Source organism: Nostoc sp. (assembly GCF_036919575.1).
GTDB lineage: Bacteria > Cyanobacteriota > Cyanobacteriia > Cyanobacteriales > Nostocaceae > Nostoc.
This window is the reverse complement of record NZ_JBALBY010000072.1, coordinates 1-57671: the sequence shown is the minus strand read 5'-3', so window position 1 is coordinate 57671 and position 57671 is coordinate 1. Positions and strand designations below refer to the sequence as shown.

54 protein-coding genes are annotated in these 57671 nt (G+C 43.6%); 31 read left to right on the top strand and 23 right to left on the bottom strand.

The window, feature by feature from the left end:
• The first annotated feature begins 219 nt into the window (after positions 1–219).
• Both V7K27_RS19045 and V7K27_RS19040 read left to right on the top strand, forming a co-directional pair.
• Positions 220–1200 carry a magnesium transporter CorA family protein gene (locus tag V7K27_RS19045; protein ID WP_334949652.1) on the top strand — a complete coding sequence of 327 codons (981 nt, stop codon included), beginning with the start codon at positions 220–222 and terminating at the stop codon, positions 1198–1200.
• Positions 1201–1321: 121 nt separating this feature from the next.
• A complete protein-coding gene (locus V7K27_RS19040; RefSeq protein WP_334949651.1) occupies positions 1322–2809 on the top strand; it encodes an acyl-CoA synthetase in 1488 nt (495 codons plus the stop codon).
• Positions 2810–3190: 381 nt separating this feature from the next.
• Here V7K27_RS19040 and crtR read toward each other — a convergent pair whose 3' ends face one another.
• Together crtR and V7K27_RS19030 are read right to left on the bottom strand one after the other, a co-directional pair.
• Positions 3191–4081 (bottom strand): beta-carotene hydroxylase, encoded by an 891-nt coding sequence (gene crtR, locus V7K27_RS19035; RefSeq protein ID WP_334949666.1) that lies wholly within the window; start codon positions 4079–4081, stop codon positions 3191–3193.
• A gap of 2 nt (positions 4082–4083) precedes the next feature.
• Complete coding sequence (locus tag V7K27_RS19030; RefSeq protein WP_334949650.1) at positions 4084–4494, bottom strand: hypothetical protein; 411 nt, start codon at positions 4492–4494, stop codon at positions 4084–4086.
• 38 nt (positions 4495–4532) lie between these two features.
• On the opposite strand from V7K27_RS19030, the gene V7K27_RS19025 reads away from it, so the two are divergent.
• On the top strand, positions 4533–4685 hold the full coding sequence (locus V7K27_RS19025; protein ID WP_334949649.1) for a hypothetical protein: 153 nt from the start codon (positions 4533–4535) through the stop codon (positions 4683–4685).
• A gap of 360 nt (positions 4686–5045) precedes the next feature.
• Positions 5046–6815: a pyruvate kinase gene (gene pyk, locus V7K27_RS19020; RefSeq protein ID WP_334949648.1), complete on the top strand. Its 1770-nt coding sequence runs from the start codon at positions 5046–5048 to the stop codon at positions 6813–6815.
• Here the strand turns inward: pyk and V7K27_RS19015 are convergent.
• The 5 genes from V7K27_RS19015 to V7K27_RS18995 all read right to left on the bottom strand — a co-directional run bounded on the left by V7K27_RS19015 (position 6757) and on the right by V7K27_RS18995 (position 10697).
• A complete protein-coding gene (locus V7K27_RS19015) occupies positions 6757–6945 on the bottom strand; it encodes a hypothetical protein (protein ID WP_334949647.1) in 189 nt (62 codons plus the stop codon). The genes pyk and V7K27_RS19015 overlap by 59 nt on opposite strands.
• Before the next feature lie 63 nt (positions 6946–7008).
• Positions 7009–8790, bottom strand: coding sequence for a M61 family metallopeptidase (locus V7K27_RS19010; protein WP_334949646.1), 1782 nt, complete (start codon positions 8788–8790; stop codon positions 7009–7011).
• Positions 8791–8913: 123 nt separating this feature from the next.
• Positions 8914–9117, bottom strand: a complete 204-nt coding sequence (locus V7K27_RS19005) for a hypothetical protein (protein ID WP_334949645.1) — start codon at positions 9115–9117, stop codon at positions 8914–8916.
• 100 nt (positions 9118–9217) lie between these two features.
• Positions 9218–9490: a hypothetical protein gene (locus tag V7K27_RS19000; RefSeq protein ID WP_334949665.1), complete on the bottom strand. Its 273-nt coding sequence runs from the start codon at positions 9488–9490 to the stop codon at positions 9218–9220.
• Between the two features lie 478 nt (positions 9491–9968).
• Positions 9969–10697 (bottom strand): cysteine hydrolase family protein, encoded by a 729-nt coding sequence (locus V7K27_RS18995; protein WP_334949644.1) that lies wholly within the window; start codon positions 10695–10697, stop codon positions 9969–9971.
• A gap of 124 nt (positions 10698–10821) precedes the next feature.
• Between V7K27_RS18995 and V7K27_RS18990 the strand changes: the two genes are divergently transcribed.
• The 19 genes from V7K27_RS18990 to V7K27_RS18900 all read left to right on the top strand — a co-directional run bounded on the left by V7K27_RS18990 (position 10822) and on the right by V7K27_RS18900 (position 32731).
• A complete protein-coding gene (locus V7K27_RS18990; protein WP_334949664.1) occupies positions 10822–16944 on the top strand; it encodes an AAA family ATPase in 6123 nt (2040 codons plus the stop codon).
• 322 nt (positions 16945–17266) lie between these two features.
• On the top strand, positions 17267–17401 hold the full coding sequence (locus V7K27_RS18985) for a hypothetical protein (protein ID WP_334949643.1): 135 nt from the start codon (positions 17267–17269) through the stop codon (positions 17399–17401).
• 114 nt (positions 17402–17515) lie between these two features.
• The gene (locus V7K27_RS18980) at positions 17516–18145 is read left to right on the top strand and encodes a response regulator transcription factor (RefSeq protein WP_334949642.1); all 630 of its coding nucleotides are present in this window, start codon (positions 17516–17518) and stop codon (positions 18143–18145) included.
• A 357-nt stretch (positions 18146–18502) separates the two neighbouring features.
• A complete protein-coding gene (locus tag V7K27_RS18975; RefSeq protein WP_334949641.1) occupies positions 18503–19060 on the top strand; it encodes a DsbA family protein in 558 nt (185 codons plus the stop codon).
• A 145-nt stretch (positions 19061–19205) separates the two neighbouring features.
• On the top strand, positions 19206–19595 hold the full coding sequence (locus V7K27_RS18970; protein WP_334949640.1) for a DUF302 domain-containing protein: 390 nt from the start codon (positions 19206–19208) through the stop codon (positions 19593–19595).
• A 73-nt stretch (positions 19596–19668) separates the two neighbouring features.
• The gene (gene tehA / locus V7K27_RS18965) at positions 19669–20673 is read left to right on the top strand and encodes a dicarboxylate transporter/tellurite-resistance protein TehA (protein WP_334949639.1); all 1005 of its coding nucleotides are present in this window, start codon (positions 19669–19671) and stop codon (positions 20671–20673) included.
• Between the two features lie 51 nt (positions 20674–20724).
• Complete coding sequence (locus V7K27_RS18960; protein ID WP_334949638.1) at positions 20725–21477, top strand: SDR family NAD(P)-dependent oxidoreductase; 753 nt, start codon at positions 20725–20727, stop codon at positions 21475–21477.
• 95 nt (positions 21478–21572) lie between these two features.
• Positions 21573–22199, top strand: a complete 627-nt coding sequence (locus V7K27_RS18955) for an MOSC domain-containing protein (RefSeq protein ID WP_334949637.1) — start codon at positions 21573–21575, stop codon at positions 22197–22199.
• A gap of 223 nt (positions 22200–22422) precedes the next feature.
• Positions 22423–23292, top strand: coding sequence for an alpha/beta fold hydrolase (locus V7K27_RS18950; protein ID WP_334949636.1), 870 nt, complete (start codon positions 22423–22425; stop codon positions 23290–23292).
• A 135-nt stretch (positions 23293–23427) separates the two neighbouring features.
• A complete protein-coding gene (locus V7K27_RS18945; RefSeq protein WP_334949635.1) occupies positions 23428–24225 on the top strand; it encodes a M17 family peptidase N-terminal domain-containing protein in 798 nt (265 codons plus the stop codon).
• 234 nt (positions 24226–24459) lie between these two features.
• On the top strand, positions 24460–25026 hold the full coding sequence (locus V7K27_RS18940; protein ID WP_334949634.1) for a ferric reductase-like transmembrane domain-containing protein: 567 nt from the start codon (positions 24460–24462) through the stop codon (positions 25024–25026).
• Positions 25027–25103: 77 nt separating this feature from the next.
• Positions 25104–26129, top strand: a complete 1026-nt coding sequence (locus V7K27_RS18935; RefSeq protein WP_334949633.1) for a WD40 repeat domain-containing protein — start codon at positions 25104–25106, stop codon at positions 26127–26129.
• A complete protein-coding gene (locus V7K27_RS18930; RefSeq protein ID WP_334949632.1) occupies positions 26126–26278 on the top strand; it encodes a hypothetical protein in 153 nt (50 codons plus the stop codon). Before V7K27_RS18935 ends, V7K27_RS18930 begins: the two co-directional genes overlap by 4 nt.
• 177 nt (positions 26279–26455) lie before the next feature.
• Complete coding sequence (locus V7K27_RS18925) at positions 26456–27544, top strand: alpha/beta hydrolase (protein ID WP_334949631.1); 1089 nt, start codon at positions 26456–26458, stop codon at positions 27542–27544.
• A 461-nt stretch (positions 27545–28005) separates the two neighbouring features.
• Positions 28006–29034 carry an alpha/beta fold hydrolase gene (locus V7K27_RS18920; protein ID WP_334949630.1) on the top strand — a complete coding sequence of 343 codons (1029 nt, stop codon included), beginning with the start codon at positions 28006–28008 and terminating at the stop codon, positions 29032–29034.
• Positions 29035–29118: 84 nt separating this feature from the next.
• Positions 29119–29508 (top strand): DUF6130 family protein, encoded by a 390-nt coding sequence (locus V7K27_RS18915; protein ID WP_334949629.1) that lies wholly within the window; start codon positions 29119–29121, stop codon positions 29506–29508.
• A 267-nt stretch (positions 29509–29775) separates the two neighbouring features.
• Positions 29776–30255 carry a nuclear transport factor 2 family protein gene (locus V7K27_RS18910; protein WP_334949628.1) on the top strand — a complete coding sequence of 160 codons (480 nt, stop codon included), beginning with the start codon at positions 29776–29778 and terminating at the stop codon, positions 30253–30255.
• Between the two features lie 143 nt (positions 30256–30398).
• Positions 30399–31046 (top strand): cysteine hydrolase, encoded by a 648-nt coding sequence (locus tag V7K27_RS18905; RefSeq protein ID WP_334949627.1) that lies wholly within the window; start codon positions 30399–30401, stop codon positions 31044–31046.
• A 116-nt stretch (positions 31047–31162) separates the two neighbouring features.
• A complete protein-coding gene (locus V7K27_RS18900; RefSeq protein ID WP_334949626.1) occupies positions 31163–32731 on the top strand; it encodes a GMC family oxidoreductase in 1569 nt (522 codons plus the stop codon).
• Positions 32732–32852: 121 nt separating this feature from the next.
• On the opposite strand, the gene V7K27_RS18895 is transcribed toward V7K27_RS18900, so the two are convergent.
• The 3 genes from V7K27_RS18895 to V7K27_RS18885 form a co-directional block, all read right to left on the bottom strand.
• Positions 32853–33230, bottom strand: coding sequence for a VOC family protein (locus V7K27_RS18895; protein ID WP_334949625.1), 378 nt, complete (start codon positions 33228–33230; stop codon positions 32853–32855).
• A gap of 146 nt (positions 33231–33376) precedes the next feature.
• Entirely contained in the window at positions 33377–33778 is a 402-nt protein-coding gene (vapC, locus tag V7K27_RS18890) for a type II toxin-antitoxin system tRNA(fMet)-specific endonuclease VapC (protein WP_334949624.1), read from the bottom strand.
• Entirely contained in the window at positions 33775–34146 is a 372-nt protein-coding gene (locus tag V7K27_RS18885) for a CopG family transcriptional regulator (RefSeq protein WP_334949623.1), read from the bottom strand. Before V7K27_RS18885 ends, vapC begins: the two co-directional genes overlap by 4 nt.
• Before the next feature lie 64 nt (positions 34147–34210).
• On the opposite strand from V7K27_RS18885, the gene V7K27_RS36525 reads away from it, so the two are divergent.
• Complete coding sequence (locus V7K27_RS36525; RefSeq protein WP_442947629.1) at positions 34211–34306, top strand: DUF4926 domain-containing protein; 96 nt, start codon at positions 34211–34213, stop codon at positions 34304–34306.
• Between the two features lie 724 nt (positions 34307–35030).
• Here the strand turns inward: V7K27_RS36525 and V7K27_RS18880 are convergent.
• Positions 35031–35609 (bottom strand): hypothetical protein, encoded by a 579-nt coding sequence (locus V7K27_RS18880; protein WP_334949622.1) that lies wholly within the window; start codon positions 35607–35609, stop codon positions 35031–35033.
• A 520-nt stretch (positions 35610–36129) separates the two neighbouring features.
• On the bottom strand, positions 36130–38343 hold the full coding sequence (locus tag V7K27_RS18875) for a phosphoketolase (protein WP_334949621.1): 2214 nt from the start codon (positions 38341–38343) through the stop codon (positions 36130–36132).
• Between the two features lie 186 nt (positions 38344–38529).
• Here V7K27_RS18875 and V7K27_RS18870 point away from each other — a divergent pair, with 186 nt between their 5' ends.
• Positions 38530–39048 carry a hypothetical protein gene (locus tag V7K27_RS18870; protein WP_334949620.1) on the top strand — a complete coding sequence of 173 codons (519 nt, stop codon included), beginning with the start codon at positions 38530–38532 and terminating at the stop codon, positions 39046–39048.
• A 488-nt stretch (positions 39049–39536) separates the two neighbouring features.
• On the opposite strand, the gene crtO is transcribed toward V7K27_RS18870, so the two are convergent.
• Positions 39537–41231 (bottom strand): beta-carotene ketolase CrtO, encoded by a 1695-nt coding sequence (gene crtO, locus V7K27_RS18865; RefSeq protein ID WP_334949619.1) that lies wholly within the window; start codon positions 41229–41231, stop codon positions 39537–39539.
• 118 nt (positions 41232–41349) lie between these two features.
• Between crtO and V7K27_RS18860 the strand changes: the two genes are divergently transcribed.
• A complete protein-coding gene (locus tag V7K27_RS18860; protein ID WP_334949618.1) occupies positions 41350–41718 on the top strand; it encodes a hypothetical protein in 369 nt (122 codons plus the stop codon).
• 200 nt (positions 41719–41918) lie between these two features.
• On the opposite strand, the gene V7K27_RS18855 is transcribed toward V7K27_RS18860, so the two are convergent.
• Positions 41919–42095: a hypothetical protein gene (locus V7K27_RS18855; RefSeq protein ID WP_334949617.1), complete on the bottom strand. Its 177-nt coding sequence runs from the start codon at positions 42093–42095 to the stop codon at positions 41919–41921.
• A 427-nt stretch (positions 42096–42522) separates the two neighbouring features.
• On the opposite strand from V7K27_RS18855, the gene V7K27_RS18850 reads away from it, so the two are divergent.
• Both V7K27_RS18850 and V7K27_RS18845 read left to right on the top strand, forming a co-directional pair.
• A complete protein-coding gene (locus V7K27_RS18850) occupies positions 42523–43266 on the top strand; it encodes a tetratricopeptide repeat protein (protein WP_334949616.1) in 744 nt (247 codons plus the stop codon).
• 179 nt (positions 43267–43445) lie between these two features.
• Positions 43446–44321, top strand: coding sequence for an SDR family oxidoreductase (locus V7K27_RS18845; RefSeq protein ID WP_334949615.1), 876 nt, complete (start codon positions 43446–43448; stop codon positions 44319–44321).
• On the opposite strand, the gene V7K27_RS18840 is transcribed toward V7K27_RS18845, so the two are convergent.
• The gene (locus V7K27_RS18840; RefSeq protein ID WP_334949614.1) at positions 44322–45581 is read right to left on the bottom strand and encodes an ATP-binding protein; all 1260 of its coding nucleotides are present in this window, start codon (positions 45579–45581) and stop codon (positions 44322–44324) included.
• A gap of 25 nt (positions 45582–45606) precedes the next feature.
• Positions 45607–45942 (bottom strand): hypothetical protein, encoded by a 336-nt coding sequence (locus V7K27_RS18835; RefSeq protein WP_334949613.1) that lies wholly within the window; start codon positions 45940–45942, stop codon positions 45607–45609.
• Positions 45943–46182: 240 nt separating this feature from the next.
• Between V7K27_RS18835 and V7K27_RS18830 the strand changes: the two genes are divergently transcribed.
• Positions 46183–47430 (top strand): ISL3 family transposase, encoded by a 1248-nt coding sequence (locus tag V7K27_RS18830; protein ID WP_334949612.1) that lies wholly within the window; start codon positions 46183–46185, stop codon positions 47428–47430.
• Between the two features lie 201 nt (positions 47431–47631).
• Here the strand turns inward: V7K27_RS18830 and gcvP are convergent, their stop codons facing one another.
• The 3 genes from gcvP to gcvT all read right to left on the bottom strand — a co-directional run bounded on the left by gcvP (position 47632) and on the right by gcvT (position 52567).
• Positions 47632–50574: an aminomethyl-transferring glycine dehydrogenase gene (gene gcvP / locus V7K27_RS18825; RefSeq protein ID WP_334949611.1), complete on the bottom strand. Its 2943-nt coding sequence runs from the start codon at positions 50572–50574 to the stop codon at positions 47632–47634.
• Between the two features lie 243 nt (positions 50575–50817).
• The gene (gcvH, locus tag V7K27_RS18820; protein WP_334949610.1) at positions 50818–51207 is read right to left on the bottom strand and encodes a glycine cleavage system protein GcvH; all 390 of its coding nucleotides are present in this window, start codon (positions 51205–51207) and stop codon (positions 50818–50820) included.
• Between the two features lie 223 nt (positions 51208–51430).
• Entirely contained in the window at positions 51431–52567 is a 1137-nt protein-coding gene (gene gcvT / locus V7K27_RS18815; protein ID WP_334949609.1) for a glycine cleavage system aminomethyltransferase GcvT, read from the bottom strand.
• A gap of 270 nt (positions 52568–52837) precedes the next feature.
• Here gcvT and V7K27_RS18810 point away from each other — a divergent pair, with 270 nt between their 5' ends.
• A complete protein-coding gene (locus V7K27_RS18810; protein ID WP_334949608.1) occupies positions 52838–53335 on the top strand; it encodes a pentapeptide repeat-containing protein in 498 nt (165 codons plus the stop codon).
• A 428-nt stretch (positions 53336–53763) separates the two neighbouring features.
• Here the strand turns inward: V7K27_RS18810 and V7K27_RS18805 are convergent, their stop codons facing one another.
• Positions 53764–55794 (bottom strand): tetratricopeptide repeat-containing protein, encoded by a 2031-nt coding sequence (locus tag V7K27_RS18805; protein WP_334949607.1) that lies wholly within the window; start codon positions 55792–55794, stop codon positions 53764–53766.
• A 140-nt stretch (positions 55795–55934) separates the two neighbouring features.
• Between V7K27_RS18805 and V7K27_RS18800 the strand changes: the two genes are divergently transcribed.
• Positions 55935–56237: a hypothetical protein gene (locus V7K27_RS18800; RefSeq protein WP_334949606.1), complete on the top strand. Its 303-nt coding sequence runs from the start codon at positions 55935–55937 to the stop codon at positions 56235–56237.
• Between the two features lie 41 nt (positions 56238–56278).
• Here V7K27_RS18800 and V7K27_RS18795 read toward each other — a convergent pair whose 3' ends face one another.
• The 3 genes from V7K27_RS18795 to V7K27_RS18785 form a co-directional block, all read right to left on the bottom strand.
• A complete protein-coding gene (locus V7K27_RS18795) occupies positions 56279–56584 on the bottom strand; it encodes a hypothetical protein (protein WP_334949605.1) in 306 nt (101 codons plus the stop codon).
• Positions 56574–56828, bottom strand: a complete 255-nt coding sequence (locus V7K27_RS18790; protein WP_292834828.1) for a UPF0175 family protein — start codon at positions 56826–56828, stop codon at positions 56574–56576. Before V7K27_RS18790 ends, V7K27_RS18795 begins: the two co-directional genes overlap by 11 nt.
• A gap of 140 nt (positions 56829–56968) precedes the next feature.
• Positions 56969–57671 (bottom strand): tetratricopeptide repeat protein (locus V7K27_RS18785; protein WP_334949604.1); only part of this gene is annotated, 703 nt, incomplete at its 5' end.

Genomic DNA, 57671 nt, shown 5'->3' with positions numbered 1-57671 from the left:
TATTGACAAGGGGACTCGTCTGATCAGTAATAAAATTTGAAACAAAGTGGCGCTATCAGAGCTAGGTAGGACTTACGCAAAACTAGACGCCCTCCGGGGCAATTCATGAATTGCCCCTACGTAAAAATAAGGGTTTCAGCTATTGTTTGCGTAAGTCCTGCTAGGGTAAGATTTAATCCATCTAGCCCCAAGAGCCGATAATGCCAGCAGGATTGCTATATGCTAACTCTCCTCACTTTTTCTGAAAATAACCTGGAATTATTCACCAGTTGGGATGTCGATACGGTACTGAAAAAGATTGATGGTTCTCAAAATATTTGGTTGCGCTGTATTCACTTCCGCGATCGCACTGGAACTGCCAAAATTATCAAGCACTTTGGACTCAATCCATCTCGTGTTAACATGATTTTCAACCATTCTCCTGTAGGAATTGATGAAGACGTAGAAGATTGTTTATTTGACAGCTATGAAATTCTAACTCCTCAAATAAAAAATCACGAGTTTGAGGTTGCGCGTGGCAATATTGTAGTTGGAAATAATTTTATCATCACTTTTGAAATCACTGAACTAAAAATTTTAAGTATTCTAGCTAATAATCTCCAAAAGCGAACTCTAGATATTCAAAAGTTGGGAATTGACTATCTTTTTTATCTCATTTTTAAAGATGTTTTGAATAATTACGAAACTGTATTTGACTATATTTCTAGAAAACTTGATGATTTAGAAGATGAAGTATTAGATAATTCCGGTGATGAATCAACGTACCAAAAAATTGCCACGATGAGGCAATCTACTCGTTCGGGACGCCGTAATTTTCAAAGCATCAAGTCACTTATGGCGATTATGGATCACGAAGATTTCCAATGGATCACCCAGCCTGTGAAGGAACTATTCAAGCAAGAATTGGTTCATCACGTTGATAAACTCTGGCAAGAATATCAAGCTCTGAGAGCCTGGATGTCAGAATTAATGGAAATTCAACGCGATAATATTGCTAGCAAAACCGGTGAACGAATTAATCGCCTAACTATCCTCTCAACCATATTCTTACCAATCACTTTCATGTCTGGTTTCTATGGCATGAACTTCAAATATATGCCGGAATTAGAGCAACCTTGGGCTTATCCTGCTGTGATCTGCGTGATGGCATTAATTGTAGTTAGTAGCATTACTTATGCTAGAAAACAACGTTGGTTGTAGCAAATAAAAAGATCCCCGACTTCTTGAAGAAGTCGGGGATCTGAGCCTATCAGTAGAAAGGAAATCAAAATATACTACTTTCAATAAGTAGATTGAATTAACCCTAAATCGGTAAAAAAACGTGAATCTCCCATTGATTATTCGTGCTGAAGAACACAACGAGAAAACGGCGATTGCGACAACGGACGAAGCATTTACCTACCGAGATTTGCTGCACACTTCCAGTCAAATAGCAACAGGGCTTCTTAAAAATGCCGAAGATTTACAACAGCAGCGAGTTGCCTTTCTCATCCCGCCGGGGTTTGAGTATGTCGCCACTCTATGGGGGATTTGGCGGGCTGGTGGTATAGCTGTACCTCTGTGTATTTCCCACCCGCGACCAGAATTGGAGTATGTGATTACCAATTGTGGAGCATCGATTATTGTTGCTCATCCCAATTTTGAGGGTATACTGCGATCGCTCGCTACTGAACACAATTTGCGATTTATTCTCACTTCGGAAACGCTCCCATCTAATGTTGGCCGCCTCCCAGAGGTAGATATCACTAGACGCGCCTTAATTCTCTACACGAGCGGTACAACAGGTAAACCGAAGGGTGTGGTTACAACTCATCAAAATATTCAAGCGCAAGTGACTAGCTTAATCACCGCTTGGGAATGGACATCGGATGATCGCATTTTGCATATTTTACCTTTACATCATATTCACGGAATTGTCAATGTATTGACCTGTGCTTTATGGGCTGGGGCGGAGTGTCAGATGTTGAGCAAGTTTGATGCCAAAACCGTTTGGAACCGAATTTGTGACGGTGACTTAACTTTATTTATGGCAGTACCGACGATTTATGTAAAGCTGATTGCTGCTTGGGAAGCTGCCTCTAGGGAAAGCCAAAAAAGTATGTCAGAAGGGTGTGCTAAAATGCGCCTGATGGTTTCTGGCTCGGCGGCGTTACCAGTTCAAGTTTTAGAAAAGTGGCAGACCATCAGCGGCCATTTTCTACTTGAGCGATATGGGATGACGGAAATTGGCATGGCGCTATCGAACCCTTTACACGGTGAACGGCGATCGGGATATGTCGGAAAGCCTCTACCTGATGTTGAAGTCAGGTTAGTGGATGAGAGTGGGGAGTTAGTTGCAGTCGGAACCCCAGGAGAAATCCAAGTTAAAGGCCCCGGAGTGTTTCTAGAATATTGGCAAAACCCCCAAGCAACCGCCAAAGCCTTCCAAGATGGCTGGTTCTGTACTGGAGATACCGCCGTAGTTGAGAACGGCAACTACCGTATTCTGGGACGGATGAGTGTGGATATCATCAAAACGGGAGGGTATAAAGTTTCAGCTTTAGAAATTGAAGAAGTGCTGCGATCGCATCCAGATATTCAGGAATGTGCAGTGGTTGGGGTTGCAGATATAGAGTGGGGTGAACGGGTCTGTGCTGCGTTAGTATTGCAACGGTCACAACCTTTAACATTAGAATCTTTCAGGAGTTGGGCAAAAGAGCGATTGGCTGTCTATAAAGTCCCAACCCAAATTCTGACGCTTGAAGAATTACCTCGCAACGCTATGGGGAAAGTGACTAAGCCGACAGTAGTTGAGCTATTTCGCCCATAGCGATCGCCTGTTCGATTCAAGCAAAAAAATTGTAGGTTGGGTGGAGGCTTTGCGTAACCCAACATCCTGATATATGTTGGGTTGCGCTCCGCTCCACCCAACCTACGTCTACTACTGATATATGTTGGGTTGCGCTCCGCTCCACCCAACCTACGTCTACTATGGGGAAAGTGACTAAGCCGACAGTAGTTGAGCTATTTCGCTCTTAGCGATCGCCTGTTCGATTCAAGTTGCTGGAATTGTCCATAAAGTTACTAACCTTAATCCCAAATTACAGCAGATTTCAAGGAAGGTGAAGTACACAACGATTCGTCCCAAAGCTAGGTATAAAGCCTGTTTTACTCCTGAATTCTGACTCCTGAATTCTGAATTATGCTATATCTATTCTTTGTGATGATCAAACCGAATTCCTAAAAAGATGTCATAAACAAACTCAAAAAAGTCTTTTTTCTGTAACAATCCTGAAGTTTGATAACATCCTTTTTGATCTAATAGGGGCTTCATGAGATAATAGCTGGGCTGATAATTATACCAAGGAATAGAAGGCCACAAATGATGAATTAAGTGGTAATTCTGTCCCATAATCAGGATATTGAGAACTGGGTTAGGATAAACGCGAGCATTTTTCCAGCGATCGCGCTCCGCAAAAGGACGATGGGGCAAATAATCAAAAAATAATCCTAGTGCTATCCCCACCACAAAAGCCGGTATAAACCAAAAATTGAGAATGTAACCCAAAAAGTGGTATTGCACTGATATATAAACAATTACACCCACAATTAAACGGCTGATGAACCATTCTAATAGCTCATATTTACGCCACAGTCGCCGTTGAAAGAAAAATACCTCGTGGTATAAAAACCGCACCGCAATCAACCATAGCGGGCCACCAGTAGAGACATAATGATCTGGATCGTTTTCGGGATGATTAACATGGGCATGATGCTGTAAATGCACCCGCGTAAACACTGGAAAAGCAAAAGCTAGCATTAAAGCACTGCCATGCCCTAACATCGCATTAATCACCCGGTTGCGATGGGCAGATTGGTGACACGCGTCATGAATTACCGTTCCAGCACAATGCAAGGCGATCGTGTTAACGCTAAAGCATAGCCAGTGCGGCCATTCCCAAAGCCAGTAACCAAAGCTGGATAACACCAGCATTGCCACAGATCCGAAAAACAGCAGTAGCGTGGGATTGAAATCACCAGGAGGCGCTAAAAATTCCTTGGGCGGGATTGTCAGTGGCTTTTGTGCCTCCGATGCGATCATCTTTAACATTGACTCCTTCTTGAGCAAACATTCCGAATATAGTTCAGTTCTGCATAGTCAAATATAGTCAGACATGGCTTTTTGGGCTTGTATCCCGGTATTTTGGGAAAACCAGTAAACTTGGATGGTTCTTTCTTGTACTCTGCTCTAGCAGCAAAGTAGCTTTTCCATGATTGATCCAACGATTTCAGGACTTGCTGTGCAACTTTCGCTGGGAGTGCTTTATACTCCAAACTTGGCTGCATTAGCTTGTCCATTGAGTTGTAGGACGGCACACCATGCCCATATACAAATGATTGACGAATGCAGTAGTTAGCGACGTTCCACAAGTTCTTAGAGGCAAATGACATTACATCTATTTCCTGCCATGCTGGATTGCTTTTCTTGATGACTCGCTGCTCTACTAACTGCATTTTGCTATGATGGATGTATAACCAAATGGTAACACAGAATGAGAGATAAAAGGTTAGTTGTGCGGGTAACAGAATATGAATTATTGCAACTGCAACAGGAAGCAGACAGTAGGGGAGTGTCTAGCTCTGATGTGGTTAGGGCATGGATCGCACAACTAAATAAACCCAAGGAAAAGACTATGGCTGATTAGATATGACTATGTTTTATTTAAAGTTTTATGATACGACAAATATTATGGAATAATAAAGTTTTGTATAGCAAGATTTATCTACAGCTTTGCATATCAGCAGATGAATAACGCTATGATTCCAGACAAGGCCAAATCTTTACTGATAAGTGGGGTATGACAATTGGCAAGAAGTTGATGGGCTAAACTCCTTCGTGGGGACGATGGATACAAGATTGATGTACTATATCTAGTCTATCCCATAGCCTCACTCTCCCATAAACCCTCTCTAACTGCTTATATCTATTGATATAGCAGTAACTGAAAAGGAGATGCCACTTAAGTTACGATGACTTCCCAGATAGCTCCCTAACTTCAGCCCCTATGCAATTAAGAGATTCTCTGCGCCGGACAAAAATTGTCGCTACTATAGGCCCCGCCACAAGCAGTCCTGAAATGCTCAAGGCGATTATTGAAGCGGGAGCCACGACGCTGCGGCTAAACTTCTCCCACGGAACTCATGCCGACCATCAGCGTAGTATTCGCTTAATTCGCCAAACCGCTTTTGAATTAAATCAGCCAGTGGCTATTCTCCAAGACTTGCAGGGCCCAAAAATTCGCTTGGGGAAGTTTGATAACGGGTCTATAGTTTTGGCAAAAGGCGATCGCTTCACCTTGACAAATCGTCCGGTTGTAGGTACGCAAGAAATTAGTTGTGTTACCTACGATTATTTAGCCGAAGAAGTCCCAGTTGGCGCAAAAATCCTCCTCGATGATGGACGAGTCGAAATGCTGGTGGAGGAGATTAACCGCGACAAAGGTGATTTGCATTGTCGCATCACCGTGCCTGGTAAACTTTCTAACAACAAAGGCGTAAACTTTCCTGGCGTTTACCTGTCAGTTAAGGCAATGACCGACAAAGACCGCGAGGATCTGATGTTTGGTCTAGATCAAGGTGTAGATTGGGTGGCGCTTTCCTTTGTCCGCAATCCCCAGGACATGATCGAAATTAAAGAGCTAATTTCCAGTACAGGCAAGCAAGTTCCAGTAATTGCCAAAATTGAAAAGCACGAAGCCATAGAACAAATGGAGGCGATTCTGGCTTTGTGTGATGGCGTGATGGTTGCCAGAGGCGACTTAGGGGTGGAACTGCCAGCAGAAGATGTTCCCGTACTCCAAAAGCGGCTAATTGCCACAGCAAATCGTTTGGGGATTCCGATCATCACCGCCACCCAGATGTTAGACAGCATGGTGAGTAATCCCCGTCCCACTCGCGCGGAAGTGTCGGACGTGGCAAATGCGATTTTAGATGGTACGGATGCGGTGATGCTCTCCAATGAAACCGCAGTGGGTAGCTTCCCTGTAGAAGCAGTAGCGACAATGGCACGAATTGCCGAGCGCATGGAGCAGGAAGAAGTCCAACACTTAAACTTACGTTCTTCGAGAGATGCCCGCCGCTCCATTCCCAATGCGATTAGTCAAGCTGTAGGTCAAATTGCCGAACAACTAGGCGCAGCAGCAATCATGACCCTAACGCAAACCGGGGCAACAGCTCGCAATGTCTCTAAGTTCCGTCCCCATACACCGATTTTGGCAGTGACACCCCATGTAAATGTGGCGCGACAGCTACAGATGGTGTGGGGAGTCAAACCACTGTTGGTACTAGGATTACCTTCCACTGGTCAGACATTTCAAGCTGCGATCAACGTAGCTCAGGAACTGAAGTTACTGTCTGAGGGAGATTTAGTAGTGATGACTGCTGGCACACTCCAGGGAATTTCCGGCTCCACAGATTTGATTAAAGTAGAGGTGGTGACGGCAATACTAGGTCACGGCATTGGACTGGGACAAGGTTCAGTGAGTGGTCGCGCCAGGGTAGCTAATACTGGCATGGATGTTAGTAACTTTAATCACGGAGACATATTGGTTGCACCCCGCACTAGTGCCGATTTTGTTGAGGCAATTCGGAAAGCTGCCGGGATTATTACGGAAGAGGAAAGTCTCACAAGTCACGCAGCAGTGATTGGCTTACGTCTCGGTGTGCCAGTGATTGTCGGCGTGAAGCAGGCAACAAAGGCGATTCGGGATGGAGCGATTATAACGCTGGATCTGCAACGGGGTTTAATTTACTCTGGGGCGGTGAGAACGTCTTAGGAGTGGGGAGTGGGGAGTGGGGAGTGGGGAGTGGGGAGTGGGGGGATGAGGGAGATGAGGGAGATGAGGGAGAATAATTAATGCTCAATGCCCCATGCTCAATGCCCCATGCCCCATGCCCAATACCCAACGACTAATGACTAATGACTAATGACTAATGACTAATGACTAATGACTAATGACTAATGACTAATCAAACAGTTGCGATCGCAACCCCAAGCCATCCCCTAAAGTTTTGCTGCTGGGTGGAGTCAGGATGCTCAACAGGTTTTACTTGATATCGAGTGGGACGTGGTGACGCGAGGGTGATGGAATAAGTACGCAGTTCGTCTTGGTGGAAAACTGTGACTTCGATGGTATCGTTTGCTTGGTAATCTTTCAGGCGATCGCTTAAACTATTCGCCATTACCTTAATTCCATCGATTGCTAACAACTCATCACCTGCATCAATTCCCCCTATTTGTGCAGGTGAACCAATCTCTATAAACTTAATCATCTCCCGCCCATTCTCTGTATTTATTCTCACACCCAGGTAAGGTTCTTCCTGCTGATCTGCTACCAACTGTAAGCCAAAGGGTTCTAAGTACTGATTCAAGGGCAAATCGTCAATGCCATCAATGTAGCGTTTAAAGAAATCAGTCAAATCGATTCCGGCGACAGATTCTATAACTTCCTGCAACTGTTCTGGGGTATAGCCAATTTCAGCTTGTCCAAATTGCTGCCACATTTTCTGCATGACGTTATCGAGCGATCGCTGATTGTCGTGAGTAGAGCGAATCAGTAAATCTAGCAACAACGATACCATTTCTCCTTTTAAATAGTAGGAAATTTGGGAATTACCGCTATTGGCATCCGGGCGATAGAGTTTTATCCAGGCATCAAAACTCGACTCGGAAACGGGTTGTACCTTGCGCCCCGGTGTCATTTCATATCTGGTAATTTCTTTGCCTAAGTTATTCAAATACGACTTAACATCATAAATTCCCGCCCGTAAAGGAATTAACAAGTCATAGTAACTAGTAGTGCCTTCACAAAACCACAATGATGGTGTGTAATTTTCTTGGTCGTAATCAAAAACCTCTAATGCTTTTGGGCGAATTCGCTTGACATTCCACAAGTGAAAGAACTCGTGTGCTACCAATTGAAGAAAGCGATCGTACTTATCCTGAGCGCGAAACCCAAAACGGTGGTAAATTAACGAGCAAGAGTTTTTATGCTCCAAACCGCCAAAAGCTTGGCTAAATAAATGTAGCAGAAACACGTATCGTTTGTATGGCAAACCGCCGAACATCTGCGCTTCTACCTGGACAATTTTTTGGATATCAGCAATCATCTGCTGGACTTGGAAATTTCCCTGTCCCCAGATTGCCAGTTCATGGGGTTTTCCCAAAACCTCAAATTTATACAATTGGTGACTACCAATCTCAAACGGAGTATCAACAAGAGTATCAAAATCGCCAGCCAAGAAAGTATTCGTTTCCTCAGCAATGGGTGGCAAGGCAGTAGTTACCTGCCATTTCGGGCGTGGTGGTACGATGGTAACGCGAATGGGTTGGTTCTCCCAGCCCGATATTCTAAAAAATAGTGCCGCACCGTTAAAATAACCGTGGCTTGCATCTAAGTGATTTGTCCGTACCGATAGCTCGTTCGCAAAAACACGGTAACGTACAGTTAATTCGGAAACACCTATTTTGTCTACCTGCCAGTGATTTTTACTGATCTTCCGCCAAGGTAAAGGCTTATCCTCGGCAAAAGCCACAAAATCCTGTAAATTCTTGGCGTATTCCCGAACTAAGTAAGAACCGGGTGTCCACACCGGCAATTTTAAATCGAGAATGGGCGAAGGGTAATCGACAAGGCGTAAAGTCACCTCAAACAGATGGGTTTCTGGTTGGGACATTGCCACCAGGTAATGAATCGTTGGCCCCGTTTCCGGGATGTAGATATTGGGACGAGTTGCTGTTGCTTCAGTCATCTTGTGCGCTGAGTTAATAGTCGATAAGTAATTTCTCCTATCATGACAAATTCCCCTTGGGGATTCAGGGTAACTGAATTATTTTGCACAATTCCTACAACAACAACTTTACCGAAGAAGAATTTAGAATTCAGGAGCCAGAATCCAGAATGGATTCTGTGCTTCATTACTGGCATTGAACCACATCTGTCGTAGGGGCACAGCACTGCTCATTGGTGTCAACTTAAGCCAAAACCCTTTTAAAATCTCGTTTCCAGCAAGAAGCTGGAAATGCTCTTCAATTGCGGCTCTGCCGCAAGTCTTGAGGCGGAGCCTCTCGGAATGCATTAAGAGTCTCCGACTCTTAACGAGACAACCACATCTGTCGTAGGGGCACAGCAGTGCTGTGTCCCTACCGCGTGGTCTATTTACCTGAAAATAGCTGTAACTACTGAATTTTTAATACGATAAAACCAATTAATACCGCAAGACCTAATGCTCTGCGAAAATAATTAACGCCTTGAAATAATTCCAGCCACGCCCAAGTGAACAAAGAACCATTTGCTAGTATGTCTAATACTGTATTGATTTTGCCACTTGTAAAAATTAGAGCAAGTATACTGGTTACTATCCAAACAATAAGTGGTAGGTTTGGCATTTGAGCTAAAACAATTTTGCCATCGCTATCACGGAAGGTTTTATCAATTAATGTATTTTCCATCTTTGAAATTGCCATTTAGCTAAAAATTATTAACTTACAAAAATTACCGATGGTCTATTGAGAATAGACCGACATTTAATTGTAAATTATTTAATAACATTAAAACATTCAGGCAAATCTCTTTTCAACCATCTAATTGCATATATCAGAGTGGTAAAGCATATTCATATATGAATATATTAAGAGGCATACTCACACCAAGCCCATAATCTGTCTTTCTGAGCAGTGCGTTGGCGTTCTATCTTGCGATTGTGATTCTTTTGTTTCCGGCATTTTCCGCCACAACCAAAGAAGTGCGATCGCTAATTTTTTTGTAGTCTATGATACTGTTTGATATCCACTCATCAACCAGCAAACAATAATCTTTTTCCTAAATAGTCATTGGATACCTTTATCTATCTTGCTATGATTTGCATCATGGTGAAGCGTTTAGCATAAATTTTTACCGCTCATAACTTTTCAAACACCCTCTTATACACTAAGATAACATTGCAGGTAATTCGCCAAGAGGAATCACATATTTATCTCCAATATTGCGTTTCAATATCTTAATCGCCGCTTCATGATATTCCTGCCCACCACTAGAAGCACAGCCATCTGATACTACGAACGTCTCAAATCCAGCATCAAAGAGTCCTAAAGCTGTAGCCATCACACAAGCGTCTGTATCAACTCCACACACTGCGACTGTAGTAATAGCGTTATTTTGCAGTGCTTGGAGCAGGGCAGGTGACATCACAAAAGAATTAGGAGCATGAGCATGAAAAGAAAGAAATCGGGACATAATATTTACTTGGAGCAAGGTAGGTGAAATTGGAGAATATGAAGGCTTCTCAAACGTTTTGCTGACAACCGGAATTAAGGTTTTAGAAAGCTCTGTTTCCTGCCCAGACACCATCTCATTCCAGTTTAGTTGACGTGAAAAGTTAGGATTCCGGTTAAAAAAGCGAGTTGCCCAAACCTGATGAAACTTACTAGCATTATTAACTACCTTTGGCACAACCGCTTCACATTCAGGTGTGATCAAAAAGCCATTTTGTAAATCTACCGCTAACAAAATCCCTTTACGTTGACTTAATGAAGTAGACTGCGCCTGTGCTTTCTTGGCGGAGCCAAGTTGGACGGCTGCCAATCGCCTATCATTCGGTAAAAAGCCCATAATTAGCCCATCAAGAGGATTTGAGAGATAAAAGCGAAATTCATTCACGGGTATTGGTCTTAAGGTCTTTTATGTAGAAGTTCGATACTACTTCTGCCATCTAAATCATTCTAATAATGAGAATTATTGTATAGTTTGATGTATGCCAGATCATACTCTCCAAAGAAGCTTTATGATTGCTCTACCTGGTATTGCCATCCAAAACAAGATATACGAAAGTTCTAATTCTCTAGTGTATCGAGGCATCAGAGACGATGGAGTAGCGATCGTTGTCAAAATGCTCAAGCTTGATTATCCCTCACCTCAAGAACTAACCCGCTACAGACAAGAATATAAAATTACCCGCTCCATCAAAGAAGAAGGAGTTATCAAGGCATACAGCCAGCAGGACTATCAACGTACTATGGTGATTCTTTTGGAAGATTTTGGGGGAGAGTCCCTAGAGCAATGGATGCATAAGCGCCCAGATATCTTCTGCCCCATGCCTTTATCCACTTTTCTAGGTCTTGCGATCGCACTTTGCGACATTCTGGGCAGAATCCATGCAGCCAATGTCATTCATAAAGATATCAACCCTGGAAACATCGTTCTCAATTTGGATACTGGCGTTGTCAAAATTATTGACTTTGGAATTGCTACCCAATTTAACCGCACGAATCCGACTTTCAAGAACCCTCATGTTTTAGAAGGAACACTCGCATACTTATCTCCAGAGCAAACCGGGCGGATGAACCGTTTACTCGATTACCGCACCGATTTTTACTCCCTTGGTGTGACGTTCTACGAACTACTAATTGGACATCTGCCGTTTTCAACAAGGGACATACTTGAGCTAGTCCATTGTCATATTGCCAAACAGCCTGTTTTTCCCGATCAAATAAATACAACGATTCCCAAGCCAGTTGCAGAGATCATTCTCAAACTGATGGCGAAAAATGCCGAAGATCGTTATCAGAGTGCTTGGGGAATCAAAGCGGATTTAGAAATCTGTGCCGATCAATTAGCAGAAATCGGTCAAATTAATTACATTCAACTGGCGCTTCAAGACATTTGCGATCAGTTTCAAATTCCCCAAAAACTCTATGGACGGGATAAGGAAGTTGCAATGTTACTGGCGGCATTTGCTCGCGTAGCGTCTCCAGAGTCAAATCGCGTTGCTGCTTTAGCAAACAATTCAGAAACGACTTCAGATCGAGAACAAACGGACAACCCAAAATTCCAAGTTGAAATGATGTTGGTTTCTGGTTATGCTGGCATTGGTAAATCTGCCTTAGTCCAGGAAATCTATAAACCAATTACCCAAAAGCGCGGCTATTTTATCTCTGGTAAATTTGATCAATTCCAGCGCAATATTCCCTACAGTGCGATCGCGGATGCCCTGCAAAAATTGGTGCAGCAATTGCTCGGTGAACCAGATAATCGGGTGCAACAGTGGCGAAAGCACCTGCTAACAGCTTTGGGAACCAACGGACAAATCATCATTGATGTGATCCCAGAATTTGAATTAATTATCGGCAAACAGCCGCCTGTACCGGAAGTAGGAGCCGATGAAGCTCAAAATCGCTTTCATCGAACCTTTCAGCAATTTATTCGGGTGTTTTGTTCAGAGTCACATCCCCTTGTGATCTTCTTAGATGATTTGCAGTGGATAGACTCAGGAACGCTCAAGTTAATCGAGCTGATACTGCTTGATGAGCAAAGCCAATTCCTATTTTTAATTGGAGCTTATCGAGATAATGAGGTACATCCAACGCATCCACTGGTATTAACATTAGATAGACTGCGAAAACAAGGGGCAGTACTTCAAGAGATTATTCTGGCACCTTTAACACTTGAGCCATTGAGTCAGTTGATTGCTGAAACACTACATCGGGATGTACATAGCGTTCGTCCTTTAGCTGAGTTAGTGTTGCGTAAAACTGAAGGAAATCCCTTCTTTGTCAGTGAATTTTTGAGAATGCTGTATAGCGAAAATTTATTGACCTTTGATGCTGAACACTTAAGCTGGCAGTGGAATATTGTTCAGATTCAAGCCCAAAATATCACCGATAATGTTGTGGAGTTAATGCTTCACAAGTTAAAGAAACTACCAGAAGTCACACAGCAAATTCTCCGTTTAGCCGCTTGCGTCGGTGCTGAATTTAATTTAAATACGTTATCGATTGTTTGTGAGAAATCACCTAAAACGGTTTTCCTGAATTTACTGGCAGCCATCCAAGTTGGATTAATTCAACCCCTATCTGAATTAGATGAAAACTTGTTAATTCAAGAGTATAAGTTTTTGCACGATCGCGTGCAACAAGCAGCATACTCTTTGATCGATGAGTCGCACAAACAAGTCGTTCATCTCCATATTGGTCGCAATCTACTAAGAAAAACTTTGCCAGAGCGAATATTAGACAGGCTGTTTGAAATTGTCGATCATCTGAATCATGGGATTGAGCTTGTTGCAGATCAATCAGAACGCAATGAAATTGCGAGATTAAATTTAATCGCCGGACAGAAAGCAAAAACTGCGATCGCCTATAGTATGGCTAACAAATATTTAGCCACAGGAAGAGTTTGGTTAGCAGCTTCTAGCTGGCAAACAAACTATGACCTGACATTAGATTTATATTTAGAAACAACAGAAGTCGCGTATTTGTGTGGCGATTTTGAGCAGGTAGAATGTTGGATAGCGATCGTTTTCCAAGAAGCCAAAACTGTTCTCGACATCGTGAAAGTTTACGAAGTCAAAATTCAAACCTATATCGCGCAGAACCAACTATTAGAAGCAATTAACACTGGATTGCAAGTGTTGCAGCAACTGGGAATTAGTTTTCCCGAAACCCCCAGTCAGTTAGATATTCAGCTTGAACTAGACGCGATCGCATCACTCTTTAGTGAGAAACAGATTAAAGACTTGATCGATTTGCCCCAAATGACCGAGCCAGAGAACTTAGCAGCAATGCGAATCCTATCTAGAATTACGATTACGGCCTGGATTGCCGCTCCTGATTTAATGGCCTTACTGGTATCTAAACAAGTCAGCTTGTCATTCGAGCATGGAAATTCCTTTGCGTCTTCCTTTGCTTATGCCAACTTTGGATTAGTTCTGTGTGGAAAGATCGAAGACATCGAGACTGGCTACGAGTTTGGACAGTTAGCTTTAAGGCAGTTGTCACAACCTAAGTCCCATTCACTCATCGCTAGAACATCCCTCATCGTGAATACCTTTATCATTCATTGGAAAGATCATGTGAGAGACACATTACAGCCATTACTAGAAGTTTATCAAAGTGGGCTAGAAACCGGGGATTTAGAGTTTGCCGCCTATGGCGCTCACTCTTATTGCTTTAACTCCTATGTTGTCGGAAACGAACTCGTGGAGGTTGAACGCGAGATGGCGACATACAATGAAGCACTTCGTCAAATCAAACAGGAAACAGCACTAACCTGGAATCAAATATTTCACCAGGCGATCGCAAATTTGATGGGATACTCGGTCAATCCAACCCGTTTAGTTGGCAAATTCTACAATGAGGAGAATGGATTGCCACAACACGAAGCAGCAAATGATGGAACTGCAATCTTTGATGTCTATTTTAATAAACTTTTCCTGTGTTACCTATTTTCTGACTATGCTCAGGCAGTTGAAAACTCAACCAGAGCAGAACGTTATTTAATCCGAATAACAGGCACACCTATTGCGCCTTTTTACTACCTATATGATGCTTTGACAAGACTCGCAATATACCCTGAAAGCAGCGCTCAAGCGCAAGAGGAAATCCTCAAAAAAATTGCGGTTAACCAGAATAAAATAAAGCAATGGGCATATTATGCGCCCATGAATCATTTGCATAAATATCATTTAGTGCAAGCAGAGATGGCACGAGTTTTGAGTCAGTTGCTTGAGGCAGAAGAATTTTATGAGCAAGCCATTCAAGAGGCTAAAGACAACGAGTATTTGCAAGAAGAAGCATTAGCTTATGAATTAGCTGCAAAACATTATCTGGCACGAGGTAGAGAAAAAATCGCCCAAACTTACATGAAGGAAGCACATTACTGCTATGAACGATGGGGAGCAACTGCAAAGGTCAAAGATTTAGAAACTCGATATCCGCAGCTATTTCCTCAATCGTCGAGCATGGCTTACGTGCCAATCCACACAACTTCTGGAACCACCTCTAATCACTCACCCATCGCTTTCGACTTAACTGCCGTGATGAAAGCTTCCCTTGCGATTTCTAGTGAAATTGAACTGGATAAGTTACTTAGTTCATTAATGAGGATATTAATCGAGAATGCTGGCGCACAAACCGGATTTTTGATTTTGGAAAACTCAGGAGAATGGGTGATTGAAGCGTCTGGCGAACTCAATCAGGGTGAGAATGTCTATGCAACACAAGTGCTGCAATCTATCCCAACTGCAAATCATCTACCTGAATCAATTATTAATTATGTGATTCGTACTCACGAATGTGTCATCTTAAATGATGCTACTCGTGAAAGTAATTTTATTAATGAGCCATATATTCAACACAATCAAACTCAATCAATCTTATGTTTGCCTCTGCTCAATCAAAGTAAGCTAGTGGGCGTGTTGTATCTAGAAAATAAATTAGCGGCTGGGGCATTTACACCAGAGCGATTCTCCGTTCGCGCAAGCGTGCCGGAGGCATTAGGAGACGCTACGCGATCGCAAGTTTTGAATCTGTTATCAACCCAAGCAGCCATTTCAATCGAAAACGCCAAACTCTATTCACAGCTACGCGCCAGCGAAAGTAAGATAACTCAATTTCTAGAAGCGGTTCCAGTCGGAATTGGAATAGTAGATGCGACTGGTCGCCCTTACTACGCCAATCAACGGGGAATTCAGTTAATGGGCAAAGAGATCGATCCGGCTGTGACACCGGATCAAATCGCAGAGATTTATCAATTTTATCTGGCGGGAACGGATCAAAAATATCCAACAGAGAAACTGCCAATCATCCGGGCGTTGAGCGGCGATCGTACCACTGTTGACGACATAGAAATCCGCCAAAATAACGCCACCATTCCAGTTGAGGCGTGGGGAACTCCAGTTTTTGACGAACAGGGGGATGTGGCTTATGCGATCGTAGCTTTTCAAGACATCACAGAGCGCAAACAAGCAGAAAACCTCTTAGCCAATTACAACCGTACTTTAGAGCAACAGGTCGCTCAAAGGACGGCAGCTTTACAGAAAAGTGAAGCTGCACTGCGCGATGTCTACGACGAGCTTCGCTTACGCGAACAAGAATTACGACTGATCACCGACGCTCTACCTGCGATGATCGGCTACGTGGATGCAAATCAGCGCTATCGGTTTGTTAACCGCACCTATGAGGTCTGGTTTAGCCGTAGTCGAGATGAGATTTTGGGCAAGTCTGTTCATGAACTCCTGGGTGAGACGGTTTATTCAATGGTTGAACCGTATATTAATCAAGTGTTTGAAGGGCAAACTGCAAACCTGGAAGCAGAAATTCCCTTTTCAGTTGGTAAGCGGTGCATCAGTGCTACCTTTATCCCCGATTGCGATTGCCCAAGGGGCAGTGCCAAAGGCAATCGCAATGCTCAAGTCAGAGGATTCTACAGTCTCATCACAGACATTAGCGAACAGCGAAACACTGCACTACGCGAACAAAAACGCGCCGAGAAAGCCTCCATTCTGGAAGAACGCAACCGCATGGCGCGAGAAATTCACGATACGCTAGCCCAGTCTTTCACAGGCATTCTGCTCCAAGTCGGAGCGGCAACGCAAGTGCTAGCGGACGATCTCGAAGCAACCCAGGTACATCTGGAAATGCTGGAAATGATTGATGAACTGGCACGAACAGGGCTTGCTGAAGCGCGTCGATCGGTGGTGGCGCTACGCCCTCATCTCTTGGAAGATGGCAATTTACAAACTGCCCTTCATCGCCTTGTGACTCAAATGAGAGCGGCTGCTGATACAGTCTTGATCTACGAAATCAAAGGCACAGCCTATTCAATGCCTGCCGAGGTTGAAAATAACTTACTACGAATTGGACAGGAAGCATTAACCAATGCCATAAAATATGCTGATGCTGGCGAAATTCGTGTTGAGTTGGTGTATGACAATGCCCAATGTATCCTGCGCGTTAAAGACGATGGACGGGGCTTTGGGGTTGCTACGATTCCATCTGTAGGCGGATTTGGATTGCTGGGAATGAGCGAGCGGGCAGAACACCTTGGGGCACAACTGACGATTGCGAGCCAACCTGGACAAGGTACAGAAATTGTTGTGATTGTAAATCGAGATCAAAATAATTTGTAATACTTCTCTACGAGAGGCTGCGCCAACGGCTGCGCTCAGTACAAGTTCGTAATTTGTAATGACGCTCTCTACGAGACGCTGCGCGAGGACTTACGCACTGTATGCTTTCGCTCCCCTAAGAGCCTGCGGGGTGCAATACGGTTCGGTTAAGATAAGAGACGCGATAAATCGCCGTCTCTACAAAGGACTGATTATTGTAAAGACGGCGATTTATCGCGTCTTTGCGATCTCGGACGTGTCATTAAAAAACCTTATCCAAACCGTATTGTGATATAAGTCCTAATTTCTAAGTACAGTTTTGCGTAAAAGCGTAGCGTTTTTAATGCAGAGGAACGCATTGGCATTGCAGGGGGATGCATTGGCATTGCAGGGGGATGCATTGGCATTGCAGAGGGATGCATTGGCATTGCAGAGGGATGCATTAGCATTGCAGGGGAATGCACTAACATTGTATTAGGATGCATTGGCATTGTAGGGAAACGCATTAACACAGCAATGCAATGCCAGATTTAATTTGCTACGAATTCATGAAATGCTGCACTAAGTTTGTACTTTCAATTTCTTAATAATTATGAGCCAATCAACAACTATTCGGGTTCTAATTGTTGACGATCATTCCATTGTCAGACAAGGATTGGCAACCATTATTAACCGCGATCCAGAGATGACGGTGATTGCTCAAGCAGAAGATGGACAACAGGCGATCGCTCTCTTTCGTGAATACCAACCAGATGTAACGCTAATGGATTTACGAATGCCGCAGATAGCAGGAGTTGAAGCCATTACTGCTATTTGTGCTGAATTTAAAGCGGCTCGAATTGTTGTGCTAACTACCTACGATGGTGATGAAGATATCTATCGTGGATTACAGGCAGGCGCTAAAGGATATTTGCTCAAAGATGCTAAACCTAACGAACTTCTGAGTGCTATTCGCATGATTCATCTTGGTCAGCAGTATATTCCACCAGAAGTCGGGGCAAAACTGGTGCAGAGGATGAGCAATCCCGAACTGAGTGAGCGAGAGCTAGATGTACTGCGTTTAATGGCACAAGGAATGAGTAATTTAGAAATTAGCACTAGTTTGAGTATCAGTGAAAGCACCGTCAAATCTCACGTTAATCGAATTTTAAGTAAATTGGGAGTGAGCGATCGCACTCAAGCCGTGATTATTGCTGTTAAACGAGGCATTGTCAATTTGTAAGGAAGTTGTACTAAAGTTTGAATTTGAATTCCAACTAAAGTTGGAGCCAACCTTCCATTTTTATATGGACTGATTTATCAATCATTCTATTGAGCAAAAGTTTCAACTTTTAGTGGATGACAAGTTAGAGTCAATTGCATATATTTAATTCAGCAAACATTCATAGCAAATTTAGTTGCAATATTAGGACTTACGCAAAATATCTCTCAAACTCTGATTTCTCCGTGTCCTCTGCGGTTCGTTATTCCGTAACTCGTGCGTAAGTGCTAAATATCTAAGTTTGCTTTACACGAATAAAGTAGAAAGAGGGTTGTATGTTCAGCGCCAGCGATAAGCATACAACCGTCGGAGGTATCAGTGAGCCTTGATCGTGACCGCAGTTTGTTATTCGTTCCACCTTCAACACAAGATCACATAAAAGGTGTGCTGAATGCGATCGCAGTGCTAGTGATGTATGGAGACTATGAATGTTCTCAAAGTGCGGACGTTTACAGGCTGATTAAAGTCATTGGGCGACAGCTTAGTGTTTCTTTGGGGGAGAATTATTTGTGTTTCATCTTCCGTCATTTTCCAGAGATCCAGATCCATTCTCATGCTCAACGTGCGGCTGAAGCGGCTGAAGCGGCGGCTGTCCAAGGTCAATTTTGGCAGATGCATGAAATGCTGTTCAACTATCAACAAGATTTGGGAAACGGCTATCTAGTAGAGTATGCCAATAATCTAGGACTTAATATTTCCCAATTTCTCCAAGATATATCTAAAAAAGTGTACATCGATCGCATCCATGAAGATATTGAAAGTGGATTACACAGTGGAGTAACGACTGCCCCAGCAGTGTTTATTAATGGAATTCGGTATAGCGATCGCTGGAACATTGAGCAGTTGATGGCAGCTATGATCACTGCAAATCATTAAGTTTTCTGATTCTTAACCACACAACCAAAATTACTACTTATTACGCAAGCAATTAATCAACAGGTTCCAAATCTCATAGTCAAATATAGATTTTGTTTAAAGTTTTCTAATACCCATCACCAAAACCGTTGAGAAGTTCACCACCATGAATGAAAATAACGGCATCATCAACCAGCCCAGCCCGTATTCAGTCCCTGCAACCATTGATCGATTAGAAGCCGTCCTTCAGGCAAAAGGCATCACCATCTTTGCCCGCATTGATCAACAGGCCCAAGCCGAAAGAGTCGGACTCAGACTACCTCCGACGCAGTTGTTGCTGTTTGGCAACCCGAAAGCCGGAACTCCTTTAATGGTGGCAGAACCAACGATCGCTCTGGATTTACCCCTGAAAGCACTGGCATGGGAAGCGGCTGACAGCAAGGTGTGGCTGAGTTATAACGATCCCAATTACTTAAAACAGCGATTTTCTCTCTCCGATGAGTTGGTTGAGAACATCGCTGTCATTGCACCTTTAATCAATCAAGCACTCAGATAAGTAACTGACTCTGCGGATAAATCATGGAGTTGCATCTTTGATCGTTTCTTTACTGCTGTCAGGAAGCTAGACCATGATAAAATCACGTCTAAAGCCTACCGTATTGAAAGACTATCGCATCACGATTCCTGCTTCCTTTTTCAGCATGATTCTGGGTTTAGCGGGATTAGGTAGTTGCTGGCGAGTAGCTGCTAAACTCTGGCACTTCCCTGCCTGGATTGGCGAAACAATTATGCTGCTGACAGTTGCAATCTGGCTCGTGTTGTTGCTGCTCTATGTCAGCAAATGGCTGTGGATGCGAGAGGATGCCCTGGCTGAGTTTGAGCATCCTGTTTTGTGTTGCTTTATCGGGTTAGTACCTGTGTCTACAGTGCTTGTGGCGCTGGCGATCGCGCCCCACTCCCGTGCGATCGCCGTTGCGTTATTCGTTGTCGGTGCAATTGGTCAGTTGAGCTTTGGCGTGTATCGTTCCGGTCAGCTATGGATGGGAGAGCGTAAGCCAGAAACGATAACACCCATTCTTTACCTGCCCACAGTCGCGGGTAGTTTTGTCAGCGCGATCGTTGCCAGTGCCCTTGGTTATCGAGAGTGGGGCGCGTTGTTTTTTGGAGCGGGGCTGTTTTCATGGTTGGCACTGGAGTCCATCATCATGAATCGCCTATACTTGTTGTCAGCTTTGCCTAAACCACTGCGTCCAACGCTGGGCATTCAACTGGCACCCCCTGTCGTCGGTTGTGTTGCCTATTTGAGCATCACCAGTGGTCAGCCCGATGCCTTCGCCCAAATCCTCTTCGGCTATGGACTGTTACAGGCGTTGATTCTACTGCGGCTGCTACCGTGGTTATTTCAACAACCCTTTGCAGCCTCCTACTGGGCATTCACCCTTGGTGTTGCCGCCCTGTCGTTGGCATCTCTGCGCTTTGTTGAACGCGGCATGACCGGAGTCATGGAAGAACTGGCAGTACTGTTATTCATTAGCGCAAATATCGTGATCGGTAGCATTGCCCTGGGGACATTACGACTGTTGCTGCGGGGTAAACTACTACCATTACCTGCGACAAGCGATCGCAGCAAATAAGCCATATCGTATCGTTCGTCAATACAAAATTCACACAAACGGAGAAATTTTATGGCGGGTAAACTTACAGGTAAGATCGCACTGGTGACGGGTGGTAACAGTGGGATTGGATTTGCGACAGCCCAAAGGTTTGTAGAAGAGGGGGCTTACGTCTTTATCACTGGTCGTCGTCAAAACGAACTTGATGCTGCGGTGGAGAAGATTGGAGAAAATGTCACTGCTGTTCAGGGTGATCTGTCGAATCTTGCAGATATCGATCGCCTGTTCGCCACCATCGAACAACAGCAAGGACACCTGGATGTGATCTTCGCCAATGCTGGCGGTGGTGAACTCGTCCCACTCGGCTCAATCACCGAAGAACACTTTGACAAAACGTTCAACATTAACGTCAAAGGTTTGCTGTTCACCGTGCAGAAGGCACTGCCTCTGTTGCCAGAGGGTGCTTCCATTATTCTGAACGCCTCCATTACTTCTATCAAAGGCACTCCAGCCTTCAGCGTTTACAGCGCCACCAAAGCCGCCGTGCGATCGTTTGCCCGTAATTGGATACTCGACCTCAAAGAGCGCAAGATCCGGGTTAACGCCATTAGTCCTGGCGTGATTCCTACTCCTGGTTACAATCTCTTGGGACTGAGTGATCAGCAGGTGCAGGAATTCGTGACCAGCCAAGCCAGCGCCATCCCGTTGGGAAGAGTAGGCACGCCCGATGAGATTGCCAAAGCCGTTGTCTTTCTCGCTTCAGACGACAGCAGCTTTGTCAACGGCATCGAGCTGTTTGTCGATGGCGGTATGGCACAGATTTGAAGTCCCCTAAAAATACCCATTACCGAATTTTAGATTTTAAATTTTGGATTTTGGATTAAAGATTCAAAATGCCGTCCAAAAGTTTGGAGCTAAAGATGAAACTCATTTCTGTCAACGTCGGACTTCCACGTGAAGTTACCTGGAAAGGGAAAACAGTTAGCACTGGAATTTTCAAAGAGCCAGTCAATGCAAGGGTAGGGGTGCGATCGCTTAATTTAGACGGGGATGGACAGGCTGATTTAACCGTTCATGGAGGAGCAGATAAAGCAGTCTATTTATACCCGTTCGAGCATTACGATTACTGGCGAGGTGAATTGCCTGATACAGAATTGCCGCTAGGTATATTTGGTGAAAATTTCACGACCACTGGACTGAGAGAAGAGGACGTGAACATTGGCGATCGCTTTCGGATCGGCAATGTCACGTTAATGGTGACACAACCTCGCCTACCCTGCTACAAACTGGGGATTCGCTTTGGACGACCGGATATGGTGAAACGATTTCTCGCAAGTCGTCGAACCGGATTTTACTTCCGTGTTTTGCAAGAGGGCGAAGTTGGAGCCGGAGACACTTTAGAGTTAGTCAGCCGGGATGATCACAACATCACGGTTGCCGATATCACTCAACTTTATGTGCGCGAGCAGGATAATCCAGAGTTACTTCACCGGGCTGCTCAACTTGAAGCCTTACCCAAAAGTTGGCGTGACTATTTCCAGAAGTAAGTAGGTGAATTTTAGATTTTAGATTTTAAATTTTGGATTTTGGATTGAAGATTCAATTTCACCTTCACCTAATGTCAATACAGTTCAGTTAAGGATTTCTTCCTTCTCTTTCCTCTCTTTCCTCTCTTTCTTTGCGTCCTTTGCGTGCTTTGCGGTTCGTTAAAAAAAGTGACTTTGACAAAGAGTTAAGCCTTCTATATATAACCTTACAAAGAGTAAAGTCATGAACACATTTCGCACAGTTTCGATTGATGGTTTAGATATCTTTTATCGGGAAGCTGGTTCCCGCAATAATCCGACAATTCTGCTGTTGCACGGCTTCCCGACCTCCTCTCACATGTTTCGCAATCTGATACCTGCGCTGGCCGATCGCTTCCATCTAGTTGCACCCGATTATCCGGGTTACGGCAACAGTTCAATGCCAACCGTGAATGAGTTTGATTACACCTTTGATCACCTAGCAGAGATCGTGGAGAAATTTATTGCTGCGATCGATCTGAAGCGCTATAGCCTTTACGTGATGGATTATGGCGCTCCCATTGGCTATCGGATTGCGGCTAAATATCCAGAGCGAGTGGAAGCACTCATTGTCCAAAACGGGAATGCCTACGAGGAAGGTCTACGCGAATTTTGGGAACCGCTCAAGGCTTATTGGCAAGACCGTTCTCCTGAGAATGCTGACAAGCTCAGACATATTATCACCCTGGAAGCAACCAAGTGGCAATATACCAACGGCGTTCGCAATCTGGAAGCGATCAGCCCTGACACCTGGAATATGGATCAACTCTTCCTCGATCGCCCCGGCAACGATGAGATTCAGCTGGCGCTGTTATATAGCTATGGCACTAATCCCCCATTATATCCGCAATGGCAGGAGTATTTCCGCAAACATCAACCACCCACCCTGATTGTTTGGGGTAAGAATGACTACATCTTCCCTGCCGACGGTGCTTATCCCTACAAGCGCGACCTGAAAGACGTTGAGTTACATTTACTCGATACCGGACATTTTGCCCTGGAAGAAGAAGGAGATGCGATCGCCAACTACATTACTCAATTTCTCACACTACGACTGCAACCCATTGCTGCCTGATGATTGCGAGTGAATCATCTCGAATATTCGAGCATGGCTATGCTCATTATGACTATGGACATGATCGGGTATAATTCGTTTGCATGAACGCGATCACTTTTCATTCTTATTTCTTACTAGAAGGTAGCAAAAACGATGAACCGTCTGATTCGTTCGTTTTCTTTCATCTTTCTGCTATTACTTACTGCTGGTAGTGTAAAAGCACTGGGTGTCAACCTGATTGCTAATCAGCAACAGGTCGAGCAGACTGGATTAAAGAACGCCTCAAATTTAATCGCTCAAAAAGCGATTCCACAACAGTCATTGTATGCGGCGAATCAACTTAAAATTACCGTGAAAGAGATTGCTCCCTACTCTCAGGAGACAGAGTTGCAGATCATCACTGTCTTTAAACATAAGCCGGGTGGCGATACATTGATCTCAGCCGCTGCTGACTTGGACAAGGATCTGGGTGGGCTAATCACCTCAATTCGCGATCGTGGTGAATTTGTTGGCAATGAGTTGGAAACCTTTTTGATCGTTCCACCCCAAAACAGTATTAAGCCAAAACTACTGCTGTTAATTGGGCTGGGAGATGAACAAAATCTTTCTCTTGACACCATGCAGCGCGTTGGCACAGTCGCCCTACGAGAGTCCGTCAGGCTCAAGGCAACCCATGTTTCTTTTGCACCCATCCTACGAGATCAGAACAATGCCACGTTGGATACGGGTGATGTTGTCAAAGCAGTGGCGCAAAACGTCATTCTTGCCTATGACACTGAAAAGCGTCTGCAAAAACAAGGGCTTGCTCAATCCTTCATAGTCCGTGAGTGGGTGTTTGAAGCTGGATCTGCTTTCTATTCTGGAGCCATTAGCAAGGTTCGGCAGGCGATCAAGCTAACAAATACTCAAATCGCTACTCGCAGTGCGACTCCCTATGTCAGCGGTCGGTAAATATCGCATTTATTCAGTGCGGGTGTTTTGTTTAATGTACTCGATCAGATGAACTCGGTTTTTAAAGCACACCATAAAAACTCAATCGCATGGGGAGTTCCGCTTACCGCAAAGAAGCCGCAGAATTAGCGCGATCGCACGTTAGCGTTACAGTGCGATTTCAACAGAGTGTTTACTATTCATCAAAAGGAGAAATTTAAGTGGCTTTTATTGAAAAATTAAGGAAGATTGGTCATGGCAGCAATCGATACAGCACCCTTAGAAAATAGCCTGGGATTTCTAGCTTTAGGAGCTTATATTCTCACCTTAATGCCCACGAATCTCAGAATAATTTTTCCTCAAACTAAACAAGCGAGCCTTCCCAAATGGCTGTTAAAATATCGAAGACTTATCGGTATTCTGGCTTTCTGCTTGGCTTTGCTTCACGGTTTCCTCTTAGTGAAAAAGAGAGACCTTGATTTTTTAGATCCCAATACTTATTGGATTTATATCCAAGGTATATCTACCTTCATAATTTTTACCATATTGGCAATTACTTCTAATGACTGGAGTGTCAAAAGACTGAAAAAAAATTGGAAGCGATTACATACCCTGACTTACTTAGCCATGTTCCTGCTCACTTGGCACGTTTGGGACAAAATGTCAGAGCATTGGAGCTATTTAACCCCGATTGCGCTAGTAGGGATTGTTACGACAACCCTTTTATTTCTGATGGGACGCTGGATTGAATATCAAAATAAACAACAAAAAGCGAGAGAAAAAGCCTTATTATCTCAAATTCCAGAAAAAATTACTCTATAGTACCGCTAGTCTGTGACACCATTACGCAGTGGGTGCAAGTCAGATTATTCTCCCACTCGCACAAGGAATGTCCTGTTATGAGATCGAAACAAATTACCTGGAAATCTTCACCAGCATTGGCAATCAGCACCCTAACGATCTTGGTTGGTAGTAGCAGTTGTGCTAGCCTATTGTCTTCCTTCCGAAACGCTAGTGTTGGTACTATCTCTGTTGCAACCACTCAACCCTTACGTTCTCTCCAAGGAAATTCAACTTGGGTTTACGCGATCGCAATCAGCCCTGATGGACGCTTCCTCGCCAGTGGCAGTTACGATAAAAAAATTAGAATTTGGGATCTGCCTAGTAACACCTTACTTTATACTTTAGAAGGACACGGCAATGCAGTAGTCAGCCTTGCCATCAGTCCAGATAGCAAGCTGCTCGCTAGTGGCAGTTGGGATAACCGGATAAAACTCTGGAATCTAGAGACGGGGCAACTGCTTCGGACTCTAGATGGCCATACAGATGATGTAGAAGCCGTTGCCATCAGCCCCAACGGAAAGTGGCTAGCTAGTTGTAGTGCTGACAAAACCATCCGCATCTGGAACATGCAGACTGGCGTAGAAGTCCATCAGTTCTTGGATGGAAAGTGGGTAAGAACTGTTGCTTTTAGTCCCGATGGGCAGACCTTAGCTAGTGGCAATGAGGGTGGCACACTCAAAATTTGGCGAATCATGGATGGTGCTGTTCTACAAACCCTGAATGCTCATTCACAAGCCGTGCGCTCAGTGACTTTTAGCCCTGATGGACGGACTTTAGCGAGTGGCAGTGCTGATCGGACAGTCAAACTCTGGCAAATGCCCACTGGTAAATTGTTGCACTCCCTAATTGGACATGATGGAGTTGTGTGGTCAGTGGCTTTCAGTCCCGATGGCAAGAGATTAGCTAGTGGTAGCAATGATAGCACTATCAAGTTATGGGGGTTGCCTTCAGGCAAACTCTTGGAGAATTTGATCGGGCATGAGCGAGGCGTGCGGTCAGTAGTTTTCAGACCGGATGGAAACATGATAGCCAGCAGCAGTGCCGACAAAACCATCAAACTCTGGTCTCTTCCTAAAGAGTGACAAGAAGCTTTCAGAAAGTAAACAAATCTTTAAAGAAGTCGGAAGTCGGAAGTCGGAAGTCGGAAGTCGGAAGTCGGAAGTCGGAAGTCGGAAGTCGGAAGTCGGAAGTCGGAAGTCGGAAGTCGGAAGTCGGAAGTACAGTTTTGTAACGGGGATTTAGATTTAGACATCAAAACTTAAAGCGGTGCTAGAAGGACGGGGTTTTAAACCCAAATTTCTGATAAGGAGGAAATCTGAGAAATGAATGTTTATTAACACTACACCCTACCCCCAACACCTTGCCCAGACGAGGTTTCACGTTTTCTTAGTGCCATTCGATCTAGATAGTGGATAATTGCCATTCCACGATCGCACCAGCAGGTGGTTTAACAGTGCCACTTCAACAGATCATTGACCTTTATCAACAAAAGGAGACCATTATGGTTAGTCAAGTAAAATCGCCAGCAGTAAAAGTTTTGGAAGTTGCAGATGATCCGCGTCTTTCTACAGGAGTGAAGGCATTTTTGAAATTGCTGAATTCAGGAGGTGTGGGTTTAGAAACGTTAACTCCACTCGAAGCGCGTCAAGTACTCGTGGATGCACAGGCTGCCGTTGAAGTTGATCTTTCAGGCATTGACGAGTCTGAGAAGACAATTACTGCTGACGGTTATCCAATCACGCTCAATATCGTGCGACCAGCAGGTGTTCAAGGCATATTACCTGTTTTCATCTTTATTCATGGCGGCGGTTGGGTACTCGGTGATTATCCAACACACAAACGCATAGTTCGCGATCTCGTCGTGCTTTCAGGTTTTGCGGCTGTTTTTGTCAACTACACTCGCACTCCAGACGCTCAGTATCCACAAGCGATCAATGAGATATATGCAGCTACCAAATGGGTTGCTGAACATGGTGAGGAGATTGGTGTTGATGGCAAAAATCTGGCAGTAGTCGGCAACAGTGTCGGCGGTAACATGACAACTGTCACTGCTTTGAAGGCGAAAGAAAAAGGAGGACCACACATCAAGCTGCAAATCCTGATGTGGCCCATTGTAGATGCTGATTTTGAAACGAATTCTTATCACCAATTTGGCGATCAGCGTTTTCTGACTGTACCAACGATGAAGTGGATGTATGACATGTACATCCCTGACCCAGAAAAGCGCAAAGACATCTATGCTTCTCCCCTACAGGCGACGGTTGAGCAACTGAAAGGCTTGCCTCCAGCGTTAATTGTAGTTGCAGAGAGCGATATCTTGCATGACGAGGGCACAGCCTATGGACGCAAGCTCGATGAAGCTGGGGTGGAGGTGACAACTGTGCAGTACAACGGCGTGATTCATGACTTCGGACTACTGAATGGTTTAGCCGAGTTGCCAGAAACCCGTTCTCTGTTTGTTCAGGCTGCTGCCGAACTGAAGAAACATCTGCAATAGGATGCGATCAAAGAAAATCGGCGGGAATCCCACCCCTTCAAGGGGTGTCCGGGATAGCCGCCCGCCGATTTAGTCATTAGTCATTAGTCATTGGTCATTGGTACGCACTCCTAATAACTTCGATTTCCCCCCGGCTTCAAGCCGGGGGATGAGTTAATGTTTTTGGGAAGGGAAAAGACGCTTTTCCATCGCTTTGCTGCTTACCGAGTTAGCGTAGGGGAAAAGGGGAATATGCTCGGCGGTTGCCTTCAGCACAGTGCTTTGTGCGATCGCCTCATTAATCAATCCAAAGAGTCAAACTAATTCATAATTGATAATTGATAATTCATAATTGAAATCAGTGTTAGCTCTGAACTCTCCACTGATTTAAGACCACTGAATTTTTAATTCAGTGTTGGCTCTGTACCCATTCTTTAATTATGAATTATGAATTATGAATTAATAATTATTTGGTCAACCCTATGCTCAAAGCAATTAAACACAACCGCCGCCGCTTTCTCTTAACGTCGGCAGCAAGTATTTTCACAGAAATGGCACTCATGGGTACCGCACACGCAAGCTTTGACAAGCCCAAAGGATCTGAATTTAGGTTTACTCCCATCAAGCAGATTAAAGCCGGTGTCCTCGACATCGGTTACTACGAAGCAGGACCGAGCGATGGATCTCCGGTGTTGCTGCTGCATGGGTTCCCGTATTCCATCGATAGCTACATTGACGTTACACCAATGCTTGCTGCACGCGGATGTCGGGTGATTGTTCCCTACCTGCGGGGACATGGATCAACCCGTTTTCTCGACAGCGCCACACCACGCTCCGGGCAGCAAGCCGCGCTCGGTGTCGATGCGATCGCCTTGATGGATGCATTGCAGCTAAACCGTGCTGTGCTTGCTGGCTATGACTGGGGTGGACGAGCCGCTTGCGTTGTGGCGGCTCTCTGGCCTGAACGATGCACAGGTCTGGTGTCCGTCAATAGCTACCTGATCCAGGATATTGCCAAGGCAGGGCTGCCACTTTCACCTGCGATCGAATCCGGGATCTGGTACCAATACTATTTCCAGACCGAGCGCGGACGCGCCGGACTGACGGCTAACAGACGTGAGATTGCGAGGATTCTCTGGACTCGCAATTCGCCGAACTGGCACTTTGACGAGGCAACGCTCGATCAACACGCCAGCGCCTTCGACAACCCCGATTATGTGGAGGTCGTGATTCATTCCTACCGCCATCGCCTTGGACTTGCTGCCGGCTATCCCATGTATGAGGAGCTTGAGCAGCGACTCGCCGCGCAACCGATCATTACGGTGCCGACGATCACGCTGGACGGGGACGCAGATGGTGTCGTGCCAGCAACCGATGGGAAATCGACGGCAGCGAAGTTTAGCGGCGAACGTCAGCATCGGGTCATTCCAAACGTCGGTCATAACCTGCCTCAGGAAGATCCGAAAGCATTCGCAACTGCGGTCTGGGAACTCGCATCAAAGAAACGTTAATGGCTTCTCTGGAGCGATGACTCTGCGCCGTTTCACCTTCAAATGGATCGTTATATATAAACTACTCTCAGGTACTTACCTGCTATGAACACTCACATACCGAGCGCCAGGGACATTATCGGACCATCACCGTTGATTGCGATCGAAAACGAAGCACCACCCAAACTGATTGTCGATCCACCGCTTCCCGAACCGCTAGCACAGGGACGCGTCTTCATCCAGTACCGGACGGAGAATTTGCGTGTGTTGCCAGTGTTTGGCAAAGGTGCCCTCGAAGTATCGCCGCGCATTGGCCATATCCACGTCACCGTTGACGATGCGCCGTGGCACTTTGTCGATACTAGCGGCGAAACGTTGATCCTGGTCGGACTGAAACCTGGCCCACACAAGGTGCTGATTGAACTAGCCGACCCCACGCACAAAGTAATCACTAGCGAAACGGTGACGTTCACAGTGCCGGAGCCTGAGCGATGAGTAAGCGCCGCGCCCGCGACCGGCTCGGTATATAACGCCACCAAATTTTAACTTCTTTCTTTCTTTGTGTCCTTTGCGTCCTTTGCGGTTCGTTTTTCTTTCTTGTACTTACAACTATTTTCAGGTAAATAGACCACGCAGGGGCACAGCATTGCTGTGCCCCTACGACAGATGTGGTTCAAATAGATGATTTCTGCTGTAAATATGGTTTAGCGCATCTTCATACAAAATTGGTATGAAACGATCGCCATTTTAGACTTCCATACTATGAACAACCCCGAAAATCCTCGACTACCCCTGCCGCCTTTCGATCATGAATCCGCCATCCAAAAAGTCCGAATCGCAGAGGATGCTTGGAACACACGTAACCCTGAACTAGTATCACTCGCTTACACGTCGGATAGCCTTTGGCGCAACCGCTCAGAATTTCTATCTGGTCGTGAGGCGATCGTCCAGTTCTTGACACGTAAGTGGCTTAAAGAATTGGACTACCGTCTGATTAAAGAGCTTTGGGCTTTTCGGGACAACCGAATTGCTGTCCGGTTTGCTTACGAATGGCATGATGATTCCGGCAACTGGTTCCGTTCCTACGGCAATGAGAATTGGGAGTTCGACGAACATGGATTGATGCGGTGGCGTATTGCCAGCATTAACGACCTGCCAATTCACCAGAGCAATCGCAAATATCACTGGATACTTGGTCGTCGTCCTGACGATCATCCCGGATTGTCCAACCTCAATCTTTGAGAATTGGATTGCGCTTGCTTCCAACACTGATATCCTACACTATCTTGATGCGATCGCTCCAACGATCGCTGGGGAAACGCTGCACATCGCGGGTGGTATTTAACGAAGAGAACCGTGAACATCAACAAGCAACGAGAAAAACCATGAACATCAACAAGAATGACACCGCAGTAGTCGTTATCGATCCGCAAAACGATGTCTTGAGCGAAAAAGGGGTTTCCTGGGATTTGGTGGGTGACAGTGTTAAGGACAACAACACCGTCGAGAACATCGAGCGAGTCTTCAAAGCCGCGAAGCAGAATGGCTTTGAGGTTTTCATTTCCCCCCATTATTACTACCCCACCGACTATGGATGGAAATTTGCCGGAACCCTGGAGCAGATGATGCTTGAGGTTAAGGAGTTTGTTCGCAGTGGACCATTAAGCCTCGATGGATTCCTGGGATCGGGTGCTGACTGGCTCGATCGCTACAAGCCCTTTATTGAGGATGGCAAGACGATCGTGGCCAGTCCCCACAAAGTCTACGGACCGCAAAGCAACGACCTCGTTTTGCAACTGCGTAAACGCAACATCAGCAAAGTCATTCTGCTGGGAATGCTAGCAAATCTTTGTGTTGAAACTCACCTACGCGAATTGGTCGAACAGGGATTCGAGGTCGTCGTCATCAAGGATGCAACGGCTGCCCCTCGGCATCCCGATCTGGGCGACGGCTACAAGGCAGCACTGATCAACTTTCGGTATATCGCCAATGGCGTTCTCTCTACAGATGAGGTTGTAAAAGCAATGGAGTAACGGTTTCGCAACCCGTTTCGTTACTCAAACGCCACTTGCTTCTCCCAAGGGGAAACGCGCAAGGAACAAGTCGGGAAACCATTTATCTACTACAAACAATCCAAAAGGAGGATGTCATGACTGAATATGACTACATTGTAATTGGTGCCGGTTCGGCAGGTTGTGTAGTCGCCAACCGTTTGACAGAAGACAGTGAAACAACTGTGTTATTACTCGAAGCTGGCAACCCAGATACTAAACCGGAGATTCAAATTCCCTCGAAATGCCTCAGTTTACTAGGCTCCGAAGTGGACTGGGGCTATTTCTCTGAGCCAGAACCATACCTGCGCGATCGCAAAATGTTTTGTTCCCGTGGCAAAGTCCTGGGGGGCAGCAGTTCGATTAATTTCATGATGTATGTCCGAGGCAATTCTCACAATTATGACCACTGGCAGGCACTAGGGAATCCCGGCTGGAGCTACCAGGATGTTTTGCCCTATTTCAAGAAATCTGAGCATCAGCAACGCGGTGTCTCCGAATACCACGGAGTTGATGGGGAGTTGAGCGTCACCGATGTTATTTCCCCTGCTATAGTATCCCAACGCTTTGTAGATGCCTGTATCGCAATGGGATATGACTACAATTCTGATTTCAACGGTACACAGCAGTCAGGAGCGGGATTCTATCAGTTGACGGTTAAGGATGGTAAACGGCACAGTGCTGCTGCTGCCTTCTTACTGCCCATTCTCAAGCGTCCCAATTTAACTATAACGACAGGTGCATTAGTGACTCGGTTGCTGTTTGAGGGCAACCGGGCTGTTGGGGTAGAATATCTGCACCAGGGTATGCTGCACCAGGTCAGAGTCAACCAGGAAGTGATTTTAAGTGCTGGTGCATTTGATTCGCCGAAGCTGCTGCTGCTTTCGGGCATTGGTGATGCAGAATACCTGCAAGCAATGGGAATTTCTGTAGTCGCTGATTTGCCAGGTGTCGGTCAAAATCTCCAAGACCACACTCTCGTCACTGTAGTTCAACAGACCACTCAAGATGTACATCCTGCGATCGCCAGTAATGGGGTCGAAGCCGGATTGTTTTTGCATAGTCAGGGCTATTTGGAGGCTGCACCAGATTTACAGTTCTTCTTCGGTCCGATTATATTCGCACCTCCTGGCTATGCCCACCCTGATTCGGGATTCACGGGTGCAGTCAGTTTGACTTGTCTCCAAAACATTGGTAGTGTCAGTTTGAGATCGCTTGACCCCAAAGATGCACCGATGTTGCGGATGAACTATCTGCAAAGTCAATCTGATGTGCAAAAGCTGGTTGAGGGAGTTAAACTGATCCGCCAATTGTTTCAAACCAGTGCCTTTGATGAGTTTCGCGGTGAGGAAATCGCTCCGGGTGCTAACATTCAGAGTGATGATGCGATCGCAGCTTACATCCGGGAGGCTTGCAGTACTGTTTGGCATCCGGTCGGCACCTGCAAAATGGGCACTGATCGAATGGCGGTGGTAGACCCGGAATTACGGGTACATGGGGTTGAGGGGTTGCGTGTCGTCGATGCGTCAATTATGCCAACAATCACCACAGGAAATACGAATGCACCCACTATTATGATCGGCGAAAAAGCAGCCGATTTAATTAAAGCGAGCGGTACTCGACAAACTCTTCTCGCCAAGTACAACGTCCAAAATCTCAGGATTTGAATAATTGATTCGCGGGCATCATGGCGCAGCTTGTGATTTGTTCTATGGCATCGCCTGTGAACGGTAAAAGCAGCAACATGAATTTAGTTGCTGCCTAATCCCCGATTTTAGCAGCTAATGGTTAAGACTGCGGATTCTGCCGAAGCCCTAACAAGTTTCCGTCAATATCCTTGAAGACAGATAATTGCACTCCATGACCGACATCTGTAATTGGCCCAACTTCAACTCCTTTTTCAATAAGGCTTTGACGAGCAGTAACTATATCGTTTACAACAAAGGTACTAACAGTACTACCTGGTTCAACTGAGTTACTTAAGTTCAGTCCAATTGCAACGCGCTCAATATCAGGGAGACTAAACTGCCTCCAGCTAGGAGTGTCATATTTTTGTTCAGGAACTAATCCGAGCTTGGACTTGTACCACTGGACACTAGCTTCCAGATTCGTAACGTCTACTTTAGTGACAAAACTATATTCACCAAAGGTGTTTTTCAATGTCATAATCTACTGTGTTAATCCAAAACTTTTACAATTATAGATATTTTGACCGAATTGAATATATTTCATCAACAATTTCTTCTAAGGTGCGTGTATACTGGGTTGGAGACAGGATAATACAGCCTACCGGACTAACTAATGTTGAGTTTCTAAGGCAGAGTCCAATTTTCCAGTTTTAATCCGTTGATGCGTTCGTAATGACGAGTATTGTTTGTTACTAAAGTGTAATTTTCTGCAAGTGCAACACTAGCAATTAGTAAATCAAATTCAGCAATTGGTTGTCCTATTTTACGGAGTTCTGCCTTTAATTCACCATACTTTCTGAGAGCAGGATCAGTTAAAGGTAGAACGGGTAAGTTTTGAATAAAGTCTTCTGCACGAGCTAAATTTTCCACTACTCGTTGAGAATTATAAGCACCAAAATATAACTCAGCAACCGTGATGCTGCAAATATAAATTTGCTTCCATCCTATTTCTCTAACTTTAGTTCTGACTGAATTAATATCTTTAATCCAATAAATACAAGTATCGGTATCAAGTAAATAAGTCATAGACTAATGTCATTGTTAGAAATAGTACGGCTATCATAAATATCTTTGACTATTTCTTCAGCAGTCCGTTCATCTTCCCAAGGGCCAAGTCTTTCCATAAATGTGTCTAGTGGATGCGGTTTTAGCTGCTGCTCAGATGAGAGAATAATTTCATTCGCTATTACATTCGCTATTAATTGATTTGCTTCTGGGACTCCTAATTTTTTGGTTTCCTCTTTAGCTATAACCATGATTTGCATCAAGGTTATAGCCTGACGCAAAACATCACTTTTATTTGTGCCTATTTTCTTTGCTAGTTCGTCTAGTATCTGATTTAGTTCAGGTGACAAATCTAAGTTTAAGCGAACCATCCTTTGAGCGTCAGTCATGGTTGCATCCTTGTGTAAAATCTTAAGTACATTATAGTTGGCTGAGGCTGTAAGATTAACAGCGATGATTCAAGAATTTCATAGGGTTATTCTAACTAGCGATCTTCCAGAATATAGTTTAGAACAGGGTGATATAGGCATAGTTGTTTTAGTACATTAGGGTGGCAAAGGATATGAGGTTGAATTTGTCACATTGGATGGGGAAACTGTGGCAATTGTTTCACTCTACAGCATACAAGTACGTCGCATTGGTAGAAGAGAAATTGCGCGATCGCGGCTGATAAATTTATAATTGATAAAGGCATACAGCCAAATAATATTTTAAAATATAAGGCAATGTGCGACTTATTCTTAAAACCCCTCTCCAAACCTCTCCCCGAAACGGAGAGAGGCTTTGATTCTTGCTCCCCTTCCCTAGTAGGGAAGGGGTTGGGGGTTAAGTTTGAGTGAAAGTTACACACGGCGTAAAATATATTAGTTGATACCAGAAGCTAGAGAAAATGAGCATTGAGGAAATTATTATAAACAAGGTAAGAATATTACCTCCTGATAAGCAACAAGAGGCATTAGATTTTGTAGAATTTTTACTTACGATTAACATATCTTTTAAATTTGATTAATAAGCTGTAATTATTGGGGAATATGTGTTTATGAAAATAGCCATAACACACCCTTGTAGGTTGGGTGGAACGGAGTGAAACCCAACAAATGATCTCACTTGTCACAACAAAAATTTTACATATTAACTTATCTGCTTTAAATTCAGGTGATTTAGTGTTGGGTTACGGCGCAAATATAAATTCGTTGTGCTGCAAATATGCCAGCTTGCGCCTCCACCCAACCTACAAAATTACTACAAAATTACTAAACTTCTCCTTTCAAATTTATGAAATAATCGAAGTTTTCCATTGCACTTTGTTCCCTGCCATCTTCCACAGCCTTTGAACTTCTTTTTCTAAGCCTTGTGAACCATAATTTTCCCATCCTTCTGTAAATCTAACTATTCCTGGTGAGTGTCCAGGTGCGCCATCAAAAGTAATTTCCTTGTATTTATCAAGAGTAAAGACAACTTCAAACCAATTCTTGTAAACTGGACAAACCAAATCAGAGCATTCCAAGAAGAAAGCCTCTTCATCGTCTACGACTCTCTTCCAACCAATCTGAACTCCATAATATGAGCTATTATTAGGTGGTTCTAGAGTCATTCCAACAATTAGACAATCTTCTGTACAATCTGACTTTTCTATTTCATCAGCAATATCTTGTGGAAAATTATAAACGGGCTTAACTTCAACAAAAATAGGAGAATCAAATTTTAGCAAAAAGTCGGGAATCCATCCATCAAAGTCACAAGGCTCATACTCCCACCTCCATTCTAGAAGATCGAAGAAAGCCGCCCATCTTGCCTCTAATCTAGAACGAAACTGAACATCATTATATTTGGTTGGTATAGGTTTAATCATAGCTTTTTAGCTGAAATTACACAGTTTATAATTTATATCACATAAAAGTTTGCTTTATCAAATAATCCCCACCCAAGTAAAAACCTAGATGGGGTATTACATTATCCTAATGCACTAACGCGATCGCACTTTTCCTCAAGTCTCCACAGTCACGCTGTAATTTCCCCACGCTTCCAGATAAAAGTATCCTGCTTCTAGCTCAAAAATCAAGTTTTGCGACTTGTAAACTAAGTTTCTGACTCGTAAATTAAGTTTCTGACTCGTAAATTAAGTTTCTGACTCGTAAACTAACTTTTGCGACTCGTAAACTAACTTTTGTGACTTCTAAACTAAGTTTCTGACTCGTAAACTAAGTTTCTGACTTCTAAACTAACTTTTGTCAACGGATTTCAGCAAATTTACCCCCATTTTTCTGTCTGCTAAGTTCTCTTCAATAAAAAAACGCAAATATACGCATTTCAACGCCATTTTCAGCGTTTGTATACGTATAAATGCGATAAAAGTAGAAACTATTCCAGATTTAATGTACTAATGCGATCGCACGTTTTGTCAACGCCTCAGCAGTCAATCCATTAAACGCCATCAACTCACCAGCACTCGCTGTAGTTTCCCCACGTTTCCACGCAAATGTATCACGCTTCGCTGTACTCCGTAACAAAATTGGTTCTAGCATCGCCGCCGCACCACCAGTAACAGCAATTAGCGCATCACCATCAAATAATTTGGCAAATTTCGCATCATCCAAGAAACCGCCTTCGGCTTGGGAACAAGTTTCCCACGCAGTATCGTGACTACGGTACAATTGCCGAGGATTGATCACAGTAACTATCTTCACGCCAATACCTTCAGTTTCCAAGAAAGCAGCAGCTTCAAATACAGGTATTAATGTTAAATCGCCAATTACAGCAAATACAACTTGTTTATCACCAGCGACTTCATGTAATAGCACCGCACCATCGCGCAACCCTTGACGAGTTTGTTCTAAAGTTGTGCGAATTGGCAACGGCGACTTACTTGCAGTAATCACAATTCCCTTATTCTTAGTTTTCAACGCCCAGTCATAACAGACTTGAATACTGTTAGCATCAGGGGGAAATAATGGAAAAACATTTCCATTTCGCATCAACGAAGCAAAGTAAGCTTCAATTTCTGGACGTTGGTGAGTCCAACCGTTGCGCCCTTGCTCTAATGCGCCTGCTGTGAATAAAGTAATAGTCGAGGGAGTTTGACGGCGCAATTCTGCCATTGCTTGGGTTACAGTTTGCCAAATTGGTAATCCGTTGATGGCAAAAGATTCGTAAGAACACCACAAAGTTCTCGCACCCATTAACGCCAAACCCGCAGCTAAACCGGCACAAGCATCTTCACTCAATGGTTCATAAACTTGTCCATTTGGTGCTTGATAATATAAGTCGTCGGTTGTGGGGTGGATAATCTTTAATGCTTGGTTAATATTGGCAATTCCTGATGCTTCATTACCATCGGCGTTGGTGACAAGGAAATTTTGATCTTTATTTCCAACTATTCCTACCAATCGTCCCATTGCGGTTGTGGAAACTTTGGGTTCACCTCCAACCGCATATTCTTCTAAAGGTAATTCGCCTAATTCTGGTAATGAGAATTCAAATTCTGTCACCACAGTTTTTGCTGCTGGTCCACCACCAGCGCGTTCTGCATTTGTTCTGACTAATTGCCAAGCCTCCGCAGATAAAGCACGGGTTTGCAATGCACTAACAATATGAGGTGCATCTAGCGTATCTTTAGGATAAAGGTTGTGAGATTTTGCACCCCGTGCGTGGACTCCTGCACCTTTAAGTTGTTTAATAATGAAGACGGTAAGTTTTCCGCCCAGTGCAAATCGCGCGGCTTGATCTACACCCGAAAGTACTGCTTGAGTAAATGCTAGGCGTTTCTCGAAGGAAAAGGCAGTACTATCAACGTAATTCCCTGGTTGGTTTTGATCGTCAAAATCCTTGGCATCCACTAACACGACTTCATCAAAACCGTTACCTTGCCAATATGCTTGCATCTGTTCATTGGTTTTCAGGGAAACCATACTGTGATGTTCTTGGCTGTAACCGTTCCACACTAATATCGGTAAAAAGTTGGTGACAGCAGGATAAGCTGTATGGAAATGCGCGATCGCACTTACAATATAAGGCTCACCCAATCCACCATCACCAACTGTAAAGGGGAACAACTTATCTTTGTGTAACAGTGCAGCCGCCATTGCAAAGTGTTGTCCTTGTCCCAAAGGCCCCGCAGGTGCGAGAATACCGGGGATAAAACCAGAAAGATGTCCTAAAAGTCCGTGGTTTTCTCGGAAGCGATCGCGCAATTGTTGAACTGTAAAAATTCCCATGTCCTCTAGCGATCGATCCAAAAACATGGCACTATAAAATCCAGGGGCGTGGTGTCCGACTTCGGTAATAATATTCTTGTATCCCAGCATGACAAGAGATGCGTAAGCTTCTGCTTGGCTGGCGAATCCGCCGGGATGCCCAGAAGCCTTACTCGCGGTGACTTGCAAAGTCAGGTAGCGGAGGGCATCGGCAGCAAGTAAAGTTTGATATACTGCTGTGGAATCTGTGGGAGATGCGATCGCTATTTTGCCCGACTCAATAGCAGGTGTTGCACCATAAGTTTTAAAATCTGGTAACGCTTCACCAAAATATTGAATTCCTTCAGAAAAATCGGGAAGCGCTGAAGATGCCTTTGGGGAGATTGCAGTCATGCTGAGTACCTTTTGACGATTAAGTGAAACTGTAGATGCTTGTTGAATTTAACAAAAATTTTACATCTTCGAGGTTGTAACAGTTTATTGCTTTATTGCAACATTAGAATAAGTAATTTAAATAGTCACGCCAGCAAAATTTCAGTTAGTTTAAGTAGCAAAAAATATTAAGCAGCAAAAAAAGTTATGAAATTAGCAAATTTGCCCCGCCGTCAAATTCTCAAAACTGCTCTCACCTTTGTGACTGGCTTAACCGCGACATCACTGGTATCTTTTTTGATGGCCAAATCCACAAAGCCAGCAGAAGTAATTGTTGTGCAACGACCAAATGAGTTTGAACTTGAGGGCGAAGGTACTCACATCAAGTATTCAATTGTCAATGAAGTTCCACAGCTTGATTACAAAACTCAAAACATTTCCAAGCATTTCAGTGGCGATCAAATTCAGACATTAGCTACTGATATCGGTACACTAGTGACGATAATTATTAGCAAACCACCAAACCCTGACCTTGGAGGAAATACAGTCAAACTGAGCTTTCTCGTACCAATTATCAACCTAGCGATCGGGAATCCACCAACTACTGTCCAAACCGAAGCAATTTTAACTACTCAAAAAACATCAGGATTTATCCGTACTCCCCTGTTTGGCCAATTACAGTCATATCAAACTATAGTACTCCGGGGAACCGCTAGATACCGCTAGTAACGCAACGCCGAATTCGTAATTCGTAATAGAGCCTCCGGCACGCTACGCGGTTTTCATGCCCAAAGGGCTGTACGTAATTCGTAATTACGTTTTAGCAAGGGTTTCAGACATTACAAATGGGTGGCTTATTTACGCCGTGCTGTACTAGTACCGCAAAGCGGAAGTTAAAAGGGCGGTTAGAAACCGCGCGCCAGGTGCAACAAGAGTGGCTCGCCGCCCAACGCACTGGCTTGTCTACACGAGGCTTTACCCACCTTTCCTGCGGAACGCCAAGGGCGAACGTGGGTTAAGAACCCTGATTTTGCATTAGTCCACGAACGCGAACAGCGTCTCGAAGAGAAGGTGGACGAGAGTTTGTGTAGCCGCGGTTTCTAACCGCCAGGGCTTAAGTTGACACGCATGAGCATTGCTACCGCGTGGTCTATTTACCTGAAAATAGCTGTAAATGTATGCCTTGGTGACAATATACTCTATTTGTGCAACGCTTAACTAATCCCAAACACTGACTCGACAGTTGACTTAATCGAATCGCGTGCATCCTTCAAAGTTTGACTAATAGGATGTTTTGCCTGCAAAAATGCGCGGGCACAATTGCGTCCCGGCATTCCCGAAATCGAACCACCTGGATGAGTCCCTGCACCAGTCAAAAATAGATTATCAATTGGCGTTTTGTAGTTCGCTATTTCTGGCAAGGGACGGAAAAATACCATCTGATCTAGGGTCATGTCAACATGGTAATAATTCCCTTTGTACGCACCTAATCTTTCTCCTAGTTCTGCTGGACTTTCTACACGACGGGCGATAGTTGCATTCTTGACATTCGGTGCATAGTCTGCCAACTTATCAATCACCCGATCTGCAACTTTGTTTTTCAATTCATCTGTCCAACCAGTACCTTTCAAACCTGTCCCCTCTGCACCCGCAATTTGATAAGGGGCGAAAAACTCAATCCATACAGTGTGCTTACCTGGAGGTGCTAACGTGGGGTCTAAATAACTAGGCATCACTAGATACATTGATGGATCAGCATCAGGAATCTCTCCCAAAGTACATTTACTATGAGCCTGTTCTACATGAGCCACGGAATCTGCAATCAAGATAGAACCAACGAGATATTCGTCTTTGTGGGCGTGGTATGGAAAGCGCAGTGGTTCGTCTAAAGCCAAATCTATTTTGAGGATGGTTTCGTTATTGTTAACGATGCGGCGTTCTAATCTTTCCCATAAATTTGGATCGGCTCCATCAATATCGCTCTTATCAGTCATTTGCAAAAATAACCGCTTGGCATCAATATTAGAAATAACTCCGTATTTAGCTCGATATTCTTTGCCACCAGCAACCCGCACACCCACAGCTTTTCCATCATCAATTAAAACTTTTTCAACATGCTGATCTGTGAGAATAACGCCACCTTTACTTGTGACTAAATTCACCAAAGCTTGCACAAGTGCGCCAGTTCCGCCGCGAGGTCTGGCCATCCCCGGATTATGACGCATTGCCATCATAATTGCACCAATGGCAAGGGTTTTTTGTGATGGCGGCGCACCAAGTTCTGCTGCTAGTCTGGCTAATGGCGCTTTCAGAAATTCTTCATCAAACCACTCGTTAAGTAAATCTTCAGCGCTGTTCAACATAGTGCGAATAAAGTCCAGCGTTTTGTTTGGAGAACCAATAACCGAAAATAAATCTTTCAGTTTGGTGATGTCGTAGTTACCAAGGATGTCTATAATTGACTTTGGCGGTGCATTAAACATCGGAATCATTGCACCTAGCGATCGCTGCCAAAAGTCTACAAATTCGGCGTATTTTTTGGCATCACGTTCACTATAACGAGCAATTTCGGCACAAGTCTTTTCTACCGACTTATGTGCTAAGAAATACTTGCCATCAGGATGAGGACAGAAAACTACTGGATCGCACTCTAAATAATGCAAGCCGTATTTTTCTAGTTCTAATTCCTCAACAACTGGCCCCAAATGAATAAATTCATGGTCAATAGCACACAAGTTAAATTTAAATCCTGGAGCTTCTTGGGGTAAACACTCTTCAGTTGTTGCTGCACCACCTGGAACAGAACGCTTTTCTAATAAGAGGACGCTATAACCAGCTTTTAGCAAATAAGCTGCACAAACGAGGCCATTGTGTCCAGCACCGATCAGGACAACATCATACTCTTGCATACGTTGTTATTTTGAAATAAGTAACTTTCAAAAGCTTATAAAACTTTTAATAAATTTACATCACTCCCTAGTTACAAAAATTATCTTTTACTCCTGTCAATACTACTAAAGATATAGTATGTCTGACGATGATGGTATTTGCTTCACTTCAGTTTGTACCATAGGTATTAAACTACCGATTTCTACTTTTACATCTTTAAATAGAAAACGTTATATCTTCCGATTCAAAATATGCTACATTCATCAGTTCTTTGGTTACTCACCGGACAACTGGAAGTCGCGCGCCAGGTGCATCAAGTCGGTAAACCCGCCCACGGCGCTGGCTCCCCAACGCACTGGCTTGGCAACACAAATAAAACCCCAACTCTTGGAGACGCTACGCGAACGGGGAATTCAAAATTCAAATCCCCATAATTACAGCTATTTTCAGGTAAATAGACCACGCAGTAGGGGCACAGCAATGCTCATGCGTGTCAACTTAACGTGAAACCCTTGTCAAAACGTGATATTCAATTCTTTGGCTTCTCATCACGATCCGCGTTACCCCACCCTAACCCTCCCCTTATAAAGGGGAGGGAACCAGATTTTCTTTTTTCCCCCCAATACATCGGGGGGATTAAGGGGGGTAAAACGCCTGTGGGATAAGCGTTTTGGCTTAAGTTGACACCCATGAGCAATGCTGTGCCCCTACGACAGATGTGGTTCATAGTGAAAAACTAGTACAGCACGGCGTAAATAAGCCACCCCAACGGGAAAGCCAGTCGCCTGGGTCGGGAAACCCTCCCGCAGCGCTGGTTCACCATTTGTAATCTCTGAAACCCTTGCTAAAAGGTAATTACGAATTACGTACAGCCCTTTGGGCATGAAAACCGCGTAGCGTGCCGGAGGCTCTATTACGAATTACGAATTACGCGTTCGCGTAGCGTCTCGTAGAGAAGCGGTACTAGTGCGATGTCTACGTATATAGCAGATTTCAAGGAAAGTGAAGTACACAAGCTTAGTCCCAAAGCCAGGTATAAACTTTGTTTTACTTCTGAATTCTGGATTCTGAATTCTGCTGTATAGCAACACCAATAATCGTTTTTTGGCTGAAATAGACTCTAAGCAATTGCTTTATGTGTATTTAATATGATAATGTAACATACACTTGATTTTCCGAAGCTTCTATGCATCGTAAGCAAAGTTATTTCTCAAAAAATAAAGAAATTAATGGGTAAAAACTAGTGTATTTTGATAATGTTCAAAAAATGAACAATTTTTAACATCATCTTATAAGTTTTGTAGGTAGAGTATGGTTTTTCGGCGCTGCTTAGTGGCATCTGGCTTAATAGCTTTCTTCGCATTTGGCTGTAGTGGTGGGGCAAACTCATGGACAGAAAATACTATGCAAGTTGTGCAAGAAAGTAATGTAACCCAACTTTTGAGAGAAGCGAAGGCTACCCAAAAAGCAGAAGGTTTCTTTCATCAAGGCAATCATTTATTAGATGGACAACGTTATGAAGATGCCATAAAAGCATACAACAAAGCGATCGCCATCAAAGTTGAGAATTCTGAAGCTTGGATTAACCGTGGCATCGCCTTAACATCGTTGCAACGCTACAAAGACGCGATCGCGTCCTACAATACAGCGATCGCCATCAAACCGGACAAATATGAAGCGTGGTATAACCGTGGCATCGCCTTAACATCGTTGCAACGCTACAAAGACGCGATCGCATCTTACGACAAAGCGATCGCCATCAAACCCGACAAATATGAAGCCTTAATTAACCGAGGCATTGCTTTGACAAAGCTGCACCGCTACCAAGATGCGATCGCATCTTATGATCGAGCGATCGCTATCAAGCAAGATTTGCACCAAGTATATTATAATAAAGCTTGCTCTTATGCTTTACAAAGCAATGTCGAACTAGCAATTGAGAACCTAGACAAAGCAATCAAGCTTGTTCCTGATAAATACAAGAAATTAGCAAAAACTGACCCAGACTTTAGCAAAGTGCGTAGTGACAAGCGCTTTCAGGAATTAGTGCAATAAGCTGATGTGCAGCTAAATTTTATAACAAGAAAACCCAAAAATATTGTAGTGCGGGCATCTTGCCCGCGTCTAATATACAAATTAAATACGCAACAGCTTAGTATTTTATTATCACTACTCAGTGTAGAATATAAGCTTGCTATAACAAGGATTTTTTTCTTGAGCGGTTTAGATTAGACATGAAAAAATTGTTAATCACCGGAGCAAGTGGTTTTTTAGGATGGCATCTTTGCCAGCTTGCAAAACAAGAATGGGAGATTTATGGCACTTATTTATCCCATCCTTTAGAGATTCCTGGCATCAAAATGCTAAAAGTGAACTTAACAGATTTTCAGGAATTGCAGCGCATATTTAGTGATATAAAACCAACAGCAGTTATTCATACTGCTGCACATTCGCAACCAAATTTTTGTCAAACCCACCCCGAAGAATCGCACGCAATTAACGTTATAGCATCCGGGAATATTGCCGGACTGTGTGCAGATAACTCTATTCCTTGTGCTTTTACCTCAACCGACTTAGTTTTTGATGGCTTAAATGCCCCCTATCGAGAAACAGATGCCGTGTGTCCTGTGAATCTTTACGGTGAGCAGAAAGCGATCGCAGAAGCAGATATGCTAGAAAAATATCCGATGACCGCAGTGTGTCGAATGCCGTTGATGTTTGGTGCAGCAACACCCACAGCTAAAAGCTTTATTCAGCCATTTATTCAAACTTTACAAGCCGAAAAAGAACTAAATTTATTTATAGATGAATTTCGCACACCAGTAAGTGGAACAACTGCCGCCAAAGGACTTTTATTAGCATTAGAAAAAGTTAACAGCATCATTCATTTAGGTGGCAAAGAGCGGATTTCGCGTTATGATTTTGGACAGCTATTAGTCGAAGTATTTCAACTTCCCGCCACCGGACTTAAAGCCTGCCGACAACAGGATGTGAAAATGGCAGCGCCTAGACCAGTAGATGTTTCTTTAGATAGTTCCAAAGCATTTGAATTGGGATATCAGCCTTTATCTGTAAGGGAAGAATTGCAGGAATTAATCAATAGTCAATAACTAAGATTGTATTTCTTGTGTACTTAACCAGTGACGGAAGCTGGAATGATAGAGACTATAATGGATTTCTCCGTCAATTTTTTCTTGGTGTAAGAATTCAAGCCAACTTTCTAGAACTTCCTCAACTTCATATTCATCTGTATTGATTATATTAGCGATGCCTGCGGCGGTCTGCGCCAACGCATCTACAGATATTGCTTTTTGTTGCTGTATTAAGACGTTTAACACATCTGTGCTATGGTCCGTTCCTAGTTCGGGTAGAATCATTTTGTGTAAATGCTGCTGATAATATGCTTCTAAACCAGACGGGAGTTGATTGTACTCGAAAGGTTCAGGGTAGAAATTTTCTGTGTTAGCGAAGCTTACCGAAGGTATCGCACCTACGATCTGGCTAACATACATAAAATTATTTTCGCTCAAAGTGGTGATGCGATCGCAGAATTCTTGCTCATTAATCTGGTGATTACTCAGCCAAGATTTAAGATTCCCCCTAACCCCCATTAACAAGGGCGAAATATCGCCCCCCTTTTCAAGGGGGGTTGGGGGGATCTCTTCAGGGGTTAGGTAATTTTGAATATACGCTTGAATATCCCGCCGATTTTCTTCTGGATAATCTTCTAAATCAAGACTTTGCGACGGCGTTTCAATTAATAAACCCGACTTCTCGCGCAAGAAAGGTCTACGAGTGAGGAGGAAATAGACCTTATCCGGGAGATAGCGGGGGAGATAAAACAGATTTGTACTAGGTGGTTGGCTATTGCGGTCAATGCAATTCAACCCATCAATGGCAATTATCAGTTTTTGATGAGGTTCTAACTCATCGCTGATTTGCTGGAGGAGAAGAGACAAAAACCAACTCCCCTCAGTCGCATTATCTGGAACTCCCCCTAACTGGGAAAAATCTTGCTCCCTCCTCGCTTGCGGGGAGGGTTGGGGTGGGGTTCTTAAATCATGCAACCAGTCGATTAACTGAGTACAAACAACCTTGAGAAATTCGTCAGCACGATTTTTACCCTCAAGTTCGGCATTGTAATAAATAACTTGAGGATTGTTTGTCACATATTTGGCGAGAATGGCACTTTTACCGCTACCGGGTGCGCCAATGATGGTGAAATAACCGTGGCGATGGCGGTGGAGAAAGTTGTTAATAGCCGTGAAGACAAATTTGCGATCGACAAAGTTTTGGCTTTTTTCTTGAATGATTTGCTCAAACTCTGTTGGATGTCCTCTGGGATTAGTTGTAATGCGTGATGAATTCATAATTATTTTTGTACTTATTCGCCTGTTATTCATCCTCGCAGCATTTCTCTGACTCCTGCATTTCTTTATCTCCCACCCCTTCAAGGCGTAATAAATGCACCTGTCCTGATGCTTCGCCTGCAACAATTGTTACTCCATCTGAAGCAACAGCGCAGCAGCGTAACAGACTATCTCCACTGAAGCTAGCAATAATTTTTTTGCTTTCCAAATCCCAAACTTTAATAATGTTATTTGCCCATGAATTTGAGGGTAAAGAGTTTTTTCCTAGTTTTGACATTACAGACGTTAAGAGTTTTATAGTAACCAGAAATAACTCGTTTGCCGTCAGTAGTAATAGTAATACAACTAAAGTTTTTATCAACAAAATTGAAAATATTTTCTAATTTCATAAAAAAATTAAGTATATTGAGAAAAAAAGCTTTTCGGTTCTATCGCTCCCCTTATGCAAAAAAGGAAAATATTACTGAACTTATGGAATAAAATTATATATTAATATTTCCTAAAAGCATTACAGAGTAAAGATTTTTAGCTTTTTTAGAAGTTAATGAAAATGTTTGATATGTAATTAAAATATAATAAGTTAGGTTTGAGGGTGGTAGTGATGAGATTTTCCGTAGAGCAAATGATCAACCTTCCAGGGATGAAAGTATTAAACTGCCATGAAATTGAAGGCATAGGATTAATTATAGAAATCGAAAAGATGGCGAAATCTTGTACTTGTCGAAAATGTGGTTATCAGACAAGTAGTATCCATCAAAATCATTGGCGAATAGTGCAGGATTTACCAATAAGCGATCGCCAAGTACAACTAAAAATTAATCGTCGTCAATTTCGCTGCAAAAAATGTCAGAAAATATTTAGTGAAGAGTTAGATTTTATAGAAAAAAACCGGGGATATACTAAGAGACTAGCTGCTGATATTATCAAGCAAGTATTAGATAGTAATATTCGTAGTGTTGCCTTAAGAAATGATTTAACAGACGAAGAAATAGAATCGATGTTAAATGCACAAGCGATACTCATAGAGTCAATAGATTTTGCAAGAGTGAAAAGAATCGGGATAGATGAAATAGCTTTAGTAAAAGGTCAAGGAAATTACTTAGCAATAATAGTAGATTTAGATACAAATAAACCGATAGAAATATTGCGATCTGCGCTTCGCAGCAGCGCTTCGCTATCGCGTCGGAGCGAAGAGTTACGTAAAGTCTTTGAGGGATGGGGTTATGCTGTGTTAGAGCAAATTCATGAAGTCAGTATTGACCTTTGGAATCCGTATAAAAATTTAGTAGAAGAATTAATGCCAAATGTCGATGTAACAGCAGATAGATTTCATGTAATGAAACAGATTACAGACGAATTAGATACAGCACGTAAATCAGAGAAAAGAGCAGCCGAAAAAATTCTGAATAAGCCCGAAAAAGAAAGAAAATTAACTGGAATAACAAAAAGCAAATATAGTTTACTTAAGAATGAGAAAGATTTGACCGAACAGCAGAAAGAAAAATTAAAATCTGTTCTGGAAGTGTCACCACAATTATCAAAAATGCACGCCCTAAAAGAAGAGTTTAGATACATATTTGAAACGAAATATTCTTGGGGAGAAGGAGTATTAAAATTACTTGATTGGATGCATAATGCTATGTCATTTTTCCCCAAAAGTATTGGGACAATTCAGAGATGGTTCGGAGAAATAGTTGGTTATTTTGATAATAGGACAACAAGCGGAGTTGTGGAAGGAATTAATAATAAACTCAAGTTAATTAAAAGATTGGGCTATGGCTTTCGCAACTTTGAAAATTTCAAATTACGAAGTTTATTAACTTGGCATTTTGGTATTAATTATCCATAAAGGGAGCGATAGAACCCAAAAATTTTGGGTTTTCGAGACGCGATTTATCGCCGTCTCTACAAGTGTTTTGGTCTTATCTGAACTGTATTCAACTATAAATATTTCTATCTCACGCAGAAGGAGAGTTTATTCTAAAAAAATCCCCTCAACTTTCTGGAAATGAGAGTTGGGGGGAGCAAGTTTTAGCTAAACTGTATGATTTTATGAGGAATAAGCATCTATTGGCAGACAAGAACAAACAAAATTCCTGTCGCCAAAGGCTGCATCAATGCGACCAACAGCCGGCCAGAATTTATGTTCACGAGTCCAAGGCGCAGGATAAGCAGCTTGTTCACGAGAATAAGGATGCTGCCATTCTCCAGTGATGAGACTTTCGGCAGTGTGAGGTGCATTCTTCAAAACATTATCTTCAGCATCCACCTTACCTGATTCTATTTCGGCGATTTCTTGGCGAATAGAAATCAACGCATCACAAAAACGATCCAACTCTTGTTTAGATTCACTTTCTGTCGGTTCCACCATGATTGTACCCCCTACAGGCCAGGAGACAGTCGGCGCATGGAAACCATAATCGATCAAACGCTTGGCAACATCATCAATTTCGATCGCAGCTGATTTTTTGAGCGATGGCGAAGCGCCTCGCAAGCTACGCAAATCTAAAATACACTCATGGGCAACTAGACCATTTTTCCCCTGATACAAAACCGGATAGTACGATTCCAGTTTCTTGGCGATATAGTTAGCGTTGAGAATCGCCACCTTAGTTGCTTGGGTCAAACCAGCTGCACCCATCATGGCGATATACATCCAAGAAATCACCAAAATACTAGCACTACCCCAAGGCGCGGCAGCAACCGCACCAATACGTTGAGAATTAGAAATTTCTTCTCCACTCCCCACAACAGGGTGTCCGGGCAAAAATGGCACCAAGTGAGAAGCAACGCCAATGGGTCCCATACCAGGGCCACCGCCACCATGAGGAATACAGAAGGTTTTGTGCAGATTCAAGTGACAGACATCCGCGCCAATATCTCCAGGACGGCAAATTCCCACTTGGGCGTTCATATTTGCCCCATCCATGTAAACTTGTCCACCGTGACTATGAACAACAGCGCAGATTTCCTGAATTGGCTCCTCAAAAACACCGTGAGTTGAGGGATATGTCACCATTAAGGCGGCGAGTTGATTGCTGTGTTTTTCTGCCTTAGCCTTCAGGTCATCAACGTCAATATTACCTTGTGAGTCACAGGCAACTGCCACTACCTTCATCCCGCACATCACTGCACTTGCTGGGTTTGTCCCGTGTGCCGAGGTGGGAATCAAACAAACATTACGGTGTGCTTCACCCCGATTTTCCTGATACTGACGAATTACCAAAAGTCCCGTATACTCCCCTTGAGAACCAGCATTTGGTTGCAGAGAAATTCCGGCAAAACCAGTAATTTCAGCTAACCATGCCTCAAGTTGCTCAAACAGGATTTGATAACCTTGCGTTTGCGACAAGGGAGCAAATGGATGAATCTTGCCAAATTCCTCCCAAGTTACCGGAATCATCTCAGCAGTCGCATTCAACTTCATTGTGCAAGAACCCAAGGGAATCATCGATGTAGTTAGCGATAAGTCCTTGCTTTCCAGTTTGTGCAGATAGCGCAACAACTCAGTTTCTGAGTGATAGCGGTTAAAGACTGGGTGAGTGAGATATGTACTTGTGCGGGAGAGGGAGAAATGGGGAAGAGAGGGAGAAGTTAATTCTTCTAGGGTGAAGGGTAAATCATCTGTACCAGCAAAAATCTGCCAGAGGTCGATTAAGTCTTCTGGTGTAGTTGTTTCATTTAGCGAGATACCAACAGCAGATGCATCAAAAATTCGCAGATTAATTTGAAGTTGTTCGCTAGCTTCCAGAATATCTTTTAAATTGCGTCTTCCCAGTTCTACTTGCAGCGTATCAAAGTAAGATTCTGAAACGACTTTGTAACCTAAACGCTTCAGTCCTGCTGCTAGCAACACCGTCAAAGAGTGGATATTTTCAGCAATTTGTTTCAGTCCAACCGGGCCATGATAGACCGCGTACATACTCGCCATTACCGCCAGTAGCACCTGTGCAGTACAGATATTACTAGTAGCTTTTTCGCGCCGGATGTGCTGTTCGCGGGTTTGCAAGGCAAGACGCAATGCAGGCTTACCTTGAGCATCTTTTGATACTCCCACAATTCGCCCTGGAACCAGTCGCTTATACTCTTCCTTCGTAGCAAAGTATGCCGCGTGAGGTCCCCCAAACCCCAACGGAATACCGAAGCGCTGCGTGCTGCCGACAGCAATATCAGCGCCAAATTCCCCAGGAGGGGTTAGCAAAGTTAAACTTAAAGGATCTGCTGCTACCGTTACCAATGCACCCTTAGCATGGGCTTTTTCTATAAAAGCGCGGTAGTCGTAAATGGTGCCATCACTTGCAGGGTATTGCAGAACAGCCCCAAAAATTGCTTGATCAAAATCAAATGTTTGATGATCGCCGACAATGATCTTAATCCCTAATGGTTTCGCCCGTGTTTGCAACACGTCGATAGTTTGGGGATGGCAATCACCAGAGACGAAATAGGCATTTGCCTGATTTTTGGAGACACCATAGCTTAGGCTCATTGCTTCGGCTGCTGCTGTGGCTTCATCGAGTAACGAGGCATTGGCGATTTCCAAACCTGTTAAGTCGATAATCAGGGTTTGGAAATTTAGCAGCGCTTCCAATCGCCCTTGAGCAATTTCTGGCTGATAAGGAGTGTAGGCAGTATACCAACCGGGGTTTTCTAGAATGTTACGCCCAATCACAGGTGGGGTAATACTGTCGTAATATCCCATACCAATGTATGAGCGGAAAACCTGATTTTTGGCAGCAACTTTTTTTAATGATGCCAGTGCTGCATACTCACTTTCTGCTTCTGGTAACTTTAGCGGTTGCTTCAGCCTGATTGTCTGTGGAACTGTTTGGTCAATTAGGGCATCCAGGCTGGGAAACCCCAAAACCTTAAGCATTTGCTGGATGTCATCGGAGTTAGGTCCAATGTGTCTTGGCGCAAAACTACTTAACTTTTGACTTTTTTCGTCCAGCACTTGCTGCTCATTAGACTTGAGAATCGGGGCGTGTGATACCACAAATTACTCTCCAGATGGTACTATTTAATATTTTGCAATAAATACTCATAATAAGTAGATGTAACTTTTCAGTTCATCTAAATTTCATGACTTATCTTTGGGCGGAGTGGGAGATGGGGGAGATGAGGGAGATGAGGGAGATAAGGGAGATAAGGGAGATAAGGGAGACAATTTTACCTTGTCCCTCTCATTCCCTACTCCTAACTCCTAACTCCTAACTCCCCACTCCCCACTCCCCACTCCCTACTCCCCTTCTACCAGGGCGCGATACTCATCTGCTGTCAAAGCATCCTCAACTTCGGCAGAGTCATTGACGCGCACTTTCAAAAACCACCCTTCCCCGTAGGGGTCTTCTGATACTTGTTCGGGAGAATTAATTAAGGCTTCATTGCGTTCTATAACTGTGCCTGTTATTGGTGAATTCAGGTCTTCAACGGCTTTCACTGATTCAATTGTGCCAAAGTTTTCTCCCCTGGTAAGAGCGTCACCAATTTCTGGCAGTTCCAAAAAGACGATATCACCCAATTCATGTACGGCAAATTCCGTAATGCCAATGGTGGCAATTTCGCCATCTAGTCGCACGTATTCATGAGAATCCAGGTATCTGAAATCTTGAGGATATTCAAAAGACATATCACTTCCTCTCCCTTATCAAAAAAATTATTACCCCAACAGTCATCCAACCCATATCTGGTCAGGACTTACGCAAACAATAGCCGAAAAGGATGATTTTCAGGTAGGGGCAATTCATGAATTGCCCCTACAGGGTGTACTTTTGCGTAAGTCTACTGGTAATGAACCTGACTGTAGATTGAGTAACTTACAACACATTATTCCTCAAAAACCTCGGCGCTTATCAGTTGGCAACACGATTTTTTGACCGATAAAAGGGACGTTTAACTACAACTGCTGGATAAGCTTTGCCGCGAATTTCGACTTCTAGCTGCTGACCAACCGTTGCTAGCTGGGTGGGAACGTAGGCTAAGGCAATGGGATAACCAAGTGTGGGTGACAGAGTGCCACTGGTAACTTCTCCCACAATTTTACCTGCGGATAACACTTGATAGCCGTGACGGGCAATGTTGCGTCCTTGGGTTTGCAAACCTACCAATCGGCGATGCACTCCAGTAGCTTTTTGGTGTGCTAAAACTTCCCGACCAATAAATTCGCCTTTGGTATCTAAGTGAACTAGCCACCCCAAACCTGCTTCTAAGGGTGTGGTGGTGTCATCAATATCTTGTCCGTAAAGTGCCATCGCCGCTTCTAGCCGCAGGGTATCTCTCGCACCGAGTCCACAGGGGATAACACCAGCATTATGGAGACTTTGCCACAATTCTACTCCCACATCTGGATCTACCATTACCTCAAAGCCATCTTCGCCGGTGTAACCTGTGCGGGCCAAGAAGGCAGGTTTACCTAGTAGCGTTGCTTCTAAATGTCCGAAGGCTTTGATTGGTTGTAAGTCTTGTTGCACTAAGGGCTGGAGATGTTTAATCGCTTTTGGCCCTTGCACGGCAATTAAGACTTTATCTGGTGAAAGGTCTTGGAATTGCACTTTATCTAGGTCAAGATGTTGCAATAGCCATGCTTTATCTTTACTGGAGGTTGCCGCATTGACTATGATAAATGCTCTCTGTGTCCCTGTGGTGTCTTCACCTTGATAATAAACAATGATGTCGTCAATAATTCCGGCTTGGGGATTTAACAATAGGGTGTATTGTGCTTGACCGGGTTGCAAACGACTCAAGTCTGAAGGGACTAGAGGCTGGAGTTGGGAAATCAGGTTTTTACCTTGGAGGGTAAATTTGCCCATGTGGGAAATATCAAACATTCCGGCTGTATTTCTTACAGCGTCGTGTTCGCGGCTAATGCTACTAAATTGCACCGGCATTTCCCAACCGCCAAAGCTGGTAAGGCGGGCTTTGAGTTCTACACCGAGTTGATATAAAGGGGTTCGCGCCAAAGATTGGGCGTTGTCTTCTTGATTAGCCACAGGTAATTATTTTGCGATCGCACCTCAACATCTATCATCCTACGAGATGCTTTCCGCTTTTACAGAATATATCGAATTTGGGCATTGGGCAATTCAATTTTAGATTTTAGATTTTAGATTTTGGATTAAATTTCAATCTAAAATTCTCACTCTCCCTCATCTCCCCCATCTCCCCCATCTCCCTCATCTCCCCACTCCCCACTCCCCACTCCCCTTCTGTAAGCTTTAATAGTTAATGGTGAAAGTGTTGAGATTTATTAAGAAGAGATTATGAAATATTGGCGACTCTTAGTTAGCTTTGTCTTAGCTACGGTTCTTTTTTTGTTTCCCCTATCGGCGCAAGCTGCTAGTTCTTCCAGTATTACCCGTTCTGTAGGTAATGATGAACTCAAGGGCAAAGATTACTCTGGTCAAAGTTTAATTGGCACTGAGTTTACCAATCTCAAATTTGAGAATGCTAATTTTAGCAATACTAATTTACGTGGTGGCGTGTTTAACGGTAGCGTATTGGAGGGAGTAAATCTGCATGGTGCTGATTTTAGTGAAGGCATAGCCTATTTAACCAGGTTTAAGAATGCTGATTTAAGTGATGCTGTATTGACCGATGCAATGATGCTGCGTTCTACTTTTGATGACGTGGATATCACAGGTGCTGATTTTACGAATGCAATTTTAGATGGGATACAAGTGAAAAAACTTTGTGTTAAGGCCAGTGGTGTGAATTCTAAAACTGGTGTAGATACTCGCAAGTCTTTAGGGTGTAAGTAGACTCTCACACCTTCTTCGCTGGTGGAAGGGGGGATGGTTTCATACGAAAAAAGAAAAATATGGAAGTCTTTATTTCTCGCGTATAACCATAGATTTTGACCCCTCTCCAAACCTCTCCCCGAAGCGGAGAGAGGCAATGAGAAAGCTAGTTAGAGTTTTTCTCAGTTGGTATGAAACCACCCTGCTTCCTACTAGCGTTGGGGAGCAAAAATTAAAGCCTCTCTCAGCTTGCCGTTAGGCAGGCTGACGCCAACCGGGAGAGGAATGGAAGCGGGGTTCCAAGAATAAGTTGCACATCGCGTGAATTACGAATTACGAATAGCTGTACTAAGCTGTTGCGTATTTAATTTGTATATTGGACGCGCTCATGTTGCCCGCACTACAATATTTTTGGGTTTTCGTGTTATACAATTTAGCTGCACATCAACTTAGTGATATGCTTCTCTTAAAAAGCTGGCATAATTTGCCCGAACCGTCATCGTAGTAGGATGATTTACACCTAAAGTCCGTTCACAAATTTTCAAAGCTTGCTCAAACAAGGGTTTGGCTTTCCTGTAGCGTTTTATATTACGGTAGAGTGCTGCTAGATTGTTCAGACTAATGGCAACATCGGGATGGTTGTGTCCCAGCAGGCGTTTACTCAGTTCTAATGCTTGCTGATACAAGGGTTCGGCTTTGTTGTAGCGTCCTGTAAATTCGTAGAGTTGTGCTAAATTATTCAGGCTAGTGCCAACATCGATATGTTCTTTTCCCAGCAGACGTTTTCTCAGTTCTAAAGCTTGCTCAAACAAGGGTTCGGCGTCGCTGTATCGTTTTGTATAACAGTACAATGCTGCTAAATTGTTCAGGGTAGTGGCGACATAGGGATGTTCTTCTCCCACTAGGCGTTTCCACAGTTCTAAAGCTTGCTGATACAAAGGTTCAGCTTCGCTATACCGTCCTGTAGATTCGTAAAATAATCCTAAATAGCTCAAGCTAGTGGCGACATCAATATGTTCTTCTCCCAGCAGGCGTTTTCTTAGTTCTAAAACTTCCTCAAGCAAGGGTTCAGCTTCGCTGTAGCGTCCTGTGAATTCGTAGATTCTTGCTAAATTGTTCAGGCTAGTGGCGACATCAAGATGGTTATCTCCCAGCAAACGTTTGCTGAGTTCTAAAGCTTCCTGATACAAAGGTTCCGCTTCACTATAGCGTTCTGTAGATTCGTAGAGTTCTGCTAAATTGTTCAAATTAGCAACAACATCGGAATGTTCTAAACCAAGAGGATTTTGAGTGATTTCTACACACTGTTGCAACCAAGGTTCTGCTTGCTGATAAAGTCCTTGACCTTGATAAAACCAGGCTAATTTGGTCAATAAAGTAATTAGATTTTTATCGCTTAGATACTGGGATAGGTGGATTGCAACTTCTGTAATGTGCGGGATATGTGGAGTGAGGTTGAGAATATCTTCAGGGTTAAGCTGTTGCGGAATTAACTTTGCTACCTCTAGCATCATTGTTGCAAATTTAGTTTTTGTTTCATCCGCCTCACTTGACTTATCCAACTTCATCTGGATAAGTTGCCGAATCAGTGGATTTAGACGATAAATTTCTTTACTTTTCCGTTGTAGCAAATGCAATTCTAGTAAATCGGCTATGGCTTTCTCATTGAGTTGTTGTTTGTTCTCATCTTGTATCGTCTCAAGAGATAAGGGAATGTCAGCTAATGCACACAAACTTAGCAAACAGCCAAAGTTTTGGGCATTCTCATCCAGATGTTCCCAACTCAATTCAAAAGCTTCAGCTAGACCGTATTCATAATCCATCAATGAGTTAGCATTGACTACTGCTTCATTGAAAGTTGGCGGGAAACTCCATTCCCTTGTGGGTGGAGAGGGATAGTCGCCCGCCGACTTTGGGAATTGAGCATTGGGCATTGGTGACTCTTCCCCATGCCCAAAAACGCCATCCCCTTGTGGGTGGAGTTTTTCATGTTTCAGTCGCTTTTTCTCTAGTCGTTTTAGCAGTGTTTCCAGTGACAAATCTGGCATTTTATTCAGATATTGCCCCACTAACTCTAAGGCTAAAGGCAAATATTGCAAAAATTTACAAATTCTTCTGGCAACCCAAGCTTCTTCTTGCAGTCGTTCCCGAACCACCAGCGATTTTAATAATTTCATCGCCGCCAATGGTTTGAGGACATCCAATTCGCTATTATATTTTGCGCTCAGGTAAGCTTGTAACTTTTTTAGTTTGTCCCGACTGTTGGAAATAGCTAACTCAGGATGATTCTGGGCGAACTTGTCGTATATTTCACCCATCCACTTTCTAAAAGTAGCAATATCAACGTTTAATTCGCTGGCAAGTTTAGCATCATTTTTACCTAAATTTTCAGTCTTAAAATATTTTATAAAAGCTGCGGTTTGCTTTAGAGATAAGCCATGAGTAGCAGCTTCTTTGGCTAGAAAATTACCCCATTGCATAAACAGCTTGTGAAGTTTACTTTTAATTCTACTTTGTCTCTATTTGGAAATCACCTCTCTTTAGGGTAGAAATACCATTTGTATAGAAACATTTAAAAGCAGTGGTTTGCCGTTAAATATTGCTATTTGACCTTCTGAGGGTGGATGTTGACGTTCTGAGGGTGGATGTTGACGTTCTGAAGGTGGAAGTTGACCTTCTGAGGGTGGAAGTTGACCTTCTGAAGGTGGAAGTTGACCTTCTGAGGGTGGAAGTTGACCTTCTGAGGGTGGAAGTTGACCTTCTGAGGGTGGAAGTTGACCTTCTGAGGGTGGATGTTGACCTTCTGAGGGTGGATGTTGACCTTCTGAGGGTGGATGTTGACCTTCTGAAGGTGGAAGTTGACCTTCTGAGGCTGGACGTTGAGCTTCTGAACCTCAAATTTCGAGTTTGGAACTCAAAATAGCTACGCGATGTCTACGACGGGCTACGGCTATGCAGTATTATTTACTTTAGTATTGGGTGTGTAGAGTGCGATCGCTGGTACGTCACTGCCAAACTCAATACTTGTGATTCTCCCTTTCCTAAATCCCAAGCTGCTACAACAGGAGCAATAGTATTAACTTCTACTATTTGTGTCCAAGAAATACTGGGTAATTGTGTTGATGCAACATCATCTTTTGTTGTGACTTCTTCAAAAACACCTAATGGAACTAAAACTTCTGTGAATAATTGTGGAATTAATTTTGCTTGTTGACTTTTCAACAGAACAATCAAAGGTGAAGAGTTAATAATTACACGATTAATCGACATTTGCCTGTTCCTGGGCTAACTCTTGAGCAGTGTATTGCATAAAATCTACTTGGTAGCGTGATAAGGCATTAATAAATTCAGCACGAGTTAGCCCAGCAATTTCTGCTGCTTTGGCTTGTGAAATGTCACCTAATTCATACCATTTAACTGCTGCTGCAATTCGCATTTCTTGGATAAATTCTTCAGGATTTTTACGAAGTGCTGAAAATACTGTTTCTGGTAATTGAATTGGTACTGTTCGCATAAATTTATCCTCAGTTTATTAGAGAGCATTCCTCAGCTTATAGTCAAAAGCGCTAATATTGATGGGCGATCGCTGCTAAAATTTAAACTACAACTGTTGTGTGGTATCGATTTGGTGTGATTTTGTGAAAGGTGCGATCGTTAGCGATATGCTTTTCTTAAAAAGATTGCATAATTTTCCCGAACCCTCATTGTATCGGGATGACCTACACCTAAAGTTTGTTCACAAATTGCCAAAGCTTGCTGAAATAAGGGTTCGGCTTCGCTGTAGCGTCTTGTAGAATTGTAGAGTAATGCGAGATTGTTCAAGCTATCGGCGACATCGGGATGGTTGTCTCCCAGTAAGCGTTTGCTTAGTTCCAAAGCTTGCTGATACAGAGGTTCAGCTTCGCTGTAGCATCTTGTAGAATCGTAGAGTGCTGCCAGATTATTCAGGCTATTGGCGACATGGGGATGGTTGTCTCCCAATAAGCGTTTTCTCAGTGCTAAAGCTTGCTGATACAGAGGTTCGGCTTCGCTGTAGCGTCCTGTAGAATAGTAGAGTACTGCCAGATTGTTCAGGCTAGAGGCAACATGGGGATGGTTGTCTCCCAGTAAGCGTTTTATTAGTTCCAAAGCTTGCTTATACAGGGGTTCTGCTTTGCTGTAGCGTCCTGTAGAACAATAGAGTGCTGCAAGATTGTTCAGGCTAGTAGGGACGGTGGGATGATTGTCTCCCAGTAAGCGTTTTCTCAGTTCTAAAGCTTGCTGATACAGAGGTTCAGCTTCGCTGTAGCGTCCTGTAGATTCGTAGAGTCCTGCGAGATTGTTCAAGCTAGTGGCGACATCGAGATGGTTGTCTCCT

Bases quoted from the DNA above. Each gene is read 5' to 3' on its own strand.
- V7K27_RS19045 (WP_334949652.1), top strand. From the start codon at position 220: ATGCTAACTCTCCTCACTTTTTCTGAAAATAACCTGGAATTATTCACC.
- crtR (WP_334949666.1), bottom strand. From the start codon at position 4,081: ATGATCGCATCGGAGGCACAAAAGCCACTGACAATCCCGCCCAAGGAA.
- V7K27_RS19030 (WP_334949650.1), bottom strand. From the start codon at position 4,494: ATGCAGTTAGTAGAGCAGCGAGTCATCAAGAAAAGCAATCCAGCATGG.
- V7K27_RS19025 (WP_334949649.1), top strand. From the start codon at position 4,533: ATGAGAGATAAAAGGTTAGTTGTGCGGGTAACAGAATATGAATTATTG.
- pyk (WP_334949648.1), top strand. From the start codon at position 5,046: ATGCAATTAAGAGATTCTCTGCGCCGGACAAAAATTGTCGCTACTATA.
- V7K27_RS19010 (WP_334949646.1), bottom strand. From the start codon at position 8,790: ATGACTGAAGCAACAGCAACTCGTCCCAATATCTACATCCCGGAAACG.
- V7K27_RS19005 (WP_334949645.1), bottom strand. From the start codon at position 9,117: ATGCATTCCGAGAGGCTCCGCCTCAAGACTTGCGGCAGAGCCGCAATT.
- V7K27_RS19000 (WP_334949665.1), bottom strand. From the start codon at position 9,490: ATGGAAAATACATTAATTGATAAAACCTTCCGTGATAGCGATGGCAAA.
- V7K27_RS18990 (WP_334949664.1), top strand. From the start codon at position 10,822: ATGATTGCTCTACCTGGTATTGCCATCCAAAACAAGATATACGAAAGT.
- V7K27_RS18985 (WP_334949643.1), top strand. From the start codon at position 17,267: ATGCAGAGGAACGCATTGGCATTGCAGGGGGATGCATTGGCATTGCAG.
- V7K27_RS18980 (WP_334949642.1), top strand. From the start codon at position 17,516: ATGAGCCAATCAACAACTATTCGGGTTCTAATTGTTGACGATCATTCC.
- V7K27_RS18970 (WP_334949640.1), top strand. From the start codon at position 19,206: ATGAATGAAAATAACGGCATCATCAACCAGCCCAGCCCGTATTCAGTC.
- tehA (WP_334949639.1), top strand. From the start codon at position 19,669: ATGATAAAATCACGTCTAAAGCCTACCGTATTGAAAGACTATCGCATC.
- V7K27_RS18960 (WP_334949638.1), top strand. From the start codon at position 20,725: ATGGCGGGTAAACTTACAGGTAAGATCGCACTGGTGACGGGTGGTAAC.
- V7K27_RS18955 (WP_334949637.1), top strand. From the start codon at position 21,573: ATGAAACTCATTTCTGTCAACGTCGGACTTCCACGTGAAGTTACCTGG.
- V7K27_RS18950 (WP_334949636.1), top strand. From the start codon at position 22,423: ATGAACACATTTCGCACAGTTTCGATTGATGGTTTAGATATCTTTTAT.
- V7K27_RS18945 (WP_334949635.1), top strand. From the start codon at position 23,428: ATGAACCGTCTGATTCGTTCGTTTTCTTTCATCTTTCTGCTATTACTT.
- V7K27_RS18940 (WP_334949634.1), top strand. From the start codon at position 24,460: ATGGCAGCAATCGATACAGCACCCTTAGAAAATAGCCTGGGATTTCTA.
- V7K27_RS18935 (WP_334949633.1), top strand. From the start codon at position 25,104: ATGAGATCGAAACAAATTACCTGGAAATCTTCACCAGCATTGGCAATC.
- V7K27_RS18920 (WP_334949630.1), top strand. From the start codon at position 28,006: ATGCTCAAAGCAATTAAACACAACCGCCGCCGCTTTCTCTTAACGTCG.
- V7K27_RS18915 (WP_334949629.1), top strand. From the start codon at position 29,119: ATGAACACTCACATACCGAGCGCCAGGGACATTATCGGACCATCACCG.
- V7K27_RS18910 (WP_334949628.1), top strand. From the start codon at position 29,776: ATGAACAACCCCGAAAATCCTCGACTACCCCTGCCGCCTTTCGATCAT.
- V7K27_RS18905 (WP_334949627.1), top strand. From the start codon at position 30,399: ATGAACATCAACAAGAATGACACCGCAGTAGTCGTTATCGATCCGCAA.
- V7K27_RS18900 (WP_334949626.1), top strand. From the start codon at position 31,163: ATGACTGAATATGACTACATTGTAATTGGTGCCGGTTCGGCAGGTTGT.
- V7K27_RS18895 (WP_334949625.1), bottom strand. From the start codon at position 33,230: ATGACATTGAAAAACACCTTTGGTGAATATAGTTTTGTCACTAAAGTA.
- vapC (WP_334949624.1), bottom strand. From the start codon at position 33,778: ATGACTTATTTACTTGATACCGATACTTGTATTTATTGGATTAAAGAT.
- V7K27_RS18885 (WP_334949623.1), bottom strand. From the start codon at position 34,146: ATGACTGACGCTCAAAGGATGGTTCGCTTAAACTTAGATTTGTCACCT.
- V7K27_RS36525 (WP_442947629.1), top strand. From the start codon at position 34,211: ATGATTCAAGAATTTCATAGGGTTATTCTAACTAGCGATCTTCCAGAA.
- V7K27_RS18880 (WP_334949622.1), bottom strand. From the start codon at position 35,609: ATGATTAAACCTATACCAACCAAATATAATGATGTTCAGTTTCGTTCT.
- V7K27_RS18875 (WP_334949621.1), bottom strand. From the start codon at position 38,343: ATGACTGCAATCTCCCCAAAGGCATCTTCAGCGCTTCCCGATTTTTCT.
- V7K27_RS18870 (WP_334949620.1), top strand. From the start codon at position 38,530: ATGAAATTAGCAAATTTGCCCCGCCGTCAAATTCTCAAAACTGCTCTC.
- crtO (WP_334949619.1), bottom strand. From the start codon at position 41,231: ATGCAAGAGTATGATGTTGTCCTGATCGGTGCTGGACACAATGGCCTC.
- V7K27_RS18860 (WP_334949618.1), top strand. From the start codon at position 41,350: ATGTCTGACGATGATGGTATTTGCTTCACTTCAGTTTGTACCATAGGT.
- V7K27_RS18855 (WP_334949617.1), bottom strand. From the start codon at position 42,095: ATGCCCAAAGGGCTGTACGTAATTCGTAATTACCTTTTAGCAAGGGTT.
- V7K27_RS18850 (WP_334949616.1), top strand. From the start codon at position 42,523: ATGGTTTTTCGGCGCTGCTTAGTGGCATCTGGCTTAATAGCTTTCTTC.
- V7K27_RS18845 (WP_334949615.1), top strand. From the start codon at position 43,446: ATGAAAAAATTGTTAATCACCGGAGCAAGTGGTTTTTTAGGATGGCAT.
- V7K27_RS18840 (WP_334949614.1), bottom strand. From the start codon at position 45,581: ATGAATTCATCACGCATTACAACTAATCCCAGAGGACATCCAACAGAG.
- V7K27_RS18830 (WP_334949612.1), top strand. From the start codon at position 46,183: ATGAGATTTTCCGTAGAGCAAATGATCAACCTTCCAGGGATGAAAGTA.
- gcvH (WP_334949610.1), bottom strand. From the start codon at position 51,207: ATGTCTTTTGAATATCCTCAAGATTTCAGATACCTGGATTCTCATGAA.
- V7K27_RS18810 (WP_334949608.1), top strand. From the start codon at position 52,838: ATGAAATATTGGCGACTCTTAGTTAGCTTTGTCTTAGCTACGGTTCTT.
- V7K27_RS18805 (WP_334949607.1), bottom strand. From the start codon at position 55,794: ATGCAATGGGGTAATTTTCTAGCCAAAGAAGCTGCTACTCATGGCTTA.
- V7K27_RS18795 (WP_334949605.1), bottom strand. From the start codon at position 56,584: ATGTCGATTAATCGTGTAATTATTAACTCTTCACCTTTGATTGTTCTG.
- V7K27_RS18790 (WP_292834828.1), bottom strand. From the start codon at position 56,828: ATGCGAACAGTACCAATTCAATTACCAGAAACAGTATTTTCAGCACTT.